General features: G+C 60.8%; 46 protein-coding genes and 1 tRNA gene (1 of these 47 running past the window's edge). 9 read left to right on the forward strand and 38 right to left on the reverse strand.

Annotated elements, in window-relative coordinates; translation table 11 throughout:
* Positions 1–110: 110 nt before the first annotated feature.
* The 23 genes from CHY22_RS06990 to CHY22_RS07100 all read right to left on the reverse strand — a co-directional run bounded on the left by CHY22_RS06990 (position 111) and on the right by CHY22_RS07100 (position 26,606).
* Positions 111–1,136, reverse strand: a complete 1,026-nt coding sequence (locus CHY22_RS06990; protein ID WP_089573229.1) for a beta-eliminating lyase-related protein — start codon at positions 1,134–1,136, stop codon at positions 111–113.
* A gap of 45 nt (positions 1,137–1,181) precedes the next feature.
* On the reverse strand, positions 1,182–2,045 hold the full coding sequence (locus CHY22_RS06995) for a phosphatase PAP2 family protein (protein WP_089573230.1): 864 nt from the start codon (positions 2,043–2,045) through the stop codon (positions 1,182–1,184).
* Positions 2,046–2,200: 155 nt separating this feature from the next.
* On the reverse strand, positions 2,201–5,833 hold the full coding sequence (gene mfd, locus CHY22_RS07000; RefSeq protein WP_089573231.1) for a transcription-repair coupling factor: 3,633 nt from the start codon (positions 5,831–5,833) through the stop codon (positions 2,201–2,203).
* A gap of 157 nt (positions 5,834–5,990) precedes the next feature.
* On the reverse strand, positions 5,991–6,656 hold the full coding sequence (nth, locus tag CHY22_RS07005) for an endonuclease III (RefSeq protein WP_089573232.1): 666 nt from the start codon (positions 6,654–6,656) through the stop codon (positions 5,991–5,993).
* Positions 6,657–6,719: 63 nt separating this feature from the next.
* Positions 6,720–8,522, reverse strand: a complete 1,803-nt coding sequence (locus tag CHY22_RS07010) for an ABC transporter ATP-binding protein (protein WP_089573233.1) — start codon at positions 8,520–8,522, stop codon at positions 6,720–6,722.
* Between the two features lie 125 nt (positions 8,523–8,647).
* The gene (gene rmuC, locus CHY22_RS07015; RefSeq protein WP_089573234.1) at positions 8,648–10,003 is read right to left on the reverse strand and encodes a DNA recombination protein RmuC; all 1,356 of its coding nucleotides are present in this window, start codon (positions 10,001–10,003) and stop codon (positions 8,648–8,650) included.
* A 51-nt stretch (positions 10,004–10,054) separates the two neighbouring features.
* The gene (locus CHY22_RS07020; protein WP_089573235.1) at positions 10,055–10,618 is read right to left on the reverse strand and encodes a hypothetical protein; all 564 of its coding nucleotides are present in this window, start codon (positions 10,616–10,618) and stop codon (positions 10,055–10,057) included.
* Complete coding sequence (locus CHY22_RS07025; protein ID WP_089573236.1) at positions 10,615–11,145, reverse strand: DUF6036 family nucleotidyltransferase; 531 nt, start codon at positions 11,143–11,145, stop codon at positions 10,615–10,617. The genes CHY22_RS07020 and CHY22_RS07025 overlap by 4 nt, the downstream gene beginning before the upstream one ends.
* A 123-nt stretch (positions 11,146–11,268) precedes the next feature.
* Complete coding sequence (locus CHY22_RS07030; protein WP_089573237.1) at positions 11,269–11,691, reverse strand: hypothetical protein; 423 nt, start codon at positions 11,689–11,691, stop codon at positions 11,269–11,271.
* Between the two features lie 449 nt (positions 11,692–12,140).
* On the reverse strand, positions 12,141–12,680 hold the full coding sequence (gene rbr / locus CHY22_RS07035) for a rubrerythrin (RefSeq protein WP_089573238.1): 540 nt from the start codon (positions 12,678–12,680) through the stop codon (positions 12,141–12,143).
* Positions 12,681–12,778: 98 nt separating this feature from the next.
* A complete protein-coding gene (locus CHY22_RS07040; protein WP_089573239.1) occupies positions 12,779–13,684 on the reverse strand; it encodes an adenine glycosylase in 906 nt (301 codons plus the stop codon).
* A gap of 21 nt (positions 13,685–13,705) precedes the next feature.
* Positions 13,706–14,191 carry an Rrf2 family transcriptional regulator gene (locus CHY22_RS07045; RefSeq protein ID WP_089573240.1) on the reverse strand — a complete coding sequence of 162 codons (486 nt, stop codon included), beginning with the start codon at positions 14,189–14,191 and terminating at the stop codon, positions 13,706–13,708.
* Between the two features lie 343 nt (positions 14,192–14,534).
* Positions 14,535–14,612 (reverse strand) — tRNA-Asp (locus tag CHY22_RS07050).
* Positions 14,613–15,021: 409 nt separating this feature from the next.
* The gene (locus tag CHY22_RS07055; protein ID WP_089573241.1) at positions 15,022–15,489 is read right to left on the reverse strand and encodes a YfcE family phosphodiesterase; all 468 of its coding nucleotides are present in this window, start codon (positions 15,487–15,489) and stop codon (positions 15,022–15,024) included.
* Between the two features lie 91 nt (positions 15,490–15,580).
* Positions 15,581–16,297 (reverse strand): response regulator, encoded by a 717-nt coding sequence (locus CHY22_RS07060; RefSeq protein WP_089573242.1) that lies wholly within the window; start codon positions 16,295–16,297, stop codon positions 15,581–15,583.
* A 72-nt stretch (positions 16,298–16,369) separates the two neighbouring features.
* Entirely contained in the window at positions 16,370–17,713 is a 1,344-nt protein-coding gene (locus CHY22_RS07065; RefSeq protein ID WP_089573243.1) for a histidine kinase, read from the reverse strand.
* On the reverse strand, positions 17,710–18,897 hold the full coding sequence (locus tag CHY22_RS07070) for a glycosyltransferase (protein ID WP_089573244.1): 1,188 nt from the start codon (positions 18,895–18,897) through the stop codon (positions 17,710–17,712). Before CHY22_RS07070 ends, CHY22_RS07065 begins: the two co-directional genes overlap by 4 nt.
* A 182-nt stretch (positions 18,898–19,079) precedes the next feature.
* Positions 19,080–20,330 (reverse strand): MFS transporter, encoded by a 1,251-nt coding sequence (locus tag CHY22_RS07075; RefSeq protein WP_089573245.1) that lies wholly within the window; start codon positions 20,328–20,330, stop codon positions 19,080–19,082.
* A gap of 101 nt (positions 20,331–20,431) precedes the next feature.
* Positions 20,432–21,376 carry a zinc dependent phospholipase C family protein gene (locus CHY22_RS07080; protein ID WP_089573246.1) on the reverse strand — a complete coding sequence of 315 codons (945 nt, stop codon included), beginning with the start codon at positions 21,374–21,376 and terminating at the stop codon, positions 20,432–20,434.
* A gap of 92 nt (positions 21,377–21,468) precedes the next feature.
* The gene (locus CHY22_RS07085) at positions 21,469–22,203 is read right to left on the reverse strand and encodes a response regulator (RefSeq protein WP_089573247.1); all 735 of its coding nucleotides are present in this window, start codon (positions 22,201–22,203) and stop codon (positions 21,469–21,471) included.
* A gap of 39 nt (positions 22,204–22,242) precedes the next feature.
* Complete coding sequence (locus CHY22_RS07090) at positions 22,243–23,628, reverse strand: histidine kinase (protein WP_233502870.1); 1,386 nt, start codon at positions 23,626–23,628, stop codon at positions 22,243–22,245.
* A 117-nt stretch (positions 23,629–23,745) separates the two neighbouring features.
* A complete protein-coding gene (locus CHY22_RS07095; protein ID WP_089573249.1) occupies positions 23,746–25,023 on the reverse strand; it encodes an amidohydrolase family protein in 1,278 nt (425 codons plus the stop codon).
* A 131-nt stretch (positions 25,024–25,154) separates the two neighbouring features.
* Complete coding sequence (locus tag CHY22_RS07100; protein WP_089573250.1) at positions 25,155–26,606, reverse strand: APC family permease; 1,452 nt, start codon at positions 26,604–26,606, stop codon at positions 25,155–25,157.
* 668 nt (positions 26,607–27,274) lie between these two features.
* Between CHY22_RS07100 and CHY22_RS07105 the strand changes: the two genes are divergently transcribed.
* Both CHY22_RS07105 and CHY22_RS07110 read left to right on the forward strand, forming a co-directional pair.
* Entirely contained in the window at positions 27,275–27,970 is a 696-nt protein-coding gene (locus tag CHY22_RS07105; RefSeq protein ID WP_233502871.1) for a C39 family peptidase, read from the forward strand.
* Between the two features lie 398 nt (positions 27,971–28,368).
* Complete coding sequence (locus tag CHY22_RS07110) at positions 28,369–29,490, forward strand: IS110 family transposase (RefSeq protein WP_089573251.1); 1,122 nt, start codon at positions 28,369–28,371, stop codon at positions 29,488–29,490.
* Between the two features lie 380 nt (positions 29,491–29,870).
* On the opposite strand, the gene arcC is transcribed toward CHY22_RS07110, so the two are convergent.
* Positions 29,871–30,833, reverse strand: coding sequence for a carbamate kinase (arcC, locus tag CHY22_RS07115; protein WP_006235166.1), 963 nt, complete (start codon positions 30,831–30,833; stop codon positions 29,871–29,873).
* Positions 30,834–31,525: 692 nt separating this feature from the next.
* Here arcC and CHY22_RS07120 point away from each other — a divergent pair.
* A complete protein-coding gene (locus tag CHY22_RS07120) occupies positions 31,526–32,887 on the forward strand; it encodes an ATP-binding protein (RefSeq protein WP_089573252.1) in 1,362 nt (453 codons plus the stop codon).
* Positions 32,888–33,221: 334 nt separating this feature from the next.
* Here CHY22_RS07120 and nifJ read toward each other — a convergent pair whose 3' ends face one another.
* The 6 genes from nifJ to CHY22_RS07150 all read right to left on the reverse strand — a co-directional run bounded on the left by nifJ (position 33,222) and on the right by CHY22_RS07150 (position 42,077).
* Positions 33,222–36,761, reverse strand: a complete 3,540-nt coding sequence (nifJ, locus tag CHY22_RS07125) for a pyruvate:ferredoxin (flavodoxin) oxidoreductase (RefSeq protein ID WP_089573253.1) — start codon at positions 36,759–36,761, stop codon at positions 33,222–33,224.
* A 451-nt stretch (positions 36,762–37,212) separates the two neighbouring features.
* The gene (locus CHY22_RS07130; RefSeq protein ID WP_089573254.1) at positions 37,213–38,151 is read right to left on the reverse strand and encodes an FHA domain-containing protein; all 939 of its coding nucleotides are present in this window, start codon (positions 38,149–38,151) and stop codon (positions 37,213–37,215) included.
* A 3-nt stretch (positions 38,152–38,154) separates the two neighbouring features.
* Complete coding sequence (locus tag CHY22_RS07135) at positions 38,155–39,999, reverse strand: AarF/UbiB family protein (protein ID WP_089573255.1); 1,845 nt, start codon at positions 39,997–39,999, stop codon at positions 38,155–38,157.
* Complete coding sequence (locus tag CHY22_RS07140; RefSeq protein WP_089573256.1) at positions 39,996–40,901, reverse strand: hypothetical protein; 906 nt, start codon at positions 40,899–40,901, stop codon at positions 39,996–39,998. The genes CHY22_RS07135 and CHY22_RS07140 overlap by 4 nt, the downstream gene beginning before the upstream one ends.
* Before the next feature lie 245 nt (positions 40,902–41,146).
* Positions 41,147–41,743: a recombination mediator RecR gene (recR, locus tag CHY22_RS07145; protein WP_089573257.1), complete on the reverse strand. Its 597-nt coding sequence runs from the start codon at positions 41,741–41,743 to the stop codon at positions 41,147–41,149.
* 13 nt (positions 41,744–41,756) lie between these two features.
* Positions 41,757–42,077 (reverse strand): YbaB/EbfC family nucleoid-associated protein, encoded by a 321-nt coding sequence (locus CHY22_RS07150; protein WP_006235174.1) that lies wholly within the window; start codon positions 42,075–42,077, stop codon positions 41,757–41,759.
* 339 nt (positions 42,078–42,416) lie between these two features.
* On the opposite strand from CHY22_RS07150, the gene CHY22_RS07155 reads away from it, so the two are divergent.
* Positions 42,417–42,884: a hypothetical protein gene (locus CHY22_RS07155; protein WP_089573258.1), complete on the forward strand. Its 468-nt coding sequence runs from the start codon at positions 42,417–42,419 to the stop codon at positions 42,882–42,884.
* Positions 42,885–42,906: 22 nt separating this feature from the next.
* On the opposite strand, the gene CHY22_RS07160 is transcribed toward CHY22_RS07155, so the two are convergent.
* Both CHY22_RS07160 and dnaX read right to left on the reverse strand, forming a co-directional pair.
* Complete coding sequence (locus CHY22_RS07160; protein ID WP_089573259.1) at positions 42,907–43,167, reverse strand: hypothetical protein; 261 nt, start codon at positions 43,165–43,167, stop codon at positions 42,907–42,909.
* Between the two features lie 54 nt (positions 43,168–43,221).
* A complete protein-coding gene (dnaX, locus tag CHY22_RS07165; protein ID WP_168170436.1) occupies positions 43,222–45,702 on the reverse strand; it encodes a DNA polymerase III subunit gamma/tau in 2,481 nt (826 codons plus the stop codon).
* 116 nt (positions 45,703–45,818) lie between these two features.
* Between dnaX and CHY22_RS07170 the strand changes: the two genes are divergently transcribed.
* Positions 45,819–46,535 (forward strand): hypothetical protein, encoded by a 717-nt coding sequence (locus CHY22_RS07170; protein ID WP_089573261.1) that lies wholly within the window; start codon positions 45,819–45,821, stop codon positions 46,533–46,535.
* 105 nt (positions 46,536–46,640) lie between these two features.
* Here CHY22_RS07170 and CHY22_RS07175 read toward each other — a convergent pair whose 3' ends face one another.
* The 6 genes from CHY22_RS07175 to CHY22_RS07195 all read right to left on the reverse strand — a co-directional run bounded on the left by CHY22_RS07175 (position 46,641) and on the right by CHY22_RS07195 (position 52,476).
* Complete coding sequence (locus tag CHY22_RS07175) at positions 46,641–47,300, reverse strand: DUF5028 domain-containing protein (RefSeq protein WP_089573262.1); 660 nt, start codon at positions 47,298–47,300, stop codon at positions 46,641–46,643.
* A gap of 5 nt (positions 47,301–47,305) precedes the next feature.
* Positions 47,306–47,950, reverse strand: coding sequence for an ATP-binding cassette domain-containing protein (locus tag CHY22_RS07180; RefSeq protein ID WP_089573263.1), 645 nt, complete (start codon positions 47,948–47,950; stop codon positions 47,306–47,308).
* Positions 47,947–48,744 carry a hypothetical protein gene (locus CHY22_RS07185; protein WP_143759220.1) on the reverse strand — a complete coding sequence of 266 codons (798 nt, stop codon included), beginning with the start codon at positions 48,742–48,744 and terminating at the stop codon, positions 47,947–47,949. The genes CHY22_RS07180 and CHY22_RS07185 overlap by 4 nt, the downstream gene beginning before the upstream one ends.
* A gap of 38 nt (positions 48,745–48,782) precedes the next feature.
* A complete protein-coding gene (locus CHY22_RS07190; RefSeq protein WP_089573265.1) occupies positions 48,783–49,664 on the reverse strand; it encodes a hypothetical protein in 882 nt (293 codons plus the stop codon).
* Positions 49,665–49,718: 54 nt separating this feature from the next.
* Entirely contained in the window at positions 49,719–50,231 is a 513-nt protein-coding gene (locus CHY22_RS09975) for a hypothetical protein (RefSeq protein ID WP_124785772.1), read from the reverse strand.
* A gap of 109 nt (positions 50,232–50,340) precedes the next feature.
* Positions 50,341–52,476: a LuxR C-terminal-related transcriptional regulator gene (locus CHY22_RS07195; protein ID WP_158551214.1), complete on the reverse strand. Its 2,136-nt coding sequence runs from the start codon at positions 52,474–52,476 to the stop codon at positions 50,341–50,343.
* 438 nt (positions 52,477–52,914) lie between these two features.
* Between CHY22_RS07195 and CHY22_RS07200 the strand changes: the two genes are divergently transcribed.
* The 4 genes in view from CHY22_RS07200 to CHY22_RS07215 are tightly spaced (at most 6 nt apart) and all read left to right on the forward strand, a layout consistent with a single transcriptional unit that may run on beyond the window.
* Positions 52,915–54,768 (forward strand): serine/threonine-protein kinase, encoded by a 1,854-nt coding sequence (locus CHY22_RS07200; RefSeq protein ID WP_089573267.1) that lies wholly within the window; start codon positions 52,915–52,917, stop codon positions 54,766–54,768.
* Positions 54,765–55,778 carry an FhaA domain-containing protein gene (locus CHY22_RS07205; RefSeq protein WP_089573268.1) on the forward strand — a complete coding sequence of 338 codons (1,014 nt, stop codon included), beginning with the start codon at positions 54,765–54,767 and terminating at the stop codon, positions 55,776–55,778. The genes CHY22_RS07200 and CHY22_RS07205 overlap by 4 nt, the downstream gene beginning before the upstream one ends.
* A gap of 6 nt (positions 55,779–55,784) precedes the next feature.
* Positions 55,785–56,201: an FHA domain-containing protein gene (locus CHY22_RS07210; RefSeq protein WP_006235180.1), complete on the forward strand. Its 417-nt coding sequence runs from the start codon at positions 55,785–55,787 to the stop codon at positions 56,199–56,201.
* On the forward strand, positions 56,198–57,671 hold the 5' portion of the coding sequence (locus CHY22_RS07215; RefSeq protein ID WP_089573269.1) for a Stp1/IreP family PP2C-type Ser/Thr phosphatase. The gene runs 461 nt beyond the window's last position; the window shows 1,474 of its 1,935 coding nt (coding positions 1–1,474); it begins with the start codon at positions 56,198–56,200; its stop codon lies beyond the right edge, outside the window. Before CHY22_RS07210 ends, CHY22_RS07215 begins: the two co-directional genes overlap by 4 nt.

The following is a 57,671-nucleotide window of genomic DNA, read 5'->3' on the forward strand; positions in this document are numbered from 1 at the left end:
AGCGGGTGGTTTAAAGCTGGCCGCTGCGCGGCCAGCAGACTAAAGTCTTGAAGCAAAGGCCGCCCTGCGCCAAGCTCAGGCGCAGGGCGGCCCCTTGTCATTACATCAGGCTACAGGACAGCCGCCAGCGCGTCGATGTCCTCCTGCGTCGTGGCCCAGCTGGTGCAAAAGCGCACCACCGTGTGGGTATCGTCGTACTTTTCCCAGTACTCGATCGCCGCATGCTCGCGAATGCGGGCCATGTCCTCGTTGGGCAGAATCACGAACTGCTGGTTTGTGGGCGTCTCCAAAAAGAACTGGTAGCCGCGCTCGTGCAGCACACGACGCAGCGCCTGGGCCGTCTGAATCGCCTGTCGACCAATCTCAAAATACAGGCCATCGGTAAAGAGCGCCTCAAACTGCACGCCCGTCAGGCGGCCCTTGGCCAACAGCGCGCCGTGCTGCTTAATACGCGGAATGGGATGCGCCGGAGCGTGCATGCCGCAGAACACCACAGCCTCGCCGCAAAGCGCGCCGCACTTGGTGCCGCCGATGTAGAACACGTCGCACAGCTGCGCCAGCTCGGGCAGGGTAATGTCGCACTCATCGGCCGCCAGTGCATAGGCCAGACGAGCACCGTCCACAAACAGCGGAATCTCGCGCTTCTGGCACACCGCGTGAATCGCCGCGAGCTCGGCCTTGGAGTACAGCGTGCCGTACTCGGTCGATAGGCTCACGTACACGGCGCCCGGGAACACCGTGTGCTCGTAGCTCTCGTTTTCGTAGAACACCTGGATATAGTTCTCGAGATCCTCGGCGTGCATCTTGCCCTCGTAGCCGGGGATGGTGAGCACCTTGTGGCCGCCAAACTCGATGGCGCCCGCCTCGTGGCAAGCGACATGGCCGGTCTCGGCGGCAACGACGCCCTCGTAGGGCGCGAGCAGCATGTCAATCACCGTCGCGTTGGCCTGCGTGCCGCCCACCAGCAAGAACACGTCGGCATCGGGGGCCTGACAGGCCTCGCGAATCAGCTGCTTGGCACGCTCGGTGTGCGCATCGGTACCGTAGCCGGGCTGCGGCTCCATGTTGGTATCGACGAGCGCCTGCAGCACTGCCGGATGAGCACCGTGGGAATAGTCGTTGTTGAACGCGAGCATGGCAATCCTCTCTAGCCGGGCATGGGCCCGATGATTTAAACGCCGCTATTGTACGCCGCCCGGATAGGCAATGCGTGCGGCAAGGCACTCAAGTGCCAACACCAGGGCAAAGCCGCAGCTCACGTCAGTCAAAAAGTGTGCACCGATCACGATGCGGCCAAAGGCGACGAGCGCCGCGACCACGGCAGCGACCCAAAAGACCACGCGGCGTCGCGACGGCTTTTCCTTAAAGGACGCCGCAGGAAGCCCGGCGAGCATAAGGCCGATCGCCGCGTGCGCCGTGTGTCCGCTCGCAAACGACTTAAAGCCGTCCTTGATTACGCCGGCCGCAATATAGCTCCACTTGTCGGGGTTGCCAATCACCCACCACGGCTGAAAATTGAGCCCCGGCGTGACCTCGATCACGCGCATGCGCGGGCGCGACCACAGCGGCTTGACAACCACGTTGAGGATGATGGCCTGAGCGACCCACACGGCCAGCACCATCAACGCCCAGCGTGTGAGCTCGTCGGGGTCGGTCGCGCGCGTGAGGCGATAGACGATAAGGTTGGCGACGATGACCAGCACAAACGTCAGCACCAACTGAGCCGCGATGAGTTTGCCGCCAACCCTCAGGGACGAAACGATCTCGTAGCCGGTCAGGCCCACGTTGACCAGAACGCCCAGCGCGGCAAGCCACTTGCTCGTCTTGGAATCGGGGCGTGCCGAACGCACGAGCATAACGCCCGCGACGCTCGCCGTCAGCTCAAACGGCAGCTCGCCAGCGGCCTCGATAAAGCGACCGTACATGCTGCCGATATTGAACAGCGCGCTCGAGATCTGATAATCGAAGAAACTGCCCACGCCCAGACAAAGGCACAGGACAACCGCGATCATGGCGACATCTTTCTTATAGATGTATCCGAACATGCTTTCCTTTCGATGGGGTGAAGGGTCGACCCGCAACGTGGTGGGACAAAGTTATCAGTAGTTTTTCTCCCAGGGTCGCTTGCGTTGACAGGCTCGATGCGACTATCGCACCTGGGACAAAAACTACTGATAACTTTGTCCCACCGACTTACTTGTTAGTCGTCGTCACTGGCACCCAATTGCTGCAGCAGCATGAGCGCCGCGGCCACGGGGCCGGTGCCGTCGTTGGCGTCGAGGCCGCGACCCAGGCCGCTGCCCGCGCCGGCGCCCGCCTTGTAGGGCACCGACAGCTTGCGGCTCTTGGGGAAGTTCACCGCGCCATAGCGATTCTTGAACTCAAAGGCTACCTTCTTGGGAACGTCAACCCCCAGGAAGGTAATGCGCCCACCGCTGAGCGTGACGCTCTCGAGCCCCAGGCGCTCGCCGCGAATGCGGATGCGCGCGCGGTTGAACAGGTTGAGTCCCGCCAATGGCAGCTCACCATGCGCAGCCTCGGTCTCCTCCTGCACCTCGTCGACACTCTCCAGGTCCTCAGCCGCCGCGAGCTTGCGGTACACGAGCACGCGCTGGTCCACCGCCGGCATGTACTCCTCGGACAAGAAGTAGTCGGCCGGCAGGTTGATGCCCACGCTCGCCGCCTCCACGCCGGCATCGTCATCGCCGCGCGCCTCGGCCACGGCCTGTCCCAGCATCTGCGTAAACAGGTCGAAGCCCACGCTCGACAGGTTACCGTGCTGTTCGGCACCCATAAGCGAACCGGCGCCGCGGATCTCCAGGTCGCGCATGGCGATGCGCATGCCGCTGCCCAGGTCCTGGAACTCGGAAAGCGCGGTCAGGCGTGCCGTGGCCTCCTCGGTAAGCGGCAGCTCGCCGGGGAACATAAAGTACGCGTATGCCTGCGTGGCTGAGCGGCCCACGCGGCCCTTGAGCTGGTAGAGCTGTGCCAGGCCCAGGCGCTGCGAGTCCTCGATGATGAGCGTGTTGGCCGTTGCGTTGTCGATACCGCTCTCCACGATGGTCGTGGCGATGAGCACGTCAATCTTCTTGGTCGCGAACTCGATCATCACGTCCTCGACCTCGCGCGGGCTCATCTTGCCGTGTGCCACACCCACGCGCGCCTCGGGCGCGGCCTCGTGCACGCGCGCCACGGCATCGTCGATGGTCTTGACGCGGTTGGACACGTAATACACCTGGCCACCGCGGCCCACTTCCAGACGGATCGCCGCGCTCACCACGTCGGGATCGTACTCTCCCACGTGCACGATCACGGGGCGGCGCCCGGTCGGCGGCGTGGTGATCAGGCTCATGTCGCGCACGCCGCTCGTGGCCATCTGCATGGTTCGCGGAATCGGCGTTGCCGAAAGCGTGAGCACGTCAATCTGCTCGCGCAGGTTCTTGAGCTGCTCCTTGTGCTGCACACCAAAGCGCTGCTCTTCGTCGATGATCACCATGCCCAGGTTCTTGGGGTTCACGTCGGCAGAAAGCAGGCGGTGCGTGCCGATCAGCACGTCGATCGTGCCCTCGGCAAACGCCTTGAGCGCGCGCTTTTGCTGCGCCGGGGTGCGGAAGCGGCTGAGCACCTCGACCTCCAGGCCAAACGGGGAAAAGCGCTCAAAGAATGTCTCGTAGTGCTGTTGGGCCAGAATGGTCGTGGGGCAGAGCACCATGACCTGGCGGCCGGAGTCCACGCACTTAAAGGCTGCGCGCAGGGCGACCTCGGTCTTGCCGAAACCCACGTCGCCGCACAGCAGGCGGTCCATGGGCTTGGGTGCCTCCATGTCGGCCTTTATGTCGGCGATAGCCTCCAGCTGGTCGCGCGTCTCGTCGTAGGGGAAGCTCTCCTCCATCTCGATCTGTTCGGGCGTATCGGGCGGACAGGCGATACCGGTAATCGAAGAGCGGCGCGTATACAGGTCGACCAGGTCAAACGCCAGCTTTTTGGCGTTCTTGCGCGCCTTGTTGGTGGCACGCGTCCAGTCGGCGGTGTTGAGCCTGGTCAGGCGCGGCTTGTCGCCGTCGGGACCGACATAGCGCGTGATGCGGTCGACCTGCTCCAGCGGCACATAGAGTTTGTCGCCGTCGGCGTATTCCAGCAAGAAGTAGTCGCGCTCCTTGCCGCCCACTTCCTGGCGCGCGATCTCGCTAAAGAGCGCGATGCCGTGGGTGGCATGCACGACGTAGTCGCCCGGCTTAAACGGGAAGGTGATCTGCGTAATGTCCACCTTGCGACGGCTGCGGGCGCGGTTGGCGTCCATGCGGGCGTTGAGGTCGGCGATCGAGAACACGGCCAAATTGGCATCGGGCACCACCACGCCCTGCGGCAGGGCAGCGTCCACAAAGGTCACGCGCCCGCGCGAGATGGTGGGCACGGCGGCGCCGGCGGCAGCCTGCGCGGCGCCCGCCTCGAGCGAGCGGGCGTTGAGCGCATCGGCCTTACGCTCGCGAATGGAAGCATGGGCCTCCTGGCGTGCGGCACGGTCGGCGGAATCCGCTGCTGCCACGCGCACGCGCTCGCCGATAGCGCCGGCATTTTCGGGGGCGGCCGTCAGCGACTCCTCAAAGGTAACGCCCTCGTCGCCAAAGGTGAGCTCCATCGACTCGCGCGCACCGCGGTCGGGGATGGCAAACACGCAGGCATAGCGCTTGCCCACGACCTCCTGGATGCGCGTCATAAAACGGTTGTCCGAGCCTGCGATGGCAGGCTGCTCAATCTTGAGCTCAGCCGTCACCGCACCGCCGGCACGGATGAGGCTCACATAGTTCAGGCGTTGCTGGGAGCCAAAGTCGAGTTGCTGGGCACGCACGTACAGGCCGTCCAGACGGTCGACCCCCGCCTCGCCGGCACGCGCCTCGATATCCTCGTAGGCGCGCAGGCAATCGTCGAACAGCGAGCGCGGCTCGGACAGCACCACGAGCGCCTTGCCGATCACATGCGACAGCGGGCTCACGGTCTGGCCGTACATCACCGGCAAAAAGCGGTCGAGCTCGGGCGTGACGATGCGCGCATCCACCATCTCGAGCAGCGCCGCCAGCTTGCTATCGCTCTGGCTGGCGCGATAGAGCGCCACATGCATGTTATGGACCGCCTCGTCGGTGAGCGCCAACTCGCGGCACGGGAAGATCTCGATACTGTCCTCGTTGCCGATGGTCTGACCCGTTGAACTCACCATACGGCGGATGCGGTCAATCTCGTCGCCGAAAAACTCAATGCGCACGGGCGCCTTTTCCTGCGCGGGAAATACCTCGACGGTGTCGCCATGCACGCGGAACAGGCCGGGCGCGTCGGCGGCGCCGGCATTGGTGTAGCCCATGCCCACCAGGCGCTGCGGTACCTCGTCAAAAGGAATCTCCTCACCCACCGCAAAAGTAGTGGACTCCCAGTAGCGGCTCTCGACCGGCGGCACGCAGCGCAGCAGTGCACGGGCCGAGGCGACCATGATGCAGTTGTCCCCGCGCGCGATGCGCCCGAGTGCCTCGCAGCGTTGGGCCACTACGGCGTCATCGGGCGCCTGCTCGCGCCAAGGGTAGTCCTTGCGCTCGGGAAAGCGGCACACGCGCGCCAGGCCCACATAGGCGGCCAGACTGCGTGCGGCGCGGTCGGCGGCATCCTCGCCACTCACGATGTAGACCGTGGGGCGCGGACGACGCGCAAACTGGGCGGCCGCCATGAGCGTTCGGCCCGACTGAGACACGGCCAGCGTCACGTCCTCGCCAGCATCGAGCCCGGCCTCGACGGTCTGCAGCGCCTCGGCAGTGTAGAGCTGCGCGGCTATACGGTGAATGAGCATGCTGTTCCTCCGGCATTGCAACGCCAAAAGCCCGCCGAGGCAAGCTCGGCGGGTCGTTCGTCAAATTCGTTGCCTGTCATGGTAACGCATGGAGAGAACTCCAGCCCAAGCGTACGCCCAGCCCCGCAAAAAACGCCAGACGAAGATGCGTTCCGCCCTACCCCGTCACACGCACGCTGGGGCACAAATCTGCCAGCGGACACTCGTCGCACTTGGGCTTACGGGCATCGCAAATCTCGCGACCAAAGGTGATCCATTGGTGGTTGACCGACTCCCAATACTCGTGTGGCAAAATCTTGAGCAGATCTTGCTCGGTCTTGAGCGGCTCCTTGGCATGCGTCTTGGGGCTCAGCATCAGGCGGTGCGCGATGCGGTTGACGTGCGTATCCACCGCGATGCCTTCCACGATGCCAAACCCAACGTTGAGCACGATGTTCGCCGTCTTGCGTCCCACGCCCGGCAGCTTTACAAGCTCCTTCATGTCGGCCGGTACCTCGCCGCCGTAGTCGGCAACGATCATCTGCGCGGCCTCCACGGCATGCTTGGCCTTACTCTTATAAAAGCCGAGTGACTTAATGGTGTCCGCCACGTCGGTCACACTTGCCCCCGCCATGGCCTCGGGCGTGGGCCACTGGGCAAACAGTTGGGGCGTCACCTTGTTGACCTGCGCGTCGGTCGTCTGAGCCGAGAGCAGTACCGCGATGAGCAGCCTAAAGGGATTCTCGTGGTCCAAAAAGCACTCGACCGGTCCATAGCGGCGGTTGAGGCGCTCGCACACCTCAACGGCGCGTTCGCGTTTGGCGGCATTGGTCTCGCGTGGCATAACGACTCCTCGGCTCAGCGGCACAACAAAACTACGGGCACGATTGTCCCACGTATGGGGTCGTTACGCCTCCAAAAATGCGCCGGTCTGACGGCTCCACAGGCTTGCGTATTCGCCGCCCGCCTCGACGAGCTGCGCATGCGTGCCATCCTCGACGATCTCGCCATCCGCCAGCACCACGATGCGGTCGAGCGAGGCCACGGTGGACAGGCGATGCGCCACCACAATGGAGGTGCGGCCGCGCATCAGGTTCTCGAGCGCCTCCTGCACCAGCGCCTCAGACTCGCTATCGAGGGCAGACGTCGCCTCGTCGAGCACCAGAATCGGTGCGTCGGTGAGGATGGCACGGGCGATGGCCACACGCTGGCGCTGGCCGCCCGAAAGCTTGACGCCGCGCTCGCCCACCATGGTGTCGAAGCCACGGGGCAGGCGGTCGATGAACTCCAGGGCATTGGCCAGGCGTGCGGCCTCGCGGATCTGCTCGTCGGTGGCATCGGGGCGGCCGTAGGCGATATTCTCGCGAATGGAGCGGTGGAACAGCAGCGCCTCCTGCGGCACGTAGGCAACCTGGCGGCGCAGGCTCTGCTGCGTGCAGCGCGAGACGTCCTGACCGTCCACGAGCACGCGGCCGCCCTGCACGTCGTCCAGGCGCAGCAACAGCTTGGTGAGCGTCGTCTTGCCCGAGCCCGATTTGCCCACCAGGCCCACGCGCTGGCCCGCCGCCACATGGAGCGTCAGGTCGTCGAACACGCTCTCGCCCGCCGCGGCATCACGGTATGCAAAGCTCAGGTGCTCAAAATCAATCGCGCCCTCGCGCACCTTGAGCTCGGGGGCGTTCTCGTCGTCTGCCACCAGACGCGGCTCGTCCAGCACGCGCGTCATCTCGGCCGCATCGCCCAGCGCGCGGTTGATGCGCTGCATCATGGAGCTCACGTAGTTCAGACGCATGGTGAGGTTATACGTGTAGGTAAAGATCATGACGAGCGAGCCGGCCGAGATGCCAAACCACGCGTTGCCGCCCGCCACGAACACACTCACCACGGCCATGGTGATGACGATAAGGCCCGAGGTCGTAAAGTTGCGCTGCATCATGGCGTGCATCGAGACCGTCTCAGCGTCGCGCGCGGCACGATCGGCGGTGTCGAACAGATCGCGTTCAAAGTCCTCTCGCCCGCAGGTCTTGACGGCCAAGATGTTCGTGACCGCGTCGGACAGCACACCCGAGAGCTTATTCTGCGCGGCGGACGTCGCGGCCGAAAGTGGCATGATGCGCTTGTACATAAGCCAGACAAACGCAATGTAGACGACCATGATGCCCACCAGGATCACGGTAAATGTGGGCACCACCGGAGCGAGTGCGGCCACGGTGCAGATGACCGAGGTGATGGTGGGGATGAGCGAATACACCGTCACGTCGACCAAGCCCGTATAGCCGCTCATAAAACGGCTCGTCTGGCTGACGAGCGACCCGCCAAAGCGGCTGGTGTGAAATGTCATGGATTGATTGGAAAGCGTGTCAAAGCACAGGCGCGCCAGGTGGTAGTTGCCCGCAATCTCGAGCTTGTAGACGGTGTAGTCCTGCAGCTTGGAGAGGATTTGACCCACCAGGTTAACGAGCACGAGCGCCAGAATGTAAGGGCCAAAGACCTCGAATACTTGATCGCCTGCCACGGGGCCGGCCTGAACGCGGTCGACGATGAGGGCCATCACGTAGGTGTTGGCAAACGTGAGCAAAAAGATGTAGCCCGCCGACGAGAACACCGAGAGAAAGACGATCAGCGGCTGCGTGCGCGTGACATCCCAAAAACGCTGCAGCGTGCGGCGCACGGTTGAGCGTTTGAGCGGGCTGGTGCTTCTCTGAGACATGGGCTTCCTTTCGCGTCTGATAGGGCGAAAGGCCATTGTTGCACATTAAAGTGCGCTTTAGGCAAGTGCAATGCGAAAAGCGCCCGCGCCCCGCGTTTACGCCGGCGCGCCGCCGTCCGTTGCGGCTAGTCCTCGTCTTCCTGGCCCGCAAGTAACCCTGCGGACTCCAAGCCCAAAATCTCGTCGGCCTCCCGCACGTCTTCCAGCGCGTCGATATCCTTAAGCTTGCGCTCCATAACATTGGTGCGCGTGGTGATGATGCCCTCGACCGTTTTGCCCGCGGTCTCGATCTGCTGTTGGGCGCGACGCAGTGCTGCCTGGTAACGTGGCAGCTCGGCCTTGACGGCGGAAAGTACGCGCAGCACGTCATCGGTGCGTTTTTGCAACTTAAACGTCTGGTAGCTCATCTGCAGGCTGTTGAGGATGGCGGCCATGGTGCTGGGGCCGGCAACGTTGACGTGATAGTCGCGGCCCAGGGTCTCGATAAGCCCGGGACGGCTGACGACCTCGGCATACAAGCCCTCAAACGGCACGAACAGAATGCCAAAGTTGGTCGTCGCGGGCACGCTCAGGTACTTTTCGCAGATGTCCTTGGCCTCGCGTTTGACCATCGCATCGAGCGTCTTGCGCGCAGCGGCGACGGCCTCCGCGTCGCCCGACTCCTGGGCGTCGAGCAGATGCTCGTACGCGTCGCCCGGGAATTTGGAGTCGATCGGCAGCAGCACGGGATCGCCCTCGTCTACCGGCAGCTTGACGGCAAACTCAACACGCTCTGAGGCGCCAGGCTTGGTGGCCACGTTTTCCAGATACTGGTCGGGCGTAAGGATGTCCGCCAAGATCGCGCCCAGCTGCACCTCGCCCAAAATGCCACGCGCCTTCACATTGCCCAGCACGCGCTTAAGGTCGCCCACGCCGGTGGCGATAGATTGCATATCGCCCAGGCCCTTGTACACGGCCTCGAGTTGGTCGCTCACCTGCTTAAACGATGCAGACAGGCGATCGTTGAGCGTGCGGGAGAGCTTCTCGTCCACCGTTGCGCGCATCTGATCGAGCTGCACGTTGTTGTCCTTGCGAATGGCGCCCAGCTGGGCATCGACCGTCTCGCGCACCTTGTCCAGGCGATGCTCGATGCCTTCGCGGTTGGCGCCAAGCTGTTGGGCCGTCTCGCGGCGCAGGTCGTCCATGCGGTCGCCGGCCTGCGAGAACTCACGCGCGATGGTCAGGTAGCGTTGCTGCTCCACGGCCGCATCGGTCGCCTGCTGCTGCGCGATGGCGTTTGCCGTGCGGCGGGTTTCGGCAAGCGCGACGTTGAGGGCATCGAGCGTGCTGTTGGCCTGCTCGAGCGCCGCGAGCGTCTCCGCTTCGTTGCCGCCACGCTCTCGCAACTCGGCACGAAGGCCTTTAAGCTGCAGGGCGCAAACCACAGCAACTCCCACCGCCACTAAGGCGATCACAACAAGCGCAATATCAATAGCAGACATAGACTCCGCCCAACAAACCCAATCGATTATCAATCAAAACCGCGATCAATCTTACCCCGCCACACGCACCGGGCGCCCAGCCTCTTCTTGGGCGCTTCTCTCCTCCGCATATTCCATAATGCGGCGCGCTGTCTTCCTGCTCACTTTTGAGTCATCGCCGGCCAAGTATGCGTATACGTTTCCCTTATTCAGATTCAAATCGCGGCAGAGACCGTAGCGCGTTACGCCCGATTCCCCTAGCGCCCCCAATGTTCTTTTTCGCATCAGGGCGTTGATCCTTCTGTCCGCCACTGGCTTTTCCTTCACCGCTCTATACGCACGCCAAACGTTGGCATAACGGTTAGGGAGCTCACTTTTGGCGCATAGAGACGCCATGCCACCCGCTTGATCGTACAAGGACAAAACGCTTCGGTAATCCTCTTCCATCCACGAGCCCTCGGATAAACCCAGAACGTATTCGGCTTTTCCTTGCGCCAAAGCGAGCAAAAACAGAGGCTCCGCCACGCGCGGCGCAACCGTCGTCGCCTGCTCAACCAGTTTTCTAAAACTCAGCGACTGCTGTCCGGATAGCTCCCGGCAATAGCCTTTCAAAAATCCCTCAAAAGTCAGATTCAACCGAGCACCTCCTTTTTGTATTGCCTGTATGCGCAGACCATCTCTTGATAACTCCGCTCCGAAGGCGACGACGCCAGCGCCTCTCCATCGTCGAATATAAGCCGCTCGAGCAGATCCCAATCAAGTCGGTCGATAAATGTTCGACTATGGAGGTCGATGATGTCGTTCGGACGATAGGCATAGAGCTTCATCACCGCCAGATCCTCCAAAGATGGCGTAAAGTACCTGATAAAATGCGCCCCAATCTCCAATGGGATCAGGCGATCTTCGTAATTGAATGGCATCTGGTTGCAATATGCCACTGCCATACCATTCACCTCGGGGTATCGAGCTATGATCTCGCGGAGGCACCTGTCTGCCTCAAACACATCAATGTCATGTGTAACCGCCCGATTCGTCACGTCGTTTAGCATGAAGGCGCTTCCTCCCACCAATACAACGCTCGGCCTATCGTCTCTTGGACCTATTTCCAGCTCCGCCTCTTCGTCAATATCCAAAAGAGTCTGCTCTAAATCCTGCTTATACATAGCAAATCCTAATATTATTCATCTTCAATAATACTATTCAGTTGCACGACAGGACCCACAGGATGCAAGGATTCCACTCGTGGCGATAATCCCTACACCCTAGAAGTCCTAATGCGACAAACGCTAGCTCTCCCAGCCGGCGCGGATAGTTGTTATGACATCACCTAGGCGCTGGCCCAGTGCCGCTAAATGCTGGAGCACCTCATTGGGCGAGGCACCGTTGAGAATGCACGTGAGGGCATACGACACCAGAAAGATGGCCGCAAGCCCCAGCGGGATGAGCACGATCATCGCCAGTGTACGCAGGCACTGGCCCACGCGGCGGCGACGCGTACGGCGTTTGTCGAACGCAAGCTCCTGCGCATACGAATCTTGTTGTACGGAATAGTTCTCTGGCACCGATCCACCCGCAAGCGAAACCGCGGGCGCGGCATTTTGCGCAGGAGGCTGGACGGCCGCCCCTTGCATTTGCATCTCCATAAGCCGTTGCTGTTGGCGCAACATGCGCTCGGCTTGTTGCTGCGGGGTCTCAAGAAACAGATCCATGCTGGCCTCCAAAATCGGAGCATTCGACGCTTGCGCCCAGCATCCCGCACCGCCAAGGCCACGGCAACGCAATCCGTAGCAATAGCTGCAAAGTTTCTTGCTGACAAAAGCTGTCGAAAACCTCAACAACTCCCCTACCAGCACTTTCTTTGAGCTTTTTCGCCAGCAATCTTTTGGCCCTCCGCCCTTACGCCAACTGACCAAAATCTAACCAAAAGCTTGACGGAAATTGTGAAGACATGGACCCCAAACAAAACGTGCCGCCCCATAAGGGGCAGCACGCAAACTTCTTATCTGCTTTTCTGCAGTGAGCACGCGACGACTCGAAGCCGGAGCGCAGGGCGGGAGGCCGGATTGCCTTCCCTCAACGCGACCCTGCGGAGCCGTGAGCGGGGAGGGAAGGCAATCCGGCCTCCCGCCCTGCGCTCCGCAGCAGCCAGCGCCAAGCGCTAGTAGTTCACCACCTGCTCCTCAAAGTACGCCTTGGGGTGGTTACAAACCGGGCACACCTCGGGCGCCTCGGCACCCACATGCAGGTGCCCGCAGTTCAGGCACTTCCACACCTTTACGCCCTCGCGCTCAAACACCTCGCCCGACTCAATGCGCTCGACGAGCTTGTTGTAGCGCTCCTCGTGAGCCTTCTCGACGGCACCGACGCCACGGAACTTTGCAGCAATCTCGGCAAAGCCCTCTTCCTCGGCGGTCTTGGCAAACTCGTCGTACATCGTGGTCCACTCGTAGTTCTCGCCCGCAGCGGCATCACGCAAGTTGTCCAGGGTGTCGGGAACGGCGCCGTCGTGCAGATACTTAAACCACAGCTTGGCGTGCTCGGACTCGTTGCCCGCGGTCTCGGCAAAGATATTCGAGATCTGCACGTAGCCATCCTTCTTGGCCTTAGATGCGTAGTAGCGATACTTGGTGTGCGCCTGGGACTCACCGGCAAAAGCGGTCTCGAGGTTCTTCTTGGTCTGAGAGTTCTCAAAATCCATAGGTGTACTTCCCTTCAACACATGCCGCCCGTAGGCTTCGAGCGGCCTTATTTTATGGTACCCCCTGCCGAAAATCTAAACCTTATAATTTGAGCGCGCTATACGCTCAGCCAACGATCGCCCTCGGAGCGGCAAAAACCCTCGCGCTCCAAATCGGCCAGAATGCTTGCGACTAGCTCGCGCTCGACCGGCTCTCGGCCAGCTGCCGCCTCCATCTCGTTAACGCCTGCAACGGCCTCATCGAGCGTAATACCCGCCGGCTGCCCATCGCGCGCTGCCAGCAGCATGCGCACGATGTGGGCACGCTTTTGACGACGCGAACCCTCAAACTTGGACTGGCGACTATAGCCCGCCGATCGCCTAGACGGATTGGGCAACGTCTTCTTAAGATACGCACCATAATCCAGCAGCGCGTAATACCACGCGCGCGGCGTGTCGGCATCATCGAGCGGCACGGCAAAGGGAGCAATCTCATCCGCCGTCGCGCCGGGAGCCGCCGGACAGGCGGCCTGAATCAGCGGCACCAGCTCGCGATCAGGAACGGCCGGCACATCGGGAAAGAAATGATGCAGAAAGACCGTGCGCACGTTGGTCTCCAGATACACACCCGGTAGATCGAACGCGAACGACCGGATGCCCTGCGCCGTCGCCGGGCCAATACCGGGCAGGGCGACCAGGTCGCGCGTCTCACGTGGAAACTTCCCGTCCCAGTCCTCTACAACGCGCTGAGCGGCCTTGTGGAGCGCCAGGGCGCGTCGGTTGTAGCCCATCCCCTGCCAAGCGTCCAAAACATCGGAAGGCGCGGCCTGGGCAAGCGCCTGCACGGTTGGAAAGCGATCGAGCCACGCGGGCATACGCGTCTCCACACGCGGCACCTGCGTTTGCTGCAGCATAACCTCGGAAAGCCAAATAATGTACGGGTCGCGCGTACGGCGCCACGGAAGGTCGCGATAACGCAGGACCCCTTCCGAACGAATCATCGAACGAAAGGGGTCCTGAATCATGGCTATGCTCCTTATGCGGCGCTATTCCTCCCGGCAAGCATACGCGCAGGCGGCGTACTCGGGAAACGCATCGCGATCGGCGAACTTGGGATCGACGGCCGGGAACTGGCGATGGGCGACGATATCGCCGAGCGAAACGGAATCGAGATAGTCGCGCATCAGTGCCTGGGCTCCGGCCCACAGGGGATGATAGCAGCACGTGCCCATACGCGCACAGTCGCCATCGGGCGCGGTGCAGTCGTTCATAACCATGGGGCCCTGAACGGCCTCTACAACCTGACGGATCGTGACATCGTCGGGGCTCACCTTAAGGCGCATGCCGCCATGAACACCACGCAGGCTCTCCACAATGCCGGCCTGAACCAAACCGTGTTGGATCGAACGGGCAAACGAATACGGGACATTGACCTCTTCGGCGGCAGTGCGAACAGAAAGCAGACGCTCCGGGTCCTCGGCAAGCATCGCGAGCATGCGAAGGGCGTAATCAGTCTTCCTCGATATGTCCATTTTTCCCCTTTCAAGGAATAGGAACAGCTCGAACGAGCTCCGGGGCCGAGCTTACGTCGAGACGTCAATGACCGTATGGACGCCCAAATAGCAAAACGGGTGCCCACTGAATGCCGTGTTTGAAGCCTCTTGCATCAAAAACGGCCCACAGTGCAATTCAGTATAACCTAACCCCCTGCTTCGTTGAACTGGTGTTGCGCAACAAACGCCTTGTTTGAACACATGTCTCAAACGGAACTTGTCCGGGAATTGGAAGGATTTGCTTCTGGGCGAAAGGAGCCGATGGGATCGAGGTCCTATCAAACGCAAAAAGCCACGTCCGAAGACGTGGCTTTAATTGCGTTGGCGGGAAGTACGGGGCTCGAACCCGCGACCTCCGACGTGACAGGCCGGCGCTCTAACCAAACTGAGCTAACTCCCCAGGCAGTCGTTCGCGTTTGTTTCCGCTCGCGTGCGCTGCGGGGATTAGTATACACAGAAGTCTGTCCGGCGCGCAACAACTTTTTTGAAAAAATTTTTGGAGCCATCCGGGAGGGTCTCCGGGGCTGGGGGCGTGGGTTAAGTTTGCTGCTCTACAGTCCTGCGCAAGACGGAAAGCACATTAAGTGCTTTCCTTTGCGTGCGGAACTCGCGACAAACTTAACCCCCGCTCCCAGCCCCGGAGACCCTCCCTGCCGTCACTTTGTTCGAGTCGTTGTTGTTCCTCGCCGCTTCCGCGGCTCGAGGTCCCCGTTCTCCTCGGCGGGGTTGTCTAAGGTTGTCGCTGAAGCTCTACCTTTGGCTCAAAGAAAAACGGGAGATGCAATCTGCATCCCCCGTTTTTGTTGCGTTTACTCTAGGTCAATAAACTTGGTGCTCAGGATCTTGCCGTCTTTTACGAGCATTCTGGCCATGGTGGGGCCTCGGCTGCCTCTGGGGTAGCTGGCACTACCCGGGTTGAGAACCAGGCAGCGGCCTACTTGGGCTTCTTTGGTTACGTGGGTATGACCGTTGATGGCTACGTCTACGGATCCCACGGGCAGGTCTTCACGGTAGTGGGCTACGGCGAATTTGAGGCCTTCGTAGGTAAAGAGGGCCAGACGGTCTACATCCGGGCCGTAGTCGCGGTAGTAGTCGTTGTTGCCTAGGACCGCTCGCACGGGGGCGATGGCGCATAGATGCTCGTAATCCATCTCTGACGTGAGGTCTCCGGCGTGGATGATCAGATCTGCGCCCTTGAGCTCGTCCAGAAGCGCGGGCGAAAGATAGCCGTGGGTGTCCGAGATGATGTCGATGCGCTTGGCGCTTGCACTGTTCATGGGATCCCTTCTGCAAAACCGATTCGACGTATATACAAAAAGCCCCACGGCTCCGCAGACAATTGGTCTACAGGGCTGCGGGGCCAGTGTGCTAGAGGCTCAGGACCTTCTTGAGCGGCACAACGCGACGGCGCGAGACCGGCACGCGTTCGTCGACGCCCGTAATGCCCAGCTGGATAGCACCCGAGGGCACCGTCTCGACATCTGTGACGCACGCCAAGTTGACGATATAGCGGCGATGAACGCGAAAGAAGCCAAAGTCGCAAAGCTTGGCCTCGAACTGCGCAAGCGAAGTCGTCGATAGAAAACGATCATCGACGGTATAGATACAGGAGTAATCGTCCTTGGCCATGATGAAGCGAATGTCATCCACGGGAATGAGGACCTTACGGCCGCCCTTTTCCACCGGAATGCGCTCGATGGTGGCCTTGCTGTCCGTGACGGGCTTGGCGCGCTGCATGACCTTCTCGATCGCGCGATCCAGGCGTGCCTCCTCAACCGGTTTCATTAGATAATCGACAGCATCTACGTCGAACGCCTCGACGGCATGATCGCTATACGCGGTCACAAACACAATCGCCGGCGGATTCTTAAGCTTATGCAGTGCCTCGGCAAGCTGCAGACCAGAAGCGCCGGGCATCGAGATATCGAGAAATACGACATCGACGCGGCTTTCCATCAGCATCTCAATGGCGGAGCGGACGCTCGACGCCTCAGTGATCGTGCCGATCTTGCCCGTCTGCTCGAGCAAGAAGCGAAGTTCCGAACGGGCCGGGGCCTCATCATCCACAATCATCGCACGCAGCATAGGGATTAAACCTTTCGTCAACAAACTACGCCGGGCATCCGCCGCTTGGCGTTGAGCCCATAGCCTTTTATTTTACTCTTGAATGTCAAAGATGCTCTCTGACAAATCAAGGTGCAGGAGCACTTTGGTGCCCTTGCCCGGTGCCGATTCGACGCGCGTATAGGAGTGCGGTCCATAAAAGCGATGGATGCGCTCAGAAATATTGTGCATGGCCACGCCGGCGCCGCCGCCTTGCGGGGAACTGGCATCGGGGCGGGCGGAGCGCTCATCAAACAGCCTGGCGGCGGTGCCCTCGTCCATGCCCACACCGTTGTCGGCTACGGCAATCAGGATTGCGTCGTCGCCGTCTTGATGGACGGTCACATCGATCCGCAGGGCACCGTCATCGCCCATGCCATGCCGTACGGCGTTCTCGACGATGGGCTGTATTACAAAGGCCGGGACCAACGTGTCCTCGACATCCTCGGAGACATCGAAGGTCGCCAGTACGCGGTCCTCGCCAAAGCGCGCCTTCTCAAACGTCAGGTAGCGCTTGGTCTGGGCAACCTCGCGCGAGACCGGGATAAGCGACCCCGAGTTGTCGAGCGTGGCGCGATAGAACGACGAGAACTCGCGCAGCAGCTCGCGGGCGCGCAGCGGATCGGTGCGCGTAAACGACGCGATAGTGTTGAGCGTGTTGAACAGAAAGTGCGGATTGATCTGCGCTTGTAGGGCACGAACCTCGGCACGGGCCGTGAGCTCCTTTTGCACCTCGAGCTCGTGGATGGCGAGCTGCGTGGACAGGATCTCGGCAAAACCCGAGGCGAGCGCATACTGGGTACGGTCGACGGCACGCGGGGTCTTGTAGTAGAACTTGAGCGTGCCGACGGTGCGGTCGCCCACCTTGATGGGCGCGATGATACCGGCGGGAACATGGTTGTGCGAGCCATCCGAACCAACCACGTCCACCACGCGGTTGAACGACTGCACGATGCCGTGCTCAATGACGTAGCGCGTGGCAAGCGTGTGGATGGGCGAATCGGGCAGCAGCTTTTCCTCGAACTCGCCCGCGCAGGCCAGCACGTTGCCCTCATCGGTGATGGCAACGGTCATGGCACGTGTCTCGGGCAGGATACGCCGGCACACCAAAAGCGCCGATTCCTGCGTCAGACCGCCCTTAATGTCCTCGAGCATGGCCGAGGCAACCGAGAGCGTCTCCTCGGTGTACTGGGAGCGTACCGAATCGGGATTGAGCGTCAAAAAGATAAAGATGCACAGGAAGATGCACAGCAACGCACAGGCAATCACCGTGGCAATCGGCTCAATGCCAGTCGCCAGGGCAAAGATAAAGTACGCCAACACGCAAACGGCGCAGACAACGGCGATGATACGAAAGATTGAAATTGAATTATCGCGCTGGGCGCGGCGGTCGATCATTCAGCCCCCTCCAAGATGCTAATCAGTTGTGCGTCGCGCCAAAGTTCGTCCATAATCTTGGGCCAGAAACTCTGAAAACGCAGGTAGCTTGCGGCGTTTTGGCGGGCATAGGTCTTGGCCTCATCAATACCATGACGCCAGATGCGCAGATACCCCTCGTGCTCGCGGGTAAACATGCTGCGAACCATGGCGGTCTTGCACACGCGGTCGTCGAGCTCGCGCGAGATCCACGGACCCGGATAGGGCATGAGTGATGCGGCCGTAACCGGAATGAGCTCCTTTTGGTGCGCAGCGAACGTCAGCTTGGCCCGCTCGTAGTACCAACGGCACACGTCCTGCATAAAGCGCGGCGAGCGCTTCTCGGACTCGGGCGGCAGGTGGCGCACGGTCCACTCGTTATCGAACCACACGTCATAGCCGAACATGCGCATGTTAAACAGGTAGTCCAGATCCTCGCCGCGGGTGATAAACGGGTCGAAGGCCACGCGCGTAAAGGCGCGGGCGTGCAGGGCCATCAGGCCGCCGCACACGTAATTGGAGCGCGAGATGCGGGTGCCCGAGAGCGCCTTTTTCATCCAGCGATTGAACTCGATGCGCTTGGTCCACCAGCGATGGCAAATGCCCGCTTTGTCCGTGGGAGCCAGCGGCGACCCGTCGCGATCATAAAAGTATCCGCTCTTGACTAAAATCGGCAGGCCCTGACGCGTCTGCTGGCCCAGCGCATAGGTCGCACGCTTCATAAAGTCGGCATCGATGACGGTCTCGTCGTCATCCAAAAACACAACCGCGTCGTGCCCCAGCACCGCCGCGCAGGCAAGACCCATGTTGCGGATGGCGCCGTAGCCGCGCAGGCTCACGCACTCGCCCGAGCCTTTGGGCACAATCTGTGCCACGCGGTCGGCAACACGCGAAGCCTGAGTATTGGTAACGACGGTGACCTTAAGTGTGGGATGCGCATTAACGATTTCGTGCACGCGATGGGATACGTCGGCCGTGGCAGAAACCGGACAGACCACCAAGAGAATGATGCGCGGAATGTCGCGCACCTGTTCGAGTGAAGTCAGGCAGCGATCGAGTTCCGGGTTGGCGGCGTTGAGCGACGTCGAGTGATCGTAGGTGCCGGGAGCGTTTGCTTGGGTATCATCGCCCGCCCAATATGTTGGGATCACAACCGTGGCGTTCATACCTTTACCCTCCTTGCAACACAAAAACGGGGCGCCGCCAAACACAGGCGACGCCCCGCGACCTAGCTGGTTCCATCATACCCACTTGGGCTAAACATTGCTCGGAAGTCAGAATGATTTATGCGGCTACTTCCAAAAGAGTACTGCAGATAGGCACAATTGCTGTACTGAGCCCGGTTGCCTTACGCTGCCGCCTGAGTCATGCGGGACAGGCGGACCAGCAGCATAAAGCCAACAACCAGCAGCACGCCAATGGAAAGGACGCCCAGCGACGGGTTGCCGGTCAGCGAGGTGACGACCGACACTAGAAAGGTGCCCATGACGCTTGCATAACGACCAAAGATGTCAAAGAAGCCGTAGTACTCGTTGGATTTTTCTTTAGGGATAATGCGGCCAAAGTAGCTACGGCTGAGCGCTTGCACGCCGCCCTGGAACAGGCCGACCATAATGGCAAGCACCCAGAACTCAAAGGCGGTCTTTAGGAAGAACGCGGCGAACAGCACAATGCCCATGTAGGCGGCGACCGCCACCAGAATCATGTTGAGCGTGCCCACGCGTCCGGCGAGCTTGCCGTAGATGATGGCGGACGGAAAGGCCACAAACTGCGTGACGAGCAGCGCCAGCACCAGCTGGGTCGAATCGATACCCAGAGCCGAGCCGTAGCTGGTTGCCATGGAAATGACCGTGTGCACACCGTCGATGTAGAAGAAGAACGCGATCATGTAGACCAGCACGGTCTTGTTGTGGGCGATCTCGCGCATGGTGTGTCCGACCTCGGAGAACACACCGCCCACGATGTGGCCGATGGTGTCCTGGGGACCGCGCTCGCGACCGTACTTTTGCTTATAGGTGCGAATGAGCGGCAGGGTAAAGATGAGCCACCAGGCACCGGTGATGATAAACGACAGACGCGTTGCCAGCATGGTGGGGACGCCGAGAGCGGGGCCACCCATGATAAGCGCCAGGCAAATGATGAACGGCACGGTGGAACCGATGTAGCCCCAGGCATAGCCCGAACTGGACACGGCGTCCATGCGCTCGTCGGTGGTAATGTCGGGCAGCATGGCGTCGTAGAACGTCATAGAAGAGTTAAGGCCGATGGTGCACAGCACGTACACGGTCAAAAATGCCATGGCGGACATTGGGATAGCCTGCGCCAGGCAAAGGACCAGGCCCGTGAGGAAGAAGCCCAAGAAGAACTTGATCTTGTTGCCAGCGTAATCGGCAAGCGCGCCCAGAATGGGCATGAGCATGGCAATGACTAGCGAGGCAATCGTCTGAGCGTTGCCCCAAGCGACCACCAGGTCTGCCGAGGAAGCACCGGTATTGATGGCGTTAAAGTAGATGGGCACCACCGAGGTATTGAGCAGCACGAGGGCCGAGTTGCCCACATCGTACATAACCCAGTTACGCTCGAGCTTGGTGTATTTCATGGACAGGGCCCCTTCGTATTCGCCCGATATGCAGTTAGTTCATCGTACCCCAATTGTCCAGAGGCGCCGGTAAGGATTCGGCAAAGGGGCACGCACGAGCCCTACTCCTCGCGGTCGAACTCTTCGTCGGCACCGAGCACGCGACCGCTGTAATTGACGTGGTTGGTCACGGCTTCCATATCGCCGGTCTCGATAAAGCGGGCGACCGTGCACTCGTAATCGACCAGCGCGCGGTCAAAGACCTCGGGGAAACTCTCGGTCGAGACTTCATCAGTAAAGGGGTTCTTCCATGCCAAGTGGCCCAGGTTGCCGGTACGCTCGGGCAGCTCGGTCGTCACGCGGTGCGCAAGGCCGTCGAGCAGCGAATAATCGTGCACCAAGCCCTCGAGCAGGGCAATCGCGCGCGTCTTGGCCGAACCGGCCGGCTCGATAGTACGGTAGAGCAGCTGCATGTCGGCTACGGCGCCGGCGTACTCCCCCGCCGGGATGTCGATACCGTACACGCGCCCGGCGACGTAGCTCATCAGCACGCCGGCAACGCGATTGATGCGGTCGGTCGTGACGATCTCGCCCGCCGGCGGATAATCCTCGACCGTGGCCCCGTCACGTTTAAGCTGCAGCATCAGCACGTCCAGGTCGCTTTCGAGCACGGCGTGAACTTGACTGCCCGAAGCCTCGAGCTCGGGGTCGGACTCAACAATGCCAAACTGCTGCTCGTAGACAAAGGGATGGGCATTGCGGTCGAGCACATAGTGCGACAGCAGGCCCAGCGCAAACGCGCGACCCAGATTGGCATCGCGCGGCTGCAGGTGCGACACGCCATCGCGCAAGCACGAGAACTGGCGCGACATGCGCGAGCGGTGCATGACCTGAGCCAGCAGCGTGCAGTCGGAAACACGCGGTGTCAGAATGTGAAAGAAAAACGGGTCGGGGCCTTGGTTGCCCAAGATAAAGGCAATGCGCTCTTCATCGGACGTGATGACGCCCTGCGGAAGACGGTCGATGCTTTCCTCGCCAAACAGATGATGGGTGATAAGCGCGGGCATAATGATCCTTTCGATTTCATTCGATGCCACCCATTATGCCCACCGCGCGCCCATACCAAACCTGCGATGGTAAACGACGGCACGCAAGCCTCTTACGCAAGCCCCAGGTGCGACTTGACCTCGGCGGCACGACGACGGGACACCGGCACCGTCGAGGTCACGCGATCGAGCCTGAGCTCCATCAACCCCGTGGAGCCAATCTCAACATTGTGCACGTCTTCCAAATTGACCAGATAGCTGCGATGGACGCGGATAAAGCCCTCGGAGCCCAAGCGACGTTCGAGCGAAGAGATCGACTCATTAATCAGATATGTTCCCTCGGCGCAGACGGCGTTGCAAAAATCGGCACGCGCCTCAAAGTAGCAGACATCCGCCACGGGGATGAACACCTTTTTACCCCCGCGGTCCACCGTCAGGCGAAGGGGCTGGCGCGGGGTATGGACAGCGCGGCGAACACCCAGGGCGGTTTCAATCTTGTCGAGCGCCTTCGACAGGCGCGCGTCCTCGACCGGCTTGACGACATAGTCGACAGCATCGAGGTTATACGCGTCGGCCGCGAACTCTGCAAACGCCGTCACAAACACCACCACCGGCGGCGTCTTTAGGTTTTGCAGGGTCTCGGCTAGCTCAATTCCCGAGCGGCCGGGCATCGTGATATCCAAAAACAGCACGTCGGGCTTGTTCGACAGAATCGACTCCACGGCCTCGGTGACATTGCCCGCCTCGGCAATCTGTCCCACACGTGCATCCTTTTCCAGCAGATAACGTAGCTCAGCCCTAATAGGAGGCTCGTCATCAACCACCAAGATGTTCCATCCCTCGGACATATGCGCTTCCCCTCTTTTTTCTCTCAATCCAACCGCGCGCTACACCTTCATCGGCGCCGGCTCATGCGGCTCGCCGTTCAGCTCGACGATGACCTGCGTCCCCACGCCCTCCTGGGACTTCACGCGCATGCCAGAATCTTCCCCGTAAAAGAAATGGATGCGCTGAAGCACGTTGAAGAGCGCCAGGCCGCAGCCTCGCTTGATGGAGCCGTCGGCGGTAATGCTCTCGGGCTCCTCTCGGCGATGCTGCTCAAACAGGTGCGCGCAGACTTCTTCGCTCATACCGATGCCGTCATCTTCGACGATGATCTCCAAACCGTCATCGGTCTCGAAAGCCCTAACACGAATAGAAAGCAGCTCGGTCTCGCGCTGCGCGTGCTTGATACAGTTTTCGAGCAGCGGCTGCAAGATAAACGGCGGTACCAGGCTGTCGCGCACCTCAAAGTCGATGTCGACCGAGACGCGCAGACGGCCGTCGCCATACCGGGCCTGCATAAGATTGATATAACGAGTGCCCTGTTCCACCTCGTGCTCGAGCGTGGTGAGCGTATCGGAGTCAGAAAGCGTCTGACGATAGTAGTTGGAGAAGTCGATCAGCAGCGATCGTGCCTTGTCGGGCTCGGTTCGAACGAGCGACACGATGGTGCTGATGGTATTGAATAGAAAATGCGGGTCGACCTGCGACTGCAGGGCGCGAAGCTCCACGCGGGCCGTGAGCTCGTCCTGGCGCTCGAGCTCAAAGCTGGCGAGCTGCGTGGAAATGAGATCGGCAAAGCCCGAGGCCAACGCCGTCTGGCGCATATCGATGCTGCTCAGGCGGGGGTAATACAGCTCGAGCGTGCCCACGCAATGCCCGCGCACGGTCAGTGGCGCGACAATGCCGGCGCGCAGACGGGGAAAATAGCCGCCCGTCTCATTGGAGGCGTCACGCGAAAATACACTCTGTTCGCCGGACTCGATCACGTTGAGTGTGGTCTTGAGCACGACCGGGGTGCCGGCGGGACACTTTGTCGAATCCTCGCCCCAACTTGCCAACACCTGTTTGCCGTCGGTAAAGCAGATGGCCGACGCGATGGTCTCGGACAGGATGATTTTGGAAGCACCCAGTGCCGCTTCGGGCGTAAGGCCGCGCGACGTGTAGGCGAATATTTTAGATGCAATGGCGAGTGTACGGTCGGTTGCACTCGATGTGAGGTCGTCGGGGACCACAAAGACATACGAGAAAAAGAAGCACAGCATGACCAGGCCGGCAATAACGACAACGCCCGGAACGGGATTGGGATTATCGGTTAAATCCCAGATAAGCAGCAGGATAAGCGCCGGAACGACAATACCGAGCAGGATGGCCTGAACCACATGCTGGGCCGTACGAAAGACCTTGGTAGAGTTGTAGCTCTTGCCCAGAATCAGCCTGTTTAAATCCACCGTCATCCCCTCTTGTCCGTAGCACCCATAGCAATAAAGAGGGCCGCAAGCGACCCTCTCCATTGCATTATGCAATCAAAAACTGTGTTTTACATCAAGCCATCGACAAACGGTATCTTAGGCGCTGTATTTGTTAGCCTCACCAAAAGTGCCGGCCTCGACGATCCAGCCGTCCTTCATGATGACGTCCATGTTGTCGGTGTTGAGCACGTGGATGTCGGCGGCGACGTCACCGTTGACAACCAGCAGGTCGGCGCACTTGCCGGCCTCGATGGAACCGGTCTCGTCCTCGATGTGGCACATCTTGGCACCGTTGAGGGTGGCGCAGGTGATGGTCTCGACCGGAGTGAAGCCGATCTTGTCGACGAACTCGTACATCTCCTCGGTGGAGCAGGTGCCGTACGGGGTGACGAAGGAGAAGGAGTCGGAGCCGATCGTCATGACGACGCCGCGCTTCTTGGCCTCGCGCAGGCAGTCGTAGTTGCGCTGCAGCTCCTTCTCGACCAGGGTGCCCTCGTACTTGTCGTGCAGCTCGGGGACGTAGACGGGCGGATAGGTGGCGTACCAGGTGGGCAGGAAGGCGATCGTCGGGGTGAAGAAGGTGCCCTGCTCGGCCATGAGGTCCATGGTGCGCTCATCGATATCGAAGCCGTGAATCAGCTGCTCGCAGCCAAAGCGAACGGAATCGTAGGCAGCGGCGTGGTTGTTGTAGCAGTGGCTCCACACGGGGATGCCGACCATCTTTGCCTCTTCGACCACGGCCTGGATCTCCTCGGAGCAATAGTGCTGGTCGCGACCGGAGTCCCAGCGCCAGATGCCGCCACCGGTAGCCCAGATCTTGATGGCATCGGGGTTCTCGCGCAGGCGACGACGAACGGCCTTGCGCAGATCCCAAGGACCGTCGACCTGATCGCCCCAGGGGTGCGATTCCTTGTTGAGCTCCTGGCTGCAGTGGTGGGAGTCACCGTGACCGGCAACACGGCAGAAGCCGAGTCCGGTGGCCAGAACGCGCGGGCCCTTAAAGACGCCCTTGTCGATGCAGTCACGGATCTGGATACCAAAGCGGCCGATCTCGCAGACGGTGGTGAGGCCGTGGGTGAGGCAGTCGTAGGCCTGCTTGACGGCGACGGCCTGCTTCTCGAGGAGCGGCTGCATAACCCAATCGGTGTCATCGTCGGTCAGGTTGCCCGAGAAGTGCAGGTGGGTGTCGATCAGGCCGGGAAGGACGGTCTTGCCGGCGGCGTCGATAACCTCAACGCCCTCGGGAAGGTCCTGCATAGCACCGGCATACTCGATCTTGCCGTTGTCGTCGACGAGAACGAGGGAGTTCTCGACCGGCTCGGCACCGGTACCGTCGATGAGCTTGCCGCCAACGATTGCGTACTTAGTGGACATGGTTCCTCCTTATGGATCCATATAGTGGGCGAGGCCGTGTTGGGTTAAGGCCTCACAAAGCTACCCAAGTGGTGCCGGGTTCGGTGCGCGGAAGAGAGGATCCCGCGCACCCGATCCGCCCCGGCTAGGCGCTACTTTTTGCGGGAATTGGTAAAGGCCATAAGAGCCAGGCCAATGGCCAGCCAGCCGATCACGATGCTCCACTCCACCATGTTGAGGGAGGCGGGAGAGAACGGAATCACGAGCAGCCCGATGATGACGGCGCAGGCAGCGACAGCGAGGCAGATGCCAAACTTGCCGCCGGGCACCTCGTAGGGACGAGGCAGGTCGGGCTCGGTGAAGCGCATGCGCAGGCAAGCGAGGGCGACCATGCCGCAGGAGAAGATGAAGGCGAGGGCCGACACGTTGGTCAGAGGGATGAGCATGTTCTTGCCCAGGAACGGACCGACGACGGTGATGACGCCCAGAACGACGCAGGCGATCTTGGGAGCGCCGGACTTGGGATCGACCTCGGCGAACTTCTCGGGCAGCTGGCCCTTTCGGCCCATGGCGAGCATGATGCGGCTCGTGGCGCCGTAGAAGGAGTTCATCGGGCCCATGGGTCCAAGCGTGGCGATGACGAGCATGGCCAGGTACAGGAGCATGTTGATGCCCTTGAGGCAGGCAAGCGCGGGAACCGGGCTCTTAACGAACTCATGCCAGTCGAGGATGGTGCCGAACGAGTAGATGCAGACCATGTAGAAGCCGCCTGCGGCCAGCAGGGCCAGGGAGATGATCTTGCCGAACTTGTTCCAGTTGAGGCCCTCGGCTGCTTCCTCAGCCTGCTGAGGAATGGTGTCGAAACCGGCGTAGAAGAACGGGGTCAGAACCAGGACCGACACGATGCCGGCGAACAGGCTGGTGCCCTCGGTAGCGGGCTTGCCGCCACCAGCGCCGGTGACCTGGGAGAACACGGGCATGGCGTGTTCCGGCGAACCGGTGAACAGCGAGACGCCCATGGCGAGCAGCATGCCGCAGAGCAGGGCCTTGGTCAGGAAGGCCTGGAGCTTGGCGGCCGAGCTGGCACCGCGGAAGTTGAGGAAGATGACGTAGACTGCAAAGCCGAGCGCGATCAGCGTCGGGAACAGGTAAACGTCGGCGCCCAGGATGGTATAGAGCTTGACGGCACGCAGCCACTCAAGACCGGGCAGGCTGCCGAACATCTCGGACACGAGGGTCGAGATAGCGATTGCCTCCCACGGGCACAGGATGCCGTTGCCCAGGGCCAGGAGCCAACCGGTGATATAGCTCAGCGTACGGCCAAAGCTACGATCGACATACTCGACGATGCCGCCCGAGATGGGGATAGCAGCCGTGAGCTCACCGAAAACAGCTCCGACGGGCACGAGAAAGATTGCACCCAAGAGGAATGCGATCATAGCGGGAACGGGACCGCCGCCCACGACCATCCAGTCGCCGACCTGCAGAACCCAGCCAGTTCCGATGATGGCACCGAAACCGATGGTGAAGAAGTTCCAGAGCGAAAGCGTTTTCTTCATGCCGCCGTTACCTTCGACTGCAACTTCTGCGTTCTTGTCCGCCATTGTTCCCCTCCTTTCCTTATTGACGCCTCTTTGGCGTCACCCCTTGCGCGGTCTGTTTTGCCGCGCGCTTTTATTTCATGGCTTTAAGATACGGCCTTGGCACAGCAGCGCCGTTTGTAGCTCGACCGAAGGCAGAACTGCAAAACGAACGGCGCCGTTTTTGGGACGAACGGCGGGGGACGCCACTCGTTGCGAGCGTCCGTTTTGATGACGTGATTCGATCACTCGTGGAGGGTGTCGTTTTATGGTGCCAAGCCCACCCTGTTCGTGCCGTTTATCGAACTTTTGTCGCACGCGCTCATTTGCTGCACGTCTTTTTTGTAGGATGAACGGGTTATACATGAGACGAGGTGGTACAAATGGCATACGGATACAACGACGGCGAACGGCAGCGAAACGTTCGCCTTGCCGGGCGTACCACGCCAACATCCAGGAGTATTTCTGACAACGACGGGCCGCAGAACCCGCAGCGTCCGCAGGATCGCCCCTCGTCCTCTATGCCGCAGGATGCCAGCACGCGTCAGGCGGATCGCCCATACTCGGGCACCCGTCAACGCCGGGCCGAAGTGCATCGGCGGCAGAAAAACGATCGACGAAAGTCCGACAATCACACCATCCGTTTCTTTTCGAAGCCCCGCGGCGGACGCGGCGCAAAGCAGCCACGACCGATGGGACATGTCAGGGCCGTCAATCCGCAGATTCATCGTCTCTGCCTTGTCCTTTGCTCCATCATGGCATGTCTTGCCTTTGTGTATCTGGGGTCGTGCGCCTCGCATGGCTCTGCCGGTCTAGAGCCCACCGCCGAGGAAAAGCTCCTCAAAGCCCCGGTCGCACCCGGCTACTCGTTTGCTTTTTCGACCCCGCGTTCGCAGTGGAGTGCCGGCACCATGCCGCATATCTACCAGATCGACCCCGCATGGTCGGAGCTGCCCTACGCCGGCGGCACTATCCGCCAAAACGGCTGCGGACCCACCTGCCTCACCATGGTCTACATCTTTAAAACGGGGCGCACCGATATGACACCGGCGGATATGTGCGCGCTTTCCGAAGCGGGCAACTATGCCCCCACCGGTGCCACCGAGTGGTCATTTATGACGAGCGGCGCATGGCGGCTGGGACTTAACGGGGCACAGCTCTACAACGACCGAGACTCGATGGCTCAGGCCTTGCGCTCGGGTGCTCCCGTAATCGCCGCCGTGCGTCCCGGCACGTTTACTAACGTAGGTCATTACATCGTGCTCTACGGCATTGACGACGCCGACCAGATCGGTGTCTACGACCCCAACTCGCCCAGCCGTAGTGCCCGCCGCTGGGGCGTAGTGGAGGTCCTCAACGAAATCGAAGCCATGTGGGCCTACTACTAGTCATTGGGCACTCATTGGGGACAGACTTAAATGAGTGGCCCAGACTGCCCGGAACTGCCGGCACGGAAGGCGCATCCCGCTTTGAAGTTCAATAGCGGGATGCGCTTTCCGTTAGCGGCCTGCTTGGGAAACTGAGAGCCACTTTTCGGCAAAATTCCGGGATGCATTTTCCGGTTGAGGGCCTCAAAGGAAACTGCACCCGTTTTGGACTACTCATTTAAGTCTGTCCCCAATGACTACTCGCCTCCTCACTTGCAGCCATCTCAACAGACACTATGACCCAATCCGAGGGCACTAAAAAGATAGGAGCCCCCGCTCGTGACCGCGGGTCGGGGCTGCGACAATGATGTTGAAGCGCCATAGGCGCAGCCGCGCCGCAACGAGGTTGGGAGGCTCCCATGCCAAAGTATTCTACCGCGTTCGGGATGGACGTCCACCTGAGGTCGACCACCGTCTGCGCCCTCGACGCGGACACCGGCGAGGCCGTGACGAGGAGGTTTCCCGGCAACCCCTGGGGCGAGATCGCCGGGTGGATGGACGGGTTCCCCGGCCCGTCGCTCGCGGCCTACGAGAGCGGCTACCTCGGCTTCGCCCCGCAAAGGGAGCTCGCCGGGCTCGGCGTCGAGTGCGTCGTCGCCGCGGTCTCGAAGATCCCCAGGTCGGCCGCCGACTCGGCCTCCAAGAACGACAGGAACGACGCCGCCAGGATGGCCAAGGCGATACTCGCCCACGACATCTCCCCCGTATGGGTCCCCTCCCCCGAGGTCGAGGGCATCAGGGACCTCGCCGGCGCCTACGACGAGGCGACCGCGCGCCTGGCGACCGCCAAGCAGCGGCTGCTCGCCTTCCTCGCAAAGCGAGGGTTCGCCTACGGCGGCACCACGCCCGCCGGCAACCCGAGGAAGTACTGGACCTACGACTTCCTGAGGTGGCTCGACAAGGTCAGGCCGGAGGACGATGGCGGGGTCCGGACGCTCGCCGCCCTGAGGAACGAGGTCGAGGCCGCGGCGGAGGCCCGGGCGGACCTGCTCTCCGAGTACAGGGCGGCCGTGGATGCCAGCCCGATCGCCGCGGAGGTGGCCGCCCTCCAGTCGATCAAGGGTTGCGCCTTCGCACTGGCCGCGGCCTTCTCGGCCGAGGTCGGCGACTTCACGAGGTTCCGCTCCGGAAGGCAGGTCACGGCCTACTTCGGCCTCGCGCCGAGCCAGAGGTCGAGCGGCGACTCCGTCCGGCTCGGCGGACTCAGCGGCGCGGGCAACGCGCTCGTGAGGAAGCTGGCCGTCGAGGGCTCATGGTGCTACGCCGCGGCGCGGCACCAGCCGAAGCTCATGCCGAGGGACACGGGCGTGCCCCTCGAGATAAGGATGCACGGGAGGAAGGGGTCCGAGCGGCTCCTGCGGCGGCGCGAGGAGATGCTCGCCCGCGGCATGCCCCAGGCGAAGGCCAACGCGGCCACCGCGGCCGAGCTCGTGAGGTGGCTCTGGGCCCTCGGCATGATGTGCCGGGAGGGCGCGGAATAGACATAGCCCCCGTCCCGGCGAGCCGGGCGGCCTTCGGGGATACCCCCTATTTCGCTGTGCGCGCGGAGCCCTCCGCATGCGCCCCGACAGACTTGGGGAACCCCGCCGAAGGAATGGAGTGCGGGCCGACAGAACGGTATCCGCGGATATGAGACTGAGCCGAAGGCGTCGACGACATGCCGGGGGCGGACCGGGACGGGTTCAACGGCAGGCCCCGCCGACCGATTGCAAGCGGTCGGCGGGGCCATTGTGGCCCTTGACAGCGGATTGGGTCATATGAGCAAAAGCCCCGCAGTCGGAGCGGACTGCGGGGCTCATGAAGAGAGGCTAGTTTGTGGGCGCTTTGCCTGGCGCCCACGAGAGAGGCAACGGAGTAGGGACTACTCGTGGATGCGGGTACCGGAGAGGCCGGCCATGGTCTCGGCGGCCTTGTCCAGGGCGCCGATGATGCAGGTGCGGCCCTTGCGGGAACGGGCGAACTTGATGGCAGCGCGGACCTTGGGCTCCATGGAACCCTTGCCGAACTGGCCCTCGTCGGCCAGGCGCTCGGCCTCGTCGGCGGTGAGGTCCTCGAGCTCCTCCTGGTTGGGCTTGCCAAAGTTGATGGCGACATGCTCGACGGCGGTCAGCAGGAACAGGACGTCGGCGTCGCAGTCCTCGGCCAGCAGCTCGCCGCCCAGGTCCTTGTCGATGACGGCGGGAACGCCCTTGTAGCAGCCCTTGTTCTCGTAGTCGCGGACGACGGGGATGCCGCCGCCACCGCAGGCGATGACGATGAACTCGTTGTCGAGCAGGTTGAGGATGGAGTCAGCCTCGACGATCTTCTTGGGATCGGGGGAGGCGACGACGCGACGCCAGCCGCGGCCGGAATCCTCGACGAAGACCTTGGAGGGGTCCTCGGCCATGAACTCCTTGGCCTGCTCCTCGGTGTAGAAGGGGCCGATCGGCTTGGTCGGGTTCTTGAACGCGGGGTCGTCGGGGTCGCACTCGATCTGGGTGACGACGGTGGCGGCGTGCCAACGCTTGTAGCGCTTGTGCATCTCGCGGCCGATGCCCTGCTGCAGGTGGTAGCCGATGTAGCCCTGGGACATGGCGCCGCACTCGGGCAGCGGCATCTCGGGGGTGCCGATGGCGTCGTGGGCGGCGGCGAAGGCGTTCTGGATCATGCCGACCTGCGGGCCGTTGCCGTGGGTGATGATGATCTCGTTGCCCTGCTCGATGAGACCGAGGAGAGCGTGGGCGGTGTTGCTCACGGCCTCGATCTGCTCGACGGGGTTGTTGCCGAGGGCGTTGCCGCCAAGGGCGACGACAATACGATCGGGCTTGCCAAGAGGCTTAGACATTGCTGGAATCCTTTCTGTAAAAGGCCTACAACCCATTAATAACCCGCGTCCGTGCGATACGCGAGTTTATTAAGGTTTATATTCTCTTTATCGCTCATTTTATTCATTTTGAAAATACCTAAGCGGCGAACGGTCGATTTTACCCGCTCAGCGTAAAGAAGCCCAGTTCAGGCATATCTACGCCATTTACGTGCAACTTTATTTAAATAGAGCAGGGATTAGACCAGATTATGCAAACTATATCTTTGCTAAACACAAAACGGACAGCGCAATATCTTACTCGCACTATACGCGATTCTATACATTAATTTGACGAGTATGCACCCCTGCAAAAACATGGGGCTTTTCATCCAACATAAGGGATAGCCGATCGCGCTTCACCCCGCGGCAAGCGACTGCGAGTTCGCAGTATGGAACTTTACCGTCGGCTTCTGCATGAACGCTGCCGACGCCCTTTCGCTCCTGCGCGCCCAAGCAGCCGAGAACGCTAACGGCACCACTGTCAACCTGGCCACCCTCAACAACGGCGCCGCCAGCCTTTTCGCAAAGTACCGTGCTGGTTCGCTGGCTTTGAGGCCTAAGTGAGCTTTGCTATTTGCCAATTTTTGTATGATTTGGGTCAAATCTATTTGTCAATTTTTGTATGATTAGGGGCAAATCTATTTGCCAATTTTTGTCAATGAGGTGTTTTAATGCTACGCCGCAAGGTCACTGATAGGCTTTTGAGCTGGAAGAATAACTCCCATAAGGCCCTGCTTGTTACCGGTGCGCGTCAGATTGGCAAGAGCTATGCGATTCGCGCGTTTGGAAAGAGCAACTACGCTTCGTATTATGAGGTCAATCTGCTACTTGATGCCGAGGCAAGAGACGTACTTGTTGGCGCTAAGAACTCCATTGACTTCATCAACCGTGTGGCCCTTCTTGCGGATGCACCGCTTGTTGAAGGAGACACGCTTATCTTCGTCGATGAGATTCAGGAGTATCCGCAGATCGTTACACTTATGAAGGCGCTGGTCGAGGACGGACGCTTTAGCTATGTCTTCTCGGGGTCTATGCTTGGGACTGAGTTTAAGGGGATCTCTTCTTTCCCGGTGGGGTATGTCGAGCACATTGTTATGCGGCCAATGGATTTTGAAGAGTTTTGTTGGGCAAACAGCATCAGCGAGAATGTGCTTGCAGACATCCGCAGCTGCCTTGTCGAGAGGCGTCCCGTCGAAAATTTTATTCATGAGGCGATGCTCAAAAACTTTAGAGCTTATATCGTTTGCGGCGGCATGCCGGAGGTCGTTCAGAACTATATCGATTCGGGCTATTCGCTCGTGAGAACGCGTGAGCTTCAAATTCAGCTAGTCGATCAGTACAAAAGCGATATCTCTAAATATGCATCGACTCGAGCGTTTAACGTTCGCTCCATTTTCGAGCAAATTCCCGTTCAGCTTGAGGCGGAGTCCCATCGCTTTATCGTCTCGTCTCTAGGCGAGGGAGCTCGTCTTCAAAAATACGAGCAGGATTTCCTATGGCTGGTGAACGCAGGCGTTGGATTGATGGTCCCCCAGGTGACGGAGGCACGAAGTCCTCTCAAGAGGACGGAGAAAACGACGGCCTTTAAACTATACGAGTCCGATACAGGTATGCTCGCATCGCGGTATCCCGGCAGCACGGCACGCGCCGTCTACCTTGACATGAAAACCCCCAACCTCGGCGGCCTCTATGAGAACGTGGTCGCACAGGAACTCGTTGCCCTCGGAGCAGATACGTGGTACTACCAAACGCGTGAGGTCGGTGAAGTCGACTTTGTAATCGAAGGTGCCCGCGGGCATGTTGTCCCAATCGAAGTCAAATCGGGCAAGAAAGTTCGAGCGCATGCAGCCCTCGACCGTTTGATGAGTGTGGGCGAGTACAAAATTCCCGAGGCCGTTGTGCTGAGCCACGAAAACCTTTGCAAAGAGGGCAAGATCCTTTACGTTCCAATCTATATGACATTCTGTCTCGATGAGTTTATGGAAAAGGACGACCCCAACAACGATTTCTCGTTTGCACCCATATCCCTCTAGGCCATCTGGGTCCGCAACCAGGTCCCCCTCTATGCCCAAAGTAACGCGCTTTTCGCGCCAAAGGCGCGAAATAGCAAGGGATAGAAGGCAGTGATAACCAAATCCCCCCTATGCCCAAAGCCGCGAAACAGCGAAGGGAACAAAAGGCCCCACCAGCCACGTCCTTCATCCGCCCACACAATCCGAGGACGTAGTCATAGCAGGATCTGAGGGCTAACCTTCGCGGACACTCCGCAGGACGAAAGAACCCCCGCCGCACGTAGTGCGCAGCGGGGGTTCTTTCATGTCCGAGGACGTCCGCGAAGGTTAGCCCTCAGATCCTGCGGTGGGAGACCTAGGCCTCGTTGTACACCGTCTTGAGCTTCAGCAGGTGCTGATAGCGGTCCATAGCGGCCTGCTCATTCTCCTTGAAGAGCTCCTCGGCGCGCTCGGGGAAGGAACGCGTCAGCGAAGCGTAACGGGCCTCGTTCATCAGGAACTCCTGATAACCGCCCGCGGGCTCCTTGGAATCGAGCGAGAACTTCTTGCCGGCAGCAGCCTCGGGGTTGAAGCGGAAGAGGTTCCAGTAACCGCACTCGACAGCCTTCTTCATCTCGGCCTGGCAGTTCTGCATGCCGCCCTTCTTGATGGAGTGCATCTCGCAGGGGCTGTAGCCGATGATGAGGGACGGACCGTCGTAGGCCTCGGCCTCGTGAATGGCCTTGAGGGTCTGAGCCGGGTTGGCGCCCATGGCGACCTGCGCCACGTAGACGTAGCCGTAGCTCATGGCAATCTCGGCCAGGGACTTCTTCTTGGTCACCTTACCGGCAGCGGCGAACTGAGCGACCTGGCCCAGGTTCGAGGCCTTGGAGGCCTGACCGCCGGTGTTGGAGTAGACCTCGGTGTCGAAGACGAAGACGTTGACGTTGTGGCCGGAAGCCAGGACGTGGTCCAGGCCACCGAAGCCGATGTCGTAGGCCCAGCCGTCGCCGCCGAAGATCCAGAAGGACTTCTTGGTGAGGTAAGCCTTGTCGGCGAGGATTGCCTTGGAAGCGTCGCAGCCGCACTTCTCGAGCTCGGCAACGTAGGCAGCGGCAGCGGTCTTGGAGGCCTCGGCGTCGTTGACGGAGTCGATCCAAGCCTGACCGGCGGCCTTGAGCTCATCGGACGGACCATCGGCAGCGATGATGTCCTGGGTAGCGGCGATCAGCTTGTGCTGAACGGCCTCATAGCCAACGGCCATGCCCAGACCGTGCTCGGCATTGTCCTCGAACAGGGAGTTGTTCCACGCCGGGCCGTGACCGTCCTTGTCCTTGCAGTAAGGAGCGGTGGCAGCGGGGTTACCCCAAATGGAGGAGCAGCCGGTGGCGTTGGAAATGAACATGCGGTCGCCGGCGACCTGGGTCACCAGACGTGCATAGGCGGTCTCGGCACAGCCGGCGCAGGAACCCGAGAACTCCAGGTAGGGCTGCTTAAACTGGCTGCCCTTGACGTTGGCCGCGATGAGCTCCTTCTTCTCGGAGACGTTCTCGACCATGTAGTCCCAAACGGGCTGCTGGTCCATCTCCTGCTCGGTGGGAACCATCTCGAGGGCGCCCTTGGGGCAGACCTTGACGCAGTTGGTGCAACCCATGCAGTCGAGCGGGGACACAGCCATGGTGAACTTCATGCCCTTGGCCTTGGGGCCCATGGCGTCGAGCGTGCGGGTAGCCTCGGGCGCGGCGGCAGCCTCGTCCTCGGTCATCGCGAACGGACGGATGGTGGCATGCGGGCACACGTAGGCGCACTGGTTGCACTGGATGCACTTGGTCTCGTCCCAGTGGGGAACGACCACGGCGACGCCGCGCTTCTCGTATGCGGAGGCGCCCAGCTCAAACTGGCCGTCGGCGCAACCGACAAAGGCGGAAACGGGCAGGCTGTCGCCATCCATGCGATCGATGGGCTCGAGCAGGTTCTTGACCTGCTGGGCGATGGCGGACTTGGTCTCCTCGGAGAGCTCGACGGGAGCGGCGTCCTCGGCGGTAGCCCAGTCGGCCGGAACCTCGAACTTACGGAAAGCAGTAGCGCCGGCATCGATGGCCTTGTGGTTGGCGTCGACGATAGCCTGGCCCTTCTTCATGTAGGACTTGGTAGCCGCGTCCTTCATGTACTGCAGGGCGTTCTCGGCGGGCAGGACCTTGGCCAGCGCGAAGAAGGCGGACTGGAGCACCGTGTTGGTGCGCTTGCCCATGCCGACCTTGGCCGCCAGGTCGATAGCGTCGATCAGGTAGACGTTGACGTTGTTGTTCGCGATGTAGCGCTTGGCCACGGCGGGCATGTGCTCGGCGAACTCCTCGTCGCTCCACTGGCAGTTGACCAGGAAGGTGCCGCCCGGCTTGACGTCGCGGACCATCTTGAAGCCCTTAACGATGTAGCTGGGGTTATGGCAGGCGACAAAGTCGGCCTTGGTCACGTAGTACGGCGAACGGATCGGGGAATCACCAAAGCGCAGGTGCGAGACGGTGACGCCGCCGGTCTTCTTGGAGTCGTACTGGAAGTAGGCCTGGACGTACTTGTCGGTGTGGTCGCCGATGATCTTGATCGAGTTCTTGTTGGCGCCGACGGTACCGTCGCCACCCAGACCCCAGAACTTGCACTCGATGGTGCCGGGGGCTGCGGTGTTGGGCGCATCCTCGGCCTCGGGCAGGCTCAGGTTGGTCACGTCATCGACAATGCCGATGGTGAACTCGCGCTTGGGCTCGTCCTTCTTGAGCTCCTCGAAGACAGCGAACGCGGACGCGGGAGGCGTGTCCTTGCTGCCCAGGCCGTAACGGCCGCCGACGACCTTGATACCCGTCTTGCCGGCCTCGTAGAGAGCGGAGACGACGTCCTGGTAGAGCGGCTCGCCGATGGAACCCGGCTCCTTGGTGCGGTCCATGACGGCAATCTTTTTGACGGTCTCGGGGAGAACGTCGACAAAGTGCTTGATGGAGAACGGACGGAACAGGCGAACCTTGACCAGGCCGACCTTCTCGCCGTGAGCGTTGAGGTAGTCGATGACTTCCTCGAGCACGTCGCAGAAGGAGCCCATGCACACGACGACGCGATCGGCATCGGGAGCGCCGTAGTAGTTGAACAGGCCGTAATCGGTGCCGAGCTTCTCGTTGATCTTCTTCATGTAGCCCTCGACGACGGCGGGAAGCTCGTCGTAGACCTTGTTGCAGGCCTCGCGGTTCTGGAAGAAGATGTCGCCGTTCTCGTGGCTGCCGCGGGTATGCGGGTGCTCAGGGTTGAGCGCGTGATCGCGGAAAGCCTGGACGGCGTCCATGTCGCACATCTCGGCAAGATCCTTGTAGTCCCACATGGCGACCTTCTGGATCTCGTGGCTGGTGCGGAAGCCATCGAAGAAGTTAAGGAACGGGGTCTTGCCCTCGATGGCGGCAAGGTGAGCCACCGGCGAGAGGTCCATGACCTCCTGGACGTTGCCCTCGGCGAGCATGGCGAAGCCGGTCTGACGGCAGGCCATGACGTCGGAGTGATCGCCAAAGATGTTCAGGGCGTGCGAAGCGACGCAACGCGCGGAGACGTGGAAAACGCCCGGGAGCTGCTCGCCCGCGATCTTGTACATGTTCGGGATCATCAGGAGCAGACCCTGAGAAGCCGTGTAGGTGGTGGTCAGAGCACCGGCGCCCAGCGAACCGTGAACGGTACCGGCTGCACCTGCCTCGGACTCCATCTCGACGACCTTGACCGGGGTGCCGAAGATGTTCTTGCGACCCTGGGCCGCCCACTGGTCGACATGGTCGGCCATCGGGCTGGACGGCGTAATGGGATAGATTCCCGCTACCTCGGTGTACGCATACGAAACATATGCGGCCGCCTCGTTGCCGTCCATAGACTTAAACTTACGCGCCATATACCCCTCTCCTCTCATATAGGTATACAGGCCCCGGCGATCGCCGGGATGTTGGCGTGATGGGATTTTCGCTGTTGCTTCCAATCATCTGGCAGGCGGACTTGGCAGCAGGTGCATGGCGTGGAGAGAAGGCATGCCGAGGCGAGGAGGGCTGCACGCGCTCCACAGGCCCAGCCACCCGTCTTGCACATGACCGAGCGCCGCAAAGGCCGCATGCCGGATGCTCCCGGGCACGCCCCGGCGATGGGAGGCGCCCGCAACGAAAATCCGCATGCGGGTTTATTGTACCCCGCCGTCAAGTGTAATAGCGGCAAATATAGGCGGGCGGTAAAGGTTTACCTCGACTGACCGCCAAGGGCCAAAATGGCCCCTCCATCCCCGGGCGACTGGCTCTGGCGCGCCGAGGAGTGTCCCCAAGTGCCGGCAGAAAAGAAACGTCCCTATCTGCCGGCTAGAGGGCACCGAAGAGGATGGCGTAGGTAGTGGATTCGCCGAGCTTGAGCTCGTCGCCGGGATTGAGTTGGGCGGAACGGCCGGGCTCGACCTGAATGCAGACGCGCGTGGCCCCGTTTACCACCACGGTTCCGTTGGTGGACGACAAGTCCTCGACGTGCCAGATATTTTGAGCATCGCACCAGATATGGGCATGGCGGGCCGAGACATCGTCGCCGACGTCGGTAATATCGCCCTCACCAGTGGCCAGCGCACCAATCTCAACACCCTGCTCACTCGGCTGAATCCAGCGCGGGGCGCTCACGACAAAACTGTTTTGCACGCGCAGCAAGCCCAAGGGGTGCGCCGGGGCGGGTTCGCGCTCGCCTGCGGTCATCGACATGCCAAGCGAACGCGGCGTGGAGGTGCCTCCGCCACAGGTCGCGTGCGCGTAGTCGATGGCATAGTTCACCGAGGACCGCACATCCGCTGAACAACCGACGGCGACAAACAGCACCAGCACGGCCTCGGCGCGCTCGGCGGGCATGAGTTTCGCCGCCTGGGACAGGCGATCGAGCGCGTTGCGATAGAGATTCGTGTCCTGGTGACACTCTTCGAGCGCGCGTACCATCGGTTCACCTGCAGGGCCGCACACCATATTGATCACAGCCGTGGAGTCCATGGGATTGCGCTGGCGCAGGGCCAGTTGCGACATAATACGCGCAGCCGAGGTACCGTATTCGGCAAAGTAGCGCTGCTGAAGCGTGCCGACCGGCGCGCGAACGATAAAGCGGGAAACCCAAGAGCGATCGGCGGCCCGGCTCTGCGGGCTGCGGCCGTCGGCGAGCGGACGGGACGAAAGCACCAAGCCGCACAGCTCGATATGGCTCAGATGCGCCGCGCGCTTAAAGATGTCAAACATGGCCCCGCATGGGGTGAGCTCAACTTGAGATGCCATGACCTAGGCCTCCTTGGTCGTAGAAATAGAATCGGACGATACTTCGACAGGTCCGCCAAAAGTACGGGCAGCTGCGGCTCCACCGGCAAGCGGAGTCGCCATCTGGACTTTTGTGCGTCGCGGTGCCGAAACGGGAAGTTCAAAGGCAAAGCCCATCGCAAGCAAAAACCACGTAAGCGTATAGGTTGCAACCAGAGCGGCAACAAGGCCGCCCATCACGGCGCGTTGGGAAAATACGCTACATGCAGCCACAACCAGCACCGGAACCTCGCAGGCAGAAAGCGCAAGCACACCCTGCAGGAAGCCCGAGCGCCGATTGCGCGCAAGTGCCCCCGCGACAACGCCGGCTATGCCTGGCAGCGCCAACGCCAGTGCGGCAATAATACCCGGTATCGACCCAGACCACACGAGCGATCCCAAAGTCGCCGTCACGCGAGCGCCCGACGCCAGCAGCGCGGCCGAAACCACGACCACAGCCCAAACCACGCCACAGACGACCGTCGCGCCGACCATCAGCGCGCGACGAACCGCGCGGCCAGACGCATCCATGGGGCACGGCGTGAGCGGCTCGCCGCGGAGCGAACGACCGACATTTTGCGCATAGTGGTCACAAAACGCCGAGAGCGCCGCCTCGACCGCCGCCGGCTCGGGACGATCTTTTTGATGGCTGGACAGACAGGCCATCACCACGTCGAACAGCTGGGCATCGACAAACGCCAACGCATCGCGTAGCTCCTCGGAATCCGGCTCAAGCCCCAGCTGCTGGGCCTGCTCGGCCGCGGCGAGCGCCACATCGGGCTCACGACGAAGCAGCTGAGTCAAATCGCAACCGGGTGCATGGGCACCAATGGGATAGTCGGGCAGCGTGTCCATCTTGAGACGGTAGGGGCTGGCGATGTCGCGCGTCTTTTTGCGCGAACCCGAGGTGCCCGAAGCGCTCGGCGCGGCTTCGTATGGCGCGACGCCGGCAATGAGCTCGTAAACCGTGCTTGCCGTGGCATAGACGTCGATCGCCGGCGACATACGCAAAGCGCGCAGGTCGGGAATATCGTCGGTGAGCATCTCGGGCGGGGCGTAGGCAACCGTCGCGCGACGCAGCGTGGCATAGCGCTCCGTAAACGACGCCTTGCCGCCGGTACCGGCCACGGCCGACGCAGGCTCAAGCGCCAGCGACGAGCCAAAATCGATCAGGCACAGGTCAAAGGTGCCCTCGGCAAGCTGCCGGTCAAGCGGTAGACGCGCCGTACGCACCATAATATTAGCGGGCGAGATATCACGATGGACAAAGCCCTCCCCCACCAGGCTCATGCGGCAGAGCAGGTCGAACAGGTCACGCCCCAAGCGCGCCGCCACAAGCGGCGATAGGCGGCCGGCATCGTCCACGGCAAGTCGCGAACGCAAGCGGGCAAGCGTCTCGCCCTCGACCCATTCCATGACAATTACAGGCACACCGTCAACCTCGCCCCAGCCATAGAGGCGGGGAAAACCCTTAAGGCCCGAAAGGGCGCGATGGCATTCATATTCCTCGCGAAACGCCGCTTTGAACTTGGCGACCAGCGCCTCATGAGCGGCGGCATCGTCAAACTCATCGCGCGTCGGCAAGATGAGCTGTTTGAGTGCCACGGCCTCGCCTTGGGCGTTGATGGCACGCGTCACGCGGCCGATACCGCCACGGCGCATGGTGGCATCGTCGGCAAACAGTATCGTAAAACGACGCAGGTAGGCAGGCAGTTCGTCCTGACCGAGCGCAATGGCCGGCTCAAACCCGTCGACACGCGCCAGGCGCAGGCCGACCATGGGATCGCGACCGAGCGATTGTGGTGTGGTGGATGCAAGATCGGTCATCATAGGGCAAGCGCCGCCACGTTATTCTTGAAGTTACCGAGTGCGACGTCATCATCGCCGTAATGGCCGACCCATTGACATAGGTTGGTGTAACAGCCCCACAGATTGGCATACTGCTGATACCACTTTGACCGGGGCGAGAATGTCTGACGACCGAACTCGGCTCGAATGACAAACATCTCCCCGACCAGGCTGTCGCACGGCCTGGGATCTCCCGTAGAGTTATAGGTCGAAACCACGTCATTGGCGCGAGAAACATAGCCGTCGAGCATGTTGTACTTGGTCACAAGCCAACTGTGAATGCTCTCTTCCTCAGCAGCGGAAAGGCCACCGGAGTTTGCATCGCTGTCAGTGTTGCCGCCCGTCGAACCGCCATTTCCAGACCCTCCGGCAGAGGAGCCCGACCCAGAACCGCCGCCCGAACTCGACGAATCCGAGCCGGAGCCAGAAGTATCCGAGCTACCGGGCTTTCCGGGCTGCTGGGCGTCCTGTTCCTGCTGCTGCTCGACCTTATTCACCGTTGCCGCCACGCTATTGTTGGACAACCGATCGATGATCTTGGTGTTGGTGAGCACGATGGTTTTGCCATTGGCAAGCGTGACTTCGTTGTCCGGGGCCTCGGCGCCGTCCGCGTCGTCAGTGCCAAACACAATATGCGCGACCACACTTGCCCAAGCATATCCAGTCGTGGTGCCCAGGTCACTTTTGACCTCATGCCCTACGCGCGGTTCGCGTGCGGCATGTGCCTGTATCATGGACGGCACGGTCATGCCATAGGCAGAAACGCCAGCTATGACCAGCACCAGCGAGCACGACAGCAGCGCGTACGCCCGAGGCGCCAAGCCCAGTCGGCGTCGCATGCGCACCGCGGCGCCGCGCTTTGTCTGAGTGCCACCGGGCCGCATGCGTTCTCCTCCAACAAAAACACGCCGCTCGGGAGCGGCGCATTCATTCGAATCCACATTTGAGTGTATCAGCGAACCCAAAAGGTTGCGCAACGAATGGGCGAATTAAGGACGCGGGCGGAAGCATCCATGCGATAAGCGGATACGAAGCATCTTTGTTGCACAACAAACTCATAGTCGCACGGGGAAATTATGACTGCCCCGTGCGTCGCCAGGAAAACATACGGCAGGAGCAGGCTCGCCACCTAAATCGTGCGACGGGCCTCAATGGCGCGTCCAAGCGTAAGCTCGTCGGCATACTCCAGGTCGCCGCCCACGGGCAGGCCGCTCGCCAGACGCGACACCTCAACGCCCAGCGGCTTGATAGTGCGGGCCAGGTAGCTCGCCGTGGTCTCGCCCTCAATATTGGGGTTGGTGGCGATGATGACCTCATGGATATCCTCGTGGCCCAAACGCGCCAGCAGCTCGCGGATGTGCAGCTGCTCGGGACCAATCTTGTCCATGGGGCTGATCACGCCGCCCAGCACATGGTACAGGCCATGGTAGCTGCCCGTGCGCTCGATTGCCTGGACGTCGCGCGGCTCGCCCACCACGCAAATGCGAGTAGTGTCGCGCATCGAATCCTGGCAGATGGAGCACTCGTCGGCCGTGGCGTAGTTAAAGCAACGGCTGCAAAAGTGGACCTCCTGCTTAACCTCCAGGATGGCCTCGGCCAGGCGGCGGGCCTCCTCGGCATCGGCCTCGAGCAGGTAATAGGCGATGCGCTGGGCCGACTTGGGACCAATGCCCGGCAGACGGCCCAGCTCATCGAGCAATTTTTGCAGACTATGGTTGGCACTCATATATATGCGTGTCTTAGAACGGCATGCCCGGGATGTTGAGGCCGCCGGTGATGGCGCCCATCTGCTTGTTGGCAAGCTCGTTGACACCGCGGACGGCCTCGTTGACGGCAGCCATGATCATGTCCTGCAGCATATCGACGTCCTCGGGATCGAGGGCATCGGGGTCGATGGTGAGGTTGACGAGCTCCATCTCGCCGTTAACGGTCACCTTGACCATGCCGCCGCCGGCAGAGGCGTCGACGGTCTGGGACTTAAGGTTTTCCTGCGCGGCGGCAAGCTGCTCCTGCATCTTGCGAGCCTGCTTCATCATTTGCTGCATGTTCATACCGGCCATGATGGCTCCTTTACGTGCGGCCGCGCGACAAGCTGCAAGGGCAGCCGGAGCGCGACGGGACTTTCAAACTCAAAAATCGTACCACGGCGCGGGGCAAGCAAGCGGGGCGGACACGCTACCTCAGTCGATATACATGTCCTCTAATACAAACCACGCGCAAAGATTATGCAAGGCCGAATTATGCAAGGTTGCATAATATCGCATACTCAATCTAGTAGAGCCGAATCCGGCATTTCATGTGTGCCACTAAATAGCTAAATGCCAAACCGCTGCTCGAGGCGGAGCACATGGCGGCAGGGTATAATTTGATTGTCATAGATTGCAATTTGGAGGTGCCCCATGAATGCCCCCGACGCGCTCCAAAACATCCGCTCAAAACACCCCGTTGCATATGTGGTTCTCTATCTCTTTGTCGGCTGGGCATTGCTGGTTGTCATCACCCATGCCATAGCTTTTGGAGCAGAACTGCTGATAGCCAGCTCGGACCAGCCCGTCGTCAAATGGGAGACGACCGATGAATGCACCGACGGAACCCGAACCATTTACTACAACAGCCCGTCCCTCTACCAAGAGTTCAAGGTCAAGATAAAGGACTCCAAGATTGTCGATGCCGAACTGGGCTCTTTATTTACAATCGGAGCAACCGTCAACGCCGAGCAAGTCGAGTACACGGACGGCCATGCGACGTATCGTATCGACCTCAGCATCCTAGGCCGACCGTCACGCGCTTGTCTGCTCGAATGCGATATACGCGGCACCACACTACACATGTCCGAAATACAGATGCGCCCGGACAAAAGAAAGTGATATATGGCCGAGTCGGAAGAGACTAGGCATAGACTCGTCCGCCTTCGTAGGCAAAACGCAGGATGAGCGGGGCATTGTTACGCACGAAATCATCGAGTTCTTTGAGGTCCGCTTCGCTAAAGCCCTCATGTGACACCCAATTGAATGCCGGCAAGATACACTCCGCCGCGTCAAAACCCCAATCGCGCGGGCGCTCCACAACGACCTTCACCGTGTTGTCCTCACGGACTTCGGAATACGAAACTTGCGTATCGTCCTCGAGGCGGACATATTCCCACATCATAAGCTCGCTCCGTTCAAAGAAGTCTCTTCCTGAGCAGTATACCCGCCCGTACAGCTACTCCACCGGTTTGAAGATGGTGGACTGGCCGAAGACGCTGCGGATGAGGGCTTTGGCCTCGTCCTCGGTCTGCGGGATGCTTGGGGCTGCGCCTTGATGGCCGAAGGGGCTGCCCGCGCCGGGGTTGGACTCCCAGGGAGCCGCAGGAGCGTCCTCCTCTTTGGGGGCAGTTGCAGCGGGCTTGGGCGCGGACGCCGCACCCGGCACGTCGAACGGAGGCAGATCGTCCCCACCAGCATCGGCAACAAAACCGCCAACCATGGCATCGTCGTAGGGAACCTGCTCGGATTCCCATGGCGCAGACGGCGCGGCGGGCTGAGCCTTGGGAGCGGACGCGCGCTCGGGCGCTCGGGGCGCGGGCTCGGTCGGGAGCTTGCCCGTGGCAGGAGCGCCGGCGGGGTTGTCGGAGCGCAGCCAGGGGGCTTTGCCCAGGTCAGACGACTTGGGCGCGGGCGAGGCAGGCTTGGGCGCGGGTGTCGGAGCAGCCGGTTTGGCCATGACGGGCTTAGGCGCCGACGGGGTCGGCGCCGCTATCGGTGCTGCTTTTGGCTGCGTCGCGCTGGCGCTCGAGGATGCAGGGGCCGCCGAGGACACGGGCTGCGGGTCCGCAGATACCGCAGCCCGTGCAGATGGAGAATGCTCCTCATGTTGAGGAGCCGGCGTGCCACCCCCATCCAGGACATAGTCGACGGTACGACGACCGAAGACCGCACTGACTGTCGGCAGGACCACCGACTGCGTGTCGGCGCGTCCAAGCATCTTGATGGCAAAGGTCGAGCCCGCGGGGAACGAGACCGTGAGCCTGGAGCCGTCGTCAGCCGTGGCGCGGGCATTGAGCAAAAGCCCCGCGTAGGAAGCCTGACGCGCCTTGACACGCTCGACAACCTCGGCCCATTTGCGCTGCAGCTCTCCGGCATCCTCGACCGCGGGCGTCTCGGCAGTACCGGCGGCGGCAACCTGGGCGGCATTGTTGGACTGGGGCTTAGGTGCCGGAGCGGTGGCAGGCGCGGGAGCCGCAACGGGCTGAGGCGTCGGAGTCGGCGCAGGCTGAGGTGCAGGCGCTGCAGGCTTGGAAGCTGACACGGACGCAGAACGGGACGCAGGCTGGGCAGCCGGAACAGCAGCACCACGGTCCCAAGGCATACCGCCCTGGCGCGCGGACGTAGCAGCGGGGGCAGCGGATGCCGCCGGAGCGGCAGCACGAGCGCCCGAAATTAGCGTCGGCTGTTGGGCAGCAGCGGGTACGGATGCTGCAGGCGCGGCGGCCTGAGCAGCAGCCACGCTCGCCGGCACGGCGCCGTTGGCAACCATGGCCTCCAAGCGGGCCACGCGCTCGGCCAATGCCTCAATCGTTAAATCGGCCTCGGGACGTGCCAGGCGCGTGCAGGCGATCTCGAGCACCAGGCGCACGTCGCTCGCGCCCCTCATCTCCAGTGCGGCATCGTCGAGCACCGTCAGCACACGGGCCAGGCGGTCGGCAGGATGCTCGCCAAAGGCAGCGGCCTCGGCAGCAAGCGCCTCGGCCTGCTCGGAGCCGCCCTCAAACAGCTCGGCACGGGCACCGGCAACGCAGGCAACGTACACGTCACGCACATGCGCCACCAGGTCGCGCGTCAGCTCCAGCAGGTCGTTTCCTTCCTCGACCTGCGCACGGATCAGTCCATAGAGCTCGGCAACATCGCGATCGGCAATGGCGCGGGAAAACTCGCCCAGAATCTGGTCCGAAACCTCGCCTAAAAGCGAGCGGGCGTCGTCCGCATGCACAGAACCGTTGCCAAAGACGCTCAGCTGCTCCAGCGTGGACAACGCGTCGCGCATACCGCCCTTGGCATGGCGCGCCACGATAGCCAGCGCCTCATCGTCGTAATCGAAGCCCTCCTGCTCGCACACGTAGGACAGGCGATGCGCAATATCCTCGTTGCCGATGCGATGGAAATCGAAGCGCTGGCAGCGCGAGAGGATGGTCTCCAGAATCTTTTGCGGGTCGGTGGTGCACAGCACAAAGATCACGTGCGCCGGCGGCTCCTCGAGCGTCTTGAGCAGCGCGTTAAACGCCGCCGTCGTGAGCATGTGGACCTCGTCGATGATATAGATCTTGCACTTGCCGCGCACCGGGGCAAAGTTGACGGAGTTGATGATTTCCTCGCGCACATTGTCCACGCCCGTGCGGGAGGCGGCATCGAGCTCGTAGACATCGGGGTGGTTACCCTCGGCAATGAGCTCGCACTCCTCGCAAGTACCGTCGGGCATGCAGCCGCTTGCACCCTCGGCGCGCGCCGCCTCGGCATTGCGGCACAGCAGCGCCTTGGCCAGAATGCGCGCCATGGTGGTCTTGCCCGTGCCGCGCGGTCCGCAGAACAGGTAGGCGTGGGACAGGCGCCCCTCGGTGATGGCGTGCTCGAGCGTCGAGACGATATGCTGCTGGCCCACCACGGAGTCAAAGGTGAGCGGGCGATACTTTCGGTACAACGATTCCATGGGTGCTCCCCCGGGTATACTGAGTCTTGTTGCCGCGGCGGCCATGCGGTCGCACGGCATACTGCATTCCATAATAACCCGTACGGCGAGCCCGCCGCGATAGGAGTCCAAAGAGCATGGCAGACGCAGAGAGCAACCTCGTTCCCTCCGAAGCAGCCGACCAGGTCGAGGTCGCGCTCGAGGAGCAGGCCGCAGCCGACGACGGCATCCTGTACCTCAACGAGTACCAATACGAAAACGACCTCGTCACCGACTTCGCCCGCCTGGTCGCCTCGCCCAGGCGTCGCGGCTCGCTGTATGTCGCCGCGGCAATTGCCGCGCTCATCGGCATCGGCATGCTGGTGGCCGGCGGCAACTGGATCAAGTTTGGCGTCGTCTTGATCGTATTCGGCGCCTTTTTGGCCTGGTGGAGCAAAAACCTGCACCACACCCTCGCCCGCGACTTTATCGACGCCGTTGAGGCCGACGAGTCCATGGGTGGCCGCTATCGCCGCGTCGCCGCCAACGAGGACGGCCTGATGGTTTGGGGCACGAGCGGCAAGTCGCAGTTCTTCCCGTTTGAAAAGCTCGACCACGTGCTCGACGGCGAGCGCATCTTTGTGGCCATGTTCGCCGACCAGGGCGTGACGATCCCTAAGGACACCTTTGTCCGCGGCGATGCCGAGCAGTTCGGTCCCTTCCTTAAGGCGCGCATCAACAAAAAACTCCGCATCGAGACCAAACGCAAGAAGATGAAGGCAGAAAAGGCCGCTGCCGAAGCAAAACAGGGCGACAAGCCCCAGGAGACCAAGGGCAAGCAGCGCAAGCAGAAGAAGAGCAAGAAGAAGCGGTAGGCCGGCCGACACCGAAGGCGCCTCGTCCCGCGCCCGATTCCGGGCCGGGGCGCCTGGAATCGGGCGCGCGTACCGCCAATGGACCCGTTTTGCCTTGCTCTCGAGCTATTTCACTTCAAACCTTAAGAGCCTCCGCTCCGGCAGATCGGTCATCTTCATCGTGTAAGTCCCGGGAAATGCTTTCTCAAAACGGACGGTCTCGTAACCTTCGAAATAGTCGTTGGTGTTCTGCATCATAAATGGGACGAGCAACTCGTTTTCTGCCCCAACCTCCACGGCAAACGCAGCAGAGCCGCCAAGGACCGGCATGGCTTGCGTTATCAGATCGGTATTGACTACAAAATCATAGTTTGGCGCAGACTCCGGAACCAGATGCCAAACATACGCTTTGATTCCACCGTCGATATTATCCCTATTTCTGACACGCATCTTTACGGCGATAACGCACGTGATGTCGGCATCCTTCAGTCTCGTTTTCGTATCCACGGTGCCATATTTTGAATAATCGTCATGTGCTCGTTTGAGATACTCGCGCGGCGTGAGCAACTCTGCCCCGTCTATGCAAAACGAATACCCATCAGTCACCACATCCTTCGACCCCAGAAACGCTCCATCCATCGAGAGCCATTCGCCCTCCGCGTAATATTTCTCAGGAATGACCGTCCGGTTCCCGTTAACGACGCTCACCCTCATGCCCGCAAGGCCGGCAGCAGCACAGCAAAAAAGCGCGAGCGCCGATCTTCTCATCCACAGGGTCTTCTTCATCGCGCTCACGACCTTTCCCGAACTTTCACAACGGCACCGTCGCGCATGCAGTAAACCCGATCGGCCAGTTCCTCGAGCACCTCTCCGTCATGGCTGGACAGAAGGACCTCACGACCCGTTGATGCCGCCATCGCCACAACGCGCTTGAGCATTTCAACGCCCGCTTCGTCGAGGGCATTCGTTGGCTCATCGAGAACAAGCAGCTTCGGCTTCTCCATAATTGCCGCAGCTATCCCCAGACGCTGCTTCATCCCAAGCGAGTATGCTCGGAACTTCTTTTTTTCGTCTGCATCGAGCCCCACGAGCCGCAGGGCAGAGCGAATGTCCTCGGGGGTGGCAACGCCCTTGATCTGAGCGATGAGCTTCAGATTGTCGTAGCCAGACAGATATCCCAAAAAGGAAGGCGCCTCGATCAACATCCCCAGACTCGGCGGGAACGAGATGTCCGCCCCAAGCCTTTGGCCATCGATAGAGATTTCGCCTTCGGTAGGCTTGATCAACCCGCAAACCGCTCGCATGAGCATGGTCTTACCCGAACCGTTTATCCCCTGAAGCCCGACCACAGTCCCAGGGTCAACCTCGATGGACACGTTGCGCAGGACATCGTTTTTACCCATGCGCTTCGATACGCCCCTTACGATCACACTCATATCTTGTCCCCCTTTTCTATAAGGTCGGCCCTTCGAAACCACAGTCCACCCAACGATAGGCATAACGACATAATCACAATTGAAAACAAGCCACTCGAGCCCGCCGCGATTCCATCTTTGACAATTCCGCCCCAGCGCAACAGCATCAAGGCGTTACCCAATAGCGCCCAATGTCGTGCATATGCCGAGCAGATCAGGTAGCTCATTAAAACCACAAACGAGACTGACGACCCAAGCACAAACCCAACCGCTGCCTGCGCAAACGCAAGCGCCTCAAAAGCAAATAAGAGACCTATGAAAAACGGCAGCGCATCTGCCTCGGCAGCTTTGAGAAACCACGGCGCCAAATTAGCCAGTTGAAGCGACTCACCATGAATGACCGCGCTGAACGAGGAGCTCACCACCAAGCTCCAAATCACAACAGAGCAAACCACCACGAGCAGTGAAAATGCCGTTACTGCCGCCACCAAGATAAAACGCGAGACCCACCAAAGGGTTCTTGCCCGGCATCGAACAAGCGCTTGCAAACCAAACCCGTGCAACGATTCGGTCGGATAGTCGAGTGTTGTATAGAGAATAAGCAGAATGAGAAATAGCCATCCTAGCGGAGGCACAAACATGACCCCGGGCCTAGGCTCAAACGGAGCAGATCCGGCAAACACGAGCGCAAGATTATCCGCAAACCCCAAGGTATCCGTTCTAACCCCATACACAGAAGACAATCCGTAGGCGTACACCAAGTTCGCAACGGTCACTGCCGCAATTGCAATAAAAGTGATGATGTTCTTCTTCAAAACGGTCCTCAGGTCCGCGGCGACCAGCCTAAACAGCATCAGACCACCTCGCGTCTTTTCCACGCCCCAGAAAAAGCCAACGAAGCAAGGGTCAATAATATGATTTCCGCAAAACCGGCTCGAATGTCTGGCCAGTTATTCAGCGATTCCGACCTGATGCTGTTGAGGATATTGCAGTTAAACCCCACACAAGCCATTACGCCGAAGATCCAGCCATTTGCAAAATGCCACGCAACCATTAGCAGATACGGGACAATTATCGCTTTGATTCTGCTACGAAACAAAATTGAGAAGCCAGTTACAGCCATGGATAAAGTCCCGAGCGTGACAGCATCGAACAGCGTGTATGCGAGCACATATGACAAAGGATGCGAATAAAATAGACCGGAGAAGTAGCTATGCAGGTAAAGTCCTACGTAAGTCGACTCATCGACCCGAGGAAGATACGCAGGAAAAAGCATCGAGACGATCAGGAAATTGACGAGCAGAGGAATGGCAGTCACTGTAAACGCGGAGAGGAAAGCAGACAGCATCTTTACGTTCACGTACGCCTTTCTGGAAACGCGCGTGCATATCTGCATGTCATAACCACTCAAACGCTCAAAGAGACACGACCAAGATCCAGCCAACATTGCAAGCAGGGGCAGTGCATAGAAAAACACCGACGCAGACAGTGGCGCGTTCGCGCTCACAACAATCCAGTTACCGAAGCTGCTTTCACGTGTTTGACCGAGATAATTTTCGGCTTGCACGCCAACGCCGTAACCAAAAGAAAGAAGGTTGTGGCGCTCTTTTTCCAAATTTGCCCACGGCTCCAGCGCGGCAGCTATTGCAACTGCGACCGCAATCAAGAGAGCAAGGATAAAAGCTGGACGTCTAATCGTTTTCGACAGTTCGTATCTTGCGAGCTTTTGGTTCATACGTCCTCCTCCCCCTTCCGACCCAGAAAGCCGGAAGGGAGCCATTTCAAACAACTATGCGGGAAGCTTGTGGAAATGCCCGACGCAGTCGGGGCTCCATACACCAATAACAGTGCCGTAGCCAGACTCCGCCCATGCAGTCAGTCGCGCCGCAGATCGCCCGTTCTCACGGACGAGGTTATACATTTCCCACTGTCCCTTGTGATTCGAACGATACGTTCCCTGAGTACAATTCATGCTGCCGCTACCGCTTGTGTTATACGCACCGTCTGTATATAACCGAAGCGGATTTCCCGTATGGCCCTGGATATCCAGATAGAGCGATGAGGAATCATCCTTTTGACGGTAGCCAGTTGCACTCGTCCCGGCACATTGAAAACTAAATGCCTTATCGGCATTGTTCGTACAGGTCGTAATTCCCGTATCGGCGTTTTGAGTAATGCTGGAAACCTGAGAGGTGTCAAACTCCTCTTGTGCAAACGATGCAGCGGGAACCCCTAGGGACAGACCAGCTGCAATCACCAAGCCGACTCCGATTCGAGCAATAGCGCTCCTTGGCTTAATCATGGCCTTCTCCAATCAAAAGCGGTTAACAATGCGTCGACGCACGGCAACCTTCGCATGAATAGAGAAAGATGTCTGTAAACACCCGCTATTGAGTTGATTGCTCAGGCGTTTACACGTTGTTTACCTGCGATAACAATAAAATTAGCTCCGCCTTATTCTTGATCTTCAACTGGCGGTAAGATGCAGACCGCAGCGCTTGCACCGTAGATGCAGCGTAACCGACATCCTCCGCAATGGCCTTTGTCGTTGCCCCCTCTGCCGTCATCAGCAAAATTTGCGACTGAACATCAGAAAGGGAGCGCGACGTAAGCAGGGCCAGCTGGCGCACGCGGGCCGTTTCGGTGGACCCGTTCGCCCGGTACTCCAAGACGGCCTTCTCGTCCTCAACCGAGCGGGCGAGCGCGATGTGCGTAACGAACATGGGCACAGACCAGCAAACAATCACCGTTGCCACGACGACATTGACAGCCGAACTTTGCCCCAACAACGACGCGAGGAACAACGGCTCGAAAACCGTCAGATCCTGCACCATATTGAGCAAGACAGCCCAAACAGGAGCCGTCGCCCCGAAGCAAAGCATCCATATCCCAAGCATTTTGCGCTGCGGACAGCTTCGCATCACTATATATGTGAGCAGCACCCCCGTCAGCACCGCAAGTCCATGGATTCGCCCCCTAGCGACCGCATAGATTAAGGCAACCATGCCCATTGACACCAACGGCACGATAGCCCGAGCATGGGCATGCACCTTAAACGGACGCAGCCCAACAGCGAGCGAAGCCGTAGACGCCACGCCGCAAAACAGGACCGGCACAGCCATCAACGGAACGCGTATGCACATCAATGCCGCGATATAGATAAAAGACCATTCCACAGCAGATAGCACCGCCCATACGTACGGGCTTCCGAGCCAAATCGCTTCACCCGCTCTATCCAGCGCAGCGCCACGATTCGCTTTTCCACCCGCGTAGCGTAGCGACAGAAGCAGTCCGAGACCCAATGCGTAGCTTAAGAGGGAAAAGGCGACAGCCCGCGAAACACCGGACCCCCAATCGCTATCCGCCATTACCAAGGGCCCCGCCGCAAGGAGGATAAAGAATAATGTGAGCAGGTATCGAAACAGCCGGCGCGTTCGAGCTGATGCCACTATATCGTCAGCATGCCGCTGCGGTAGCTCATGCCCTACAGTATCGCCCTCACCCGCAAACAGCGCCACGAGCTCGCGTGAGCCCGCAACCGACGCCTTCCCGTATGCTCGGTGAAGCGTTGTTCTCACCGTCGATGGCTTCGTATCCGTCTCCTTGGCAATTTCCGCCGGCGTTTTCCCTTTGAGCAGCAGTCGAACAAACTGCTCTTCTCTAGGCGACAGGGCAGGGGAAAACACCCCCGCATCGAATGTGTCGGACGCACAGGCGATATCCGAATTGTTGTCCCGTTTCCCCCTTAGCAACATGCATACGAAGGCAGCAGCGATAACGGACCCCATCGCCAGCAATGCAATGACCACGGCATCGCTTGCGAAGTATGCCGCCTCAACAGCCGGAATAAGACCAATAGGAACTGCTACGAGCACAGAACAGGCAAACACGTCGCGCCGCCCATGGCCAAAGGCACGAGGGCGGCAAAACGGCGGGGCCACAGTCAATGCGAGATAGACCAACGGAATTAAAAGCGCAAGGCCAATTGACGCGGCCGTTACAGGGGGCATCCCCCATGGCTCGGGAACGACTCTCCATGAAACTCGACAGCAAAACAGCAGGCAAGACATGACGGCTATTGTTTCTGTAAAAATCGCGTCCTGCGGGTGACGAGTTTCCCTTTCGTCAGTCCGTGTCGACCTCTGCGTCAAAGGAGAGTCCGCCGTGCCCCAAATAACATATGAGAGAAGCAGCGACCCAACAAAGCACGAGACACACGAAACGCCATGTAACAACCAAATCGGTGCAAACACGATTGGAATAGAGTCTCCGCGAGCATAGAAAGCCAGGTCGGCCCATTCGGGAACCGTTGCAATAACACCAAGGAAAACACCGATGGCACCGAGATGCCTCGGCCTTCTCATTCCCCCCTTGCATAGCGCAGCACCATGAACAAACGCCGCGAGGCATGCGCCCAGGATAACGAGCCAGGTCATTGCACCTGACGCTAGGCCGATTGAAGATGAAAACCGGTGATAAGGGGTGACCGCCATTACGACAAGCGCAATGGCGCAGGCAAATGTAGCAGAACGGCGGGAAAAGAGCATACGGCCTCCATAGCGTGTCATTATATCGCTCGAGCCGCTCGTTTATCTCTGTTCTCACACCAGCCAGCATCAATGATTCAGGCGAACTCCAATCCGCGCCAGATCACGGTCCGGCTTTTGTTCGCAGTCCCCACATCAAAGCGGGATGCGGTTTCCTTTTGGACGCCGATTCGGAAAGTCCGTCCCGTTCCAGGCCAATATTCTGGGATGCAGTTTCCACAGCCCACCCCAATCGGAAAGCGCATCCCATTATTTGGCTGAAAACTGGGATGCGCTTTCCGGACGCGTCGAAACGGAGTCGGATCGATCGGATCACCTCGTCCCCGTTTCCTCGCCATCTTCCTGAGCGTGCTACACTAGCAGCATCTATGCCACCGCGAACGGCTCGGCCCCGCGCCCGCCGCTCGCAAACGAACTTTAAACGCACGAGGGTTGGCCATGCCGCTTTTCTCGCAACATACCGCCCGGTTCTCGCCGGACGTTCCTTTGGAGGGCACCAGCTCTCGCGAGCTGCTCAAGCGGTACCAGCCGCTCGAGACACTTGCGACCGGCGGTTTTGGCTCCATCGAGATCTGCCGCGACACGCACCTGCGCCGCCGCGTCGCCATTAAACGCATCCCCCTTATCAACGGTGCCGGCATGCCCGCTAGCGACATCATGGATGTCCTGCGCGAGGCGCACACTGCCGCCATGCTTCAACATCCCAACATCGTGCAGGTCATCGACTTTACGCATGACACCGCCTATGCCTACCTGGTCATGGAGTATGTCGATGGCATGTCACTTGCCGAGTTTTTGCATCGCGTGGACGGCCACTCGCTCACCTTTGACGAGGCCGCGGCCATTGCCGATGCCCTGGGCCAGGCGCTCACCTTCGCCCATAGCAATGGCGTACTCCACCTGGACATTAAGCCCGCCAACGTGCTCATCGACCACTCGGGCAATGTAAAGCTCACCGACTTTGGCATGGCGCGACTGTCGTCCGCCGGTGGCTTTGGCGGCTCGCGCGGCGGCACCATCGGCTACATGCCGCCCGAGCAGCTCGATATCGAGACCGGCACGGTCGACGAACGCGCCGATGTCTTTGCCCTTGCCTGCGTTATCTATGAGGGCTTGTGCGGCAGCGCTCCCTTTATGGCGGCCACGCCCGCCGACTCGCTCGACCGCATCATCGGCGGCGCCACCTATCCCAGCGAGCTGATACCACACTTTCCCCCGGGAGCCGAGGCCGCGCTCATGAGCGCGCTCTCCCCCATGCCGCAGGACCGCCCCAACAGCATCGAGGCATTTTGCGACCAACTCCTTGCCGGTCTGGGCAGCGTGCGCGAGGGCCGTCGCAGTCTGGAGCAAATGGTTGGCGAGCTTTCGGATGACGAGCAAGAGCTCGACGATATCGAGCCGTCGTACTACGAGGACGACGCCATCGAGGTCGACCCCGCGCTCGGCTGGGCGGGCACGCGCTGGAGCCATGCGCGCGACTACACCATGCACGCTATCTCGGCGCTAACGTGCGGCACCTTTAGCTTTTTGCTGATGCAAACGGCCGGGGTCGCGGCGCTTCCCGGCCTGGTCATTGCGGCCATCGCGATCGGAGCGGCGGCTGGCCTGGCCCCCCAGATTGGCTCGGCCATCTCGGCTGTGGGCTTTTTGGTGCTCATGGCCAACGCCACCATGCAGGCGCAGGGCATCCTGTCGATGTTGCCCGTCGCGGTGATCTTTGCCGCCGCCATGTCCGGTTGGTGGATCGCCTGGGGTCGCACCGAGGCTGCCGCGAGCGCCGCACTCACCTGCGCGCTTGCGCTTGGCTGTCTGACCGGCAATACCTTCCTGGCAGCTGGGGTCACCGCCGGCGTCGCGTCATTTTGGCTCGGCCCGGCAAGCGCCGCCGCGGCAACGGGCATGGGCGCACTTTTTGCCCGTCTGGCCACGGTCGCGCTTTCAGCCGGAGGCGTGCTGGGGCTCGGTAACGTTGCCGCAGCGCTGGGAGACCCACTCCTTTGGGCTGCCTTTGTGCTGGTAGCGGCAACTGCCGCGGCGTCATCTGCGCTGCTCAACGCCCATGCCAAGCGTGCCGATCAGGGCTCAAACCTTGCCGTAATCGCCGCCATCGCTGTCGCCGGCATCGGCTGCGCAGCGGCGTCCTGTCTTGCACACCATATGGAAATTGCCAGCCTTGCAGCCGCGGTCGTCGCCAAGGCGGCGGTTGCGGGAACCCTATCCTCTATAATCGTTGGGATATGCCTATATTTGCTCGGATACCAAAGAACCTATACGGAGAGTGATCTTTCGTGAACTTCCTGAACATCTTCGAGGACCACGTGGCCGGCATCTTCGGTGCCACCCGTGCCCCGTTCTCCTTTAAGAAGCTTGCCAAGCAGGCCGCTCGCGACATGGAGGATCAGACTCTGGTGATCAACGGCGTCAACACGGCGCCGGCACTCTATACCATCCTGATCGCCGCCGACGACGATCCCATGCTCGCCCCGTTCTACCCCGAGCTTTCGCGCGAGGTCCGCGAGTTTGTGAAGGCGCAGGCCGAAAAGCGCCGCTATGTCTTTGTCGGCGAGCCCCTCGTGCGCTTTATGATCGATCCGCAGCTGCGCGCCGGCAAGTTCTCGGTCTTTGCCGAGAACGTCGATGCCCCCACGCTCGGCCGCCTGTACGAAGAAGAGCGCGCCTATCAAAACGGTCTGGGCCAAAACAACTCCGCGGCAAGCCGTGCCGCCAGCGCCCCGCGCGCCGGCCAGCAGCAGTTTGCTGCCCCGCAGCAGCAGCGCCCCGCCGCCATGCCCCAGCAGCAGCCGACGCCTCGCGCCGCCGCTCCCGACCCGCTTGCCGTGGCAGACCCCTTCGCGCCTAGCGTCCCCGACCCCGCCGCAGTACCCATCCCGGTGCCGCAGACCGTCTCGCGCGACGCGCTTGCCGGCATGGGCGGAGCCGCCGCGACCGGTGCCGCCGTGGGCCTAGGCGCCGCAGCCGGCATCGCCTCCAACATGGCGAGCACTCGCGCCCCGCAGCGCCCGCTCGCCCAGCTCGTCGACGTCGTGAGCGGCGAGAGCCATAGCATCACCTCCGCACAGGTGACTATCGGTCGCGAGCGCTCGGTTTCCGATATTGCCCTGCGCGACCCCAACGTGTCGCGCCGCCACGCCCAGCTCACCTTTACGGGCTCGGATTGGTCGATCGAGGACCTCAATTCCACCAACGGCACGCTCGTCAACAACCGCCGCATTACGCGCTGCCCGCTGCGCAACGGCGATCTGCTGACGTTTGGCCTGAGCACCTTTGAATTTAGGGGATAGTCGCTTATGAACATCGATATCGTCCTTTTTGCAGGCCGCATCGTCCTGGTCGCCCTGCTCTATATCTTCCTGTTCGCCGTCATGAAGACCGGCGTGGGACTTGTGCGCGGGCAGCGTCGCGACTCGGCTATCTGGACGATCGATGTGGACAAGGGTCCGCGCGGTATCCGCGGCATCCACGTAGACATGCTCGGCCCCGTCATCGTCGGTCGCTCGCCATCTTCGGACATCTGCATCAACGAACCGTTCGTCTCGGCCTCGCATGCGCGCTTTTCGCTGCAGGGCCCGGCGCTCATCATCGAGGACCTCAACTCGCTTAACGGCACGCTCGTCAACGGCCGCCAGCTTGTGGAGCCCGCAACGCTGCGCGAGGGCGACGAAGTCCAGATTGGCGACGTGGTCATGAAGGTGAACCGTCGATGATCGACGAGGAGAACAAGTCCGCAACCATGACCGAGGCACCGGCTGCTGCCGTAGCTGCACCGGCCCACGCCGCTCCGGCGGACTCCACACCCGTGGAGCCCGAGGACACCGTGTTCTCCCTGCCTCTTTCGCATGTAACGCATGATATTTCGGATCTCGCCGATAACGAGGGCGAAGAGGATGCCGTAGCGGCGCCCATCGGCGCACATGCTGCGGAACAGCCCACAGCGCCCGAAGCAACCCCGGCGCCGGCTCACTTTGCAGAGCCCGTCGCCGCGGCAATCAACGAGAGCGCTGCGGTGTTTGCGGCACCCGAGCCCGCCGCGCCGGCGTTTCCCATAGCCCCAGCATCCGAGGTTGCGCCCGTGTCTACGCCGGCGCCCGAAGCGGGGCCATCCCCCGAGGACGGCCCCGCACCCAAGATCCCGCAGCCTGCGCCCGCAAGCGAGTCCGATACCGTGGCCGAGCCCGCCGCCCAGTCGCAAAGCACGCCCGCGCCGTCGCACTTTGCGACACCCGAGCCTATAGACGTCAGCCTGCAAGACGACGAGTCGACCGCCTGCGCGTCCGAGGAGCCCGGCTCCCCGGACACCGGCGATTCCGAATCAAACGCCGAGACCGACACCGTCTCTCCCGGTGACACAGCCGAGATCGACGTAGCCGCCGTTGAAGCCAAGCTCAAAGACCCCGGCTCGACCATGAGCTTTGAGCCCCTGACCGAGGAGCGCATCGAGACCGACTCGACCTATGATGCCGGCACCACCACGCAACTCATGTGGGGCGCCCGCTCTGACGTTGGCTGCGTACGCCCGCACAATGAGGATTCCTACCTGGTGCAGTCGCCGCTCTTTTGCGTATGCGACGGCATGGGCGGTCACGCCGCCGGCGAGGTAGCCTCTTCCATCGCCGTCGAGACTATTGCCAAGACGGCCCCGCAGTCCGCCGACGCAGCACGCCTGGCCGCAGCCGTCGAGGCAGCCAACGCCGCCGTAATCGAGGCCGCCTTGAATGGCCTGGGCAAGCCCGGCATGGGCTGCACAGCCACTTGCGCCTATATCGAAAACGACACGCTCGCCATCGCCCACGTGGGTGACTCTCGCGCCTACCTGCTCCACGAGGGCACGCTCATCCGCGTGACCCGCGACCACTCCTACGTGGAGGAGCTCGTGGACGCCGGCGAGATTACGGCAGACGAGGCTCGCGTCCACCCCAACCGCTCGGTCATCACCCGTGCGCTGGGCTCGGACCCCGCCATGTATGCCGACCACTTCACCCTGCATATCGAGGAAGGCGACCGCCTGATCCTGTGCTCCGACGGCCTTTCGAGCATGATTCCCGATAGCGATATCGAGAACATCGCCACGCAGTCCTCAACCGCGCAAATCTGCGTCGACAACCTAGTGGACGCGGCGCTTGCCGCCGGCGGCCACGACAACGTGACCGTAGTAGTCGTTGACCTGGTTGACGATG

The organism is Collinsella sp. TF06-26 (assembly GCF_002232035.1).
In the GTDB taxonomy this organism is placed as follows: domain Bacteria; phylum Actinomycetota; class Coriobacteriia; order Coriobacteriales; family Coriobacteriaceae; genus Collinsella.

Excerpts from the sequence above, each read along its gene's own strand:
- mfd (WP_089573231.1), bottom strand. The coding sequence starts at position 5,833 with ATGCTCATTCACCGTATAGCCGCGCAGCTCTACACTGCCGAGGCGCTG.
- CHY22_RS07175 (WP_089573262.1), bottom strand. The coding sequence starts at position 47,300 with ATGAAGAAGACCCTGTGGATGAGAAGATCGGCGCTCGCGCTTTTTTGC.
- recR (WP_089573257.1), bottom strand. The coding sequence starts at position 41,743 with ATGAGTGCCAACCATAGTCTGCAAAAATTGCTCGATGAGCTGGGCCGT.
- CHY22_RS07105 (WP_233502871.1), top strand. The coding sequence starts at position 27,275 with ATGGGACATGTCAGGGCCGTCAATCCGCAGATTCATCGTCTCTGCCTT.
- CHY22_RS07010 (WP_089573233.1), bottom strand. The coding sequence starts at position 8,522 with ATGTCTCAGAGAAGCACCAGCCCGCTCAAACGCTCAACCGTGCGCCGC.
- CHY22_RS07070 (WP_089573244.1), bottom strand. The coding sequence starts at position 18,897 with ATGAACGCCACGGTTGTGATCCCAACATATTGGGCGGGCGATGATACC.
- CHY22_RS07095 (WP_089573249.1), bottom strand. The coding sequence starts at position 25,023 with ATGTCCACTAAGTACGCAATCGTTGGCGGCAAGCTCATCGACGGTACC.
- CHY22_RS07080 (WP_089573246.1), bottom strand. The coding sequence starts at position 21,376 with ATGCCCGCGCTTATCACCCATCATCTGTTTGGCGAGGAAAGCATCGAC.
- CHY22_RS07040 (WP_089573239.1), bottom strand. The coding sequence starts at position 13,684 with ATGATTCAGGACCCCTTTCGTTCGATGATTCGTTCGGAAGGGGTCCTG.
- CHY22_RS07180 (WP_089573263.1), bottom strand. The coding sequence starts at position 47,950 with ATGAGTGTGATCGTAAGGGGCGTATCGAAGCGCATGGGTAAAAACGAT.
- CHY22_RS09975 (WP_124785772.1), bottom strand. The coding sequence starts at position 50,231 with ATGATTAAGCCAAGGAGCGCTATTGCTCGAATCGGAGTCGGCTTGGTG.
- CHY22_RS07085 (WP_089573247.1), bottom strand. The coding sequence starts at position 22,203 with ATGTCCGAGGGATGGAACATCTTGGTGGTTGATGACGAGCCTCCTATT.
- nifJ (WP_089573253.1), bottom strand. The coding sequence starts at position 36,761 with ATGGCGCGTAAGTTTAAGTCTATGGACGGCAACGAGGCGGCCGCATAT.
- CHY22_RS07120 (WP_089573252.1), top strand. The coding sequence starts at position 31,526 with ATGCTACGCCGCAAGGTCACTGATAGGCTTTTGAGCTGGAAGAATAAC.
- CHY22_RS07150 (WP_006235174.1), bottom strand. The coding sequence starts at position 42,077 with ATGGCCGGTATGAACATGCAGCAAATGATGAAGCAGGCTCGCAAGATG.
- CHY22_RS07100 (WP_089573250.1), bottom strand. The coding sequence starts at position 26,606 with ATGGCGGACAAGAACGCAGAAGTTGCAGTCGAAGGTAACGGCGGCATG.
- CHY22_RS07075 (WP_089573245.1), bottom strand. The coding sequence starts at position 20,330 with ATGAAATACACCAAGCTCGAGCGTAACTGGGTTATGTACGATGTGGGC.
- CHY22_RS07170 (WP_089573261.1), top strand. The coding sequence starts at position 45,819 with ATGGCAGACGCAGAGAGCAACCTCGTTCCCTCCGAAGCAGCCGACCAG.
- nth (WP_089573232.1), bottom strand. The coding sequence starts at position 6,656 with ATGCCACGCGAGACCAATGCCGCCAAACGCGAACGCGCCGTTGAGGTG.
- dnaX (WP_168170436.1), bottom strand. The coding sequence starts at position 45,702 with ATGGAATCGTTGTACCGAAAGTATCGCCCGCTCACCTTTGACTCCGTG.
- CHY22_RS07135 (WP_089573255.1), bottom strand. The coding sequence starts at position 39,999 with ATGATGACCGATCTTGCATCCACCACACCACAATCGCTCGGTCGCGAT.
- CHY22_RS07140 (WP_089573256.1), bottom strand. The coding sequence starts at position 40,901 with ATGCGGCCCGGTGGCACTCAGACAAAGCGCGGCGCCGCGGTGCGCATG.
- CHY22_RS06995 (WP_089573230.1), bottom strand. The coding sequence starts at position 2,045 with ATGTTCGGATACATCTATAAGAAAGATGTCGCCATGATCGCGGTTGTC.
- CHY22_RS07155 (WP_089573258.1), top strand. The coding sequence starts at position 42,417 with ATGAATGCCCCCGACGCGCTCCAAAACATCCGCTCAAAACACCCCGTT.
- rmuC (WP_089573234.1), bottom strand. The coding sequence starts at position 10,003 with ATGTCTGCTATTGATATTGCGCTTGTTGTGATCGCCTTAGTGGCGGTG.
- CHY22_RS07160 (WP_089573259.1), bottom strand. The coding sequence starts at position 43,167 with ATGATGTGGGAATATGTCCGCCTCGAGGACGATACGCAAGTTTCGTAT.
- CHY22_RS07190 (WP_089573265.1), bottom strand. The coding sequence starts at position 49,664 with ATGAACCAAAAGCTCGCAAGATACGAACTGTCGAAAACGATTAGACGT.
- CHY22_RS07025 (WP_089573236.1), bottom strand. The coding sequence starts at position 11,145 with ATGTATAAGCAGGATTTAGAGCAGACTCTTTTGGATATTGACGAAGAG.
- CHY22_RS07055 (WP_089573241.1), bottom strand. The coding sequence starts at position 15,489 with ATGAACAGTGCAAGCGCCAAGCGCATCGACATCATCTCGGACACCCAC.
- CHY22_RS07130 (WP_089573254.1), bottom strand. The coding sequence starts at position 38,151 with ATGGCATCTCAAGTTGAGCTCACCCCATGCGGGGCCATGTTTGACATC.
- CHY22_RS06990 (WP_089573229.1), bottom strand. The coding sequence starts at position 1,136 with ATGCTCGCGTTCAACAACGACTATTCCCACGGTGCTCATCCGGCAGTG.
- CHY22_RS07210 (WP_006235180.1), top strand. The coding sequence starts at position 55,785 with ATGAACATCGATATCGTCCTTTTTGCAGGCCGCATCGTCCTGGTCGCC.
- CHY22_RS07200 (WP_089573267.1), top strand. The coding sequence starts at position 52,915 with ATGCCGCTTTTCTCGCAACATACCGCCCGGTTCTCGCCGGACGTTCCT.
- CHY22_RS07110 (WP_089573251.1), top strand. The coding sequence starts at position 28,369 with ATGCCAAAGTATTCTACCGCGTTCGGGATGGACGTCCACCTGAGGTCG.
- CHY22_RS07030 (WP_089573237.1), bottom strand. The coding sequence starts at position 11,691 with ATGGATCTGTTTCTTGAGACCCCGCAGCAACAAGCCGAGCGCATGTTG.
- rbr (WP_089573238.1), bottom strand. The coding sequence starts at position 12,680 with ATGGATTTTGAGAACTCTCAGACCAAGAAGAACCTCGAGACCGCTTTT.
- arcC (WP_006235166.1), bottom strand. The coding sequence starts at position 30,833 with ATGTCTAAGCCTCTTGGCAAGCCCGATCGTATTGTCGTCGCCCTTGGC.
- CHY22_RS07060 (WP_089573242.1), bottom strand. The coding sequence starts at position 16,297 with ATGCTGCGTGCGATGATTGTGGATGATGAGGCCCCGGCCCGTTCGGAA.
- CHY22_RS07195 (WP_158551214.1), bottom strand. The coding sequence starts at position 52,476 with ATGCTCTTTTCCCGCCGTTCTGCTACATTTGCCTGCGCCATTGCGCTT.
- CHY22_RS07065 (WP_089573243.1), bottom strand. The coding sequence starts at position 17,713 with ATGATCGACCGCCGCGCCCAGCGCGATAATTCAATTTCAATCTTTCGT.
- CHY22_RS07045 (WP_089573240.1), bottom strand. The coding sequence starts at position 14,191 with ATGGACATATCGAGGAAGACTGATTACGCCCTTCGCATGCTCGCGATG.